The sequence below is a fragment of the Burkholderia sp. 10_S31 genome (genome assembly GCF_056930375.1).
On record NZ_JBXOWK010000003.1, the window covers coordinates 2,374,106 to 2,431,028 of the forward strand.

Below are 56,923 nucleotides of genomic sequence, written 5' to 3' on the forward strand. Positions count from 1 at the left end.
GTCCGGCGCGAAGTAGTGGTCGAGCTCGTAGTGCGCAACCTTGCCGCGGATCGTTTCCATCACGGGCGCGAGCTTCGGGCTCGTGTGGTACGGCGCGCGCAGGTCGACGCCCTGTGCCGCGGCCAGCAGTTCGATCGCGAGGATGTGCTTCGTGTTGTCCGCGATGTCGGCGAGCTTGCGTGCGGCGAACGTCGCCATCGACACGTGGTCTTCCTGGTTCGCCGAAGTCGGCAGCGAGTCGACCGATGCCGGGTGCGCAAGCGTCTTGTTTTCCGACGCCAGTGCGGCAGCCGTCACGTGGGCGATCATGAAGCCCGAGTTCACGCCGCCGTCCTTCACGAGGAACGGGGGCAGGCCCGACAGCGTCGCGTCGATCAGCAGTGCGATGCGGCGTTCGGCCAGCGCGCCGATTTCCGCTGCGGCGAGCGCGAGGTTGTCGGCCGCGAATGCGACGGGTTCGGCGTGGAAGTTGCCGCCCGACAGCACTTCGCCGGTATCCGGGAAGATCAGCGGGTTGTCCGACACGGCGTTTGCTTCGACCAGCAGCACGGCGGCGGCATGGCGCATCTGGTCCAGGCACGCGCCCATCACCTGCGGCTGGCAGCGCAGGCTGTACGGATCCTGCACCTTGTCGCAGTCGCGGTGCGACTGGTTGATCGGCGAGCCTTCGAGCAGGTCGCGGTACGACGCGGCCGCGTCCATCTGGCCCTGATGGCCGCGCAGTTCATGGATGCGGGCGTCGAACGGCTTCACCGAGCCGGCTGCCGCATCGACCGACAGCGCACCCGCGACGAGCGCGGTGCGGTACAGGTCTTCGATCGCGAACATGTTGTCGAGCGCCAGCGCCGTCGATGCCTGCGTGCCGTTCAGCAGCGCCAGGCCTTCCTTCGCCTGCAGCGTGAGCGGCGCGAGGCCCGCGACGCGCAGACCGTCGAGCGCGCTCGCGCGCTCGCCGCGGATGAACACTTCACCGACGCCGAGCAGCACGGCCGACATGTGCGCGAGCGGCGCGAGGTCGCCCGATGCGCCGACCGAGCCCTTCACCGGGATCAGCGGCAGCACGTCCGCGTTGAACAGCGTGATCAGCGCATCCATCACCTCGCGGCGGATGCCCGAGTGGCCGCGGCCGAGGCTCGACAGCTTCAGTGCCATCAGCAGGCGCACCGACGAGCGCGCCATCGGCTCGCCGACGCCGACCGCATGCGACAGCACCAGGTTCTTCTGCAGCAGCTCAAGCTGGTCGTGCGGGATGTGCGTGCTGGCCAGGCGACCGAAGCCCGTGTTGATGCCGTAGGCCGGCTCGCCCTTTGCAGCGATGTCGGCGACGGCCTTCGCGCCGGCGTCGATCTTCGCGAAGCTCGCCGGGTCGAGCTTGAGCTGCACGGATTCGCGAGCGATCTGGCGCAGTTGCGGGAGGGTCAGGTGGCCGGGGGTCAACGTAATCATGTGAGCAATCCTGTCTAGACAAGTTCGGGATGGATTGCAGTGTAGCCATCCGAACTTGTCTAGACAACCCGTTTTTCATGATTTCGACTCGGGAGTTTCCCTGATGTCCGGCGCGGCCCGCCGGATCGGCCCGGCGGGTCGCGCAATTAACATATGTTTCAATTATTTTGTTTTAGGAAACATATGAATCAACGCGCCCGGCGAGATCCATGCGCTGTACGACAAGTGGTTCATGAAGCCAGTGCCGACGAAGGGGCTTGCGTTCGACTTCCCGATGAGCGACGTGATCAAGGCGCGCTACGCGGCGCCGAACGACGCGCCGCTCGAGTGAGCGGCGCGCGCTGAAACACGCTCAGCGCGTCCACGCGACGCAGGCCGCGTAGCCGGGCGCCGCATCGAGCCAGCTCGCGTCGAACGCGGCCACGCCGGCGGCCGGCGCGGTCGGCTCGACGATCGTCGTCGCGGGCGTCGCCGCATCGCGCGGCGGCACGACCGCGAACGCGCGCAGCCCGCCGACGATGCCCGTGCCGAGCGCCTTCAGCAGCGCCTCCTTCGCGGACCACACGCGCATGAACGCGCCGGCACGCGCGGCGGGCGGCAGGCCGTCGAGATACGCGGCCTCGGTGGCCGCGCACACTTCGGCAGTCAGCGCACGCCAGTCGGTCGTGCGGTTGCAGCTTTCGATATCGACGCCGACGCGCCCTGCGCCCGCCCATGCGATGAGCGCGTGATCGCCCGCGTGCGACACGTTGAAATCGAGCGATGCGCGATGCGCGGGATCCAGCGACGGCCGCCCCGATGCGTCGACGACGATCTCGATGTCCCGCGGCGCAACACCGAGCGCCGCGCCGAGCACGTCGCGCAGCGCGACGCGCGTCGCGGCGCTGCGCACCGCATCCTCGTGTCGAAGATAGCGCGCGGCACGCGCACGCTCGGCGTCGCTCAGGGCCGCATAGGCGGGCGACGCGAGCGACACGCGCCAGTCGAAATCGATGCGCGCGACCTGCACGCCGGCACGCGACGCGGCAGGCGGCACATCGAGCAGGTGCACGTACCACGCGCGGCACAGGTCGTCGGGAATCCCGGAATCGGGCGGAATGGACATCGGTACGCAGGAGCCAGTCGAATCAAACGTCCGATGTTAATCGATCGCGGCGAGCGCAGATCGAGGCGCCGCGACCGGGACCGTCAGCGGCGGCAGCCGGCGCGGCCGCTTCATGGCCGCTTCATGGCCGCTTCATGGCCGCTTCATCGAAGCAGCGGCCTGACCGCGCGTGCGGGCGCCGTCACCCGTGCGCAAGCGCACCCGGCACGCCGCTTCCGGCGAACCGCGCGCGCTGCGCCGGATGGCGCGCGTGGACGCGGCCCGGCGCATCGGCCGGCAGCGCGCCGTGCTGCAGCCAGTACAGCGCGACGGGCCACAGCGTGTCGGTGAAGCGGCTGTGGAAAAAAGCGAAATGGCCGATCTCGTCGACGCCAATGTCGCCCGGCGCGATCCTCAGGTGCGTGACGTCGCTGCCCGTGTAATAGCCGACCAGCCGTTCGATCGCGTCGACCGTGCCGAACCCGTCGTCGTCGAGCCCGATTGCGAGCATCGGCGCCGACAGCCGCGCGAAGCGGGCCGGCAACGCGGCGCGGCTCGCCGCGGTTTCGGCGAGCAGACCCTGCGTGTAGGCATCCTCGAAGCGCGGTTGCGAGCGCACCCACGACAGCGCGACGCCGCGCGGCGTGTCTTCCATCCAGCCGAGCCGTTTCGCGGGCACATAGCCGAACACGGCTGCGAGCGCCGGCATCGCGACGTGCCACTTCCACCACATGCGCCGCCGCTCTTCCGGCCGATAGTCGCGCCAGTATGCATACTGCGCGCCGACGGTCACCGCGTGACGCACGTAGGCGTTCGACGCCGCGAGCCCGAGCACGCACCCGCCGATGCTGTGCGCGACGACGTCGAGCGGCTGGCCCGGAAATGCGTCGCGCGCATACTGCAGCGCGGCCTCGCAATCGAGCCGCCCCCAGTCGAGCCAGTTCGCGCGCAGCTTCGCGAGTTGCGCGGGGCGCGACCCGCCAATCCCGCGATAGTCGTAGACGAGCACGTCGCGCCCTTGCGCGAAGAGCCACGCCGCGAAGCGGAAGTAATAGTCGCAGCGCACCGACGTCGCGCAATTGACGACCGTCACGGGCCGCAGAGCGCCGCCGCCGCGATGCCGCCACACGTATCCGCGCAGCACGTACCCGTCGGCCGCGGTCAGCGGCACGGATTCCGGCGGCAACGCATCCGCCGCTCGCTCGGCCGCGCGCGCTGCCCCGCCGGCTTCGTTCGAAATCGTCATCCTGTCTCCTGTGCGGCGCCACATGACCCCGCAGACCCGTCGCCCGCCCGATCGCGCCAGCCTCCATTGAACTTGACGCGCCCGGCGTTCTCAACCAATCTTGCTGCTCCGTTCGCATGAGCCCTACGCATGTCAACGCCGCTCGTCCGTCTCCCGTCGCTGGACCTTGTGCGCGGCTTCGTCGCCGTCGGCCGCCGCATGAGCATCACGCTCGCCGCGCAGGACCTGTGCGTCACGCAGTCGGCGGTCAGCCGCCAGGTGCATGCCCTCGAAGCCCATCTCGGCGTCGCATTGCTGCAGCGCGGCTATCGGAAGATCGCGTTCACGCCGGCGGGCGAGCGGCTGTTTCGCGCCGCGGATGCGGCGCTGCTCAGCCTGCAGGACACCGTCGCGTCGCTCGCCGCCGCGCGCGAGCGCCAGCCCGTCACGATCACGGCGAGCATCGGCGTCACCGCGCTGTGGCTGCTGCCGCGCCTCGGGCGCCTGCAGGCGCGCCTGCCCGACATCGACTTGCGCGTGGCCGCGAACGACAAGGTACTCGATTTGCGCGCCGAAGGCATCGACCTCGGGATCCGCTATTGCCCGCGCGAGCGCGCGCCGGCCGGCGCGGTGCGCCTGTTCGACGAGATCGTGGTGCCGGTCGCGCACCCCGCGCTGGCCACCCGGCCCGTCACCGACGCGGCCGCGATCGCGAACCACGTGCTGCTCGAATTCGACGGGCCGCCGCAACCGCAGTTGCAGTGGCGTGCGCACCTGCATGCGGCCGGGCTCGGCGACGCGCACCCGAAGGGCACGCTGCGCTTCAACCAGTACGACCAGGTGATCCACGCCGCGATCGCCGGCCGGGGCGTCGCGCTCGGACGGCTCGCGCTCGTCGCGCCGATGCTCGCCGACGGCCGGCTCGCGGTGCTCGGCCCGCACTCCCAGGCATTGTCGGATGCGTACGGCTACTGGCTGTTCCGGCACGATCCGGCACCGCGCCGCGAAGTCGCCGACGTGCGCGCCTGGATTCTCGCGGAAGCGGCCGAGTGCGATGCGGCAATGCACGCTTACGACGCGGCGCAACGCTAGCCGCGAGCGGGTTTCCGCGTCGAACCGATGGCGGCGCAGTCGCAGCATTGCACAACGGATCGCCCCGCCACGGGCGATGCACTGACGCGCCGGGGTTCCGTCGCATCGTCGCGTGCCACGCCGGCTGCATGCGCCGCAAGGCTTCACGTGCCCGCCCGCACCGCGCCCCTCCCCCGCCTCGCATCCGAATCGCCTCGCATTCCCCGCACGCATGCGAACCCGACCGAATGATCGCTTGAGCGACACCGGCACCGGATCGTCTAATCGAATCGAACGCGGCCGTCGCGCCGCACGCATTCATCCGGAGACACGCATGACCCCGATCGAACAAGACGCCCGGCGCCGCTGGCTGCCGGTGCTCACAGGCGGCCTGATCATGGGCGTCGCGCTCGGCATCCGCCACGTGCAGGGGTTGTTCCTCGCGCCCGTCACGCTCGACCACGGCTGGTCGCGCGAAGCGTTCGGCCTCGCGCTCGCGCTGCAGAACCTGATCTGGGGCATCGCGCAGCCGTTCACCGGGATGATCGCCGACCGCTTCGGGTCGGTGCGCGTGATCGTCGCCGGCATGCTGCTGTATGCGGCCGGTCTCGTCACGATGGCGCTGGCGGGGTCGGCCGGTGTGTTCACGGTCGGCGCGGGACTCGTGATCGGCATCGCGTTGTCGGGGTCGGCCTTCGCGTCGATCTACGGCGCGCTGAGCCGCCTGTTTCCGCCCGACCGGCGCGGCTGGGCGCTCGGCGTCGCGGGCGCGATCGGCGGGCTCGGCCAGTTCTGCATGGTGCCGGTCGCGCAGGTCCTGATCGGCGGCATCGGCTGGCAGCATGCATTCGTCGCGCTCGCCCTCGTCGCCGCGCTGCTCGCGCCGCTCGCCATGCTGGTGCGCGACCGGCCCGCGCAGGCCGCGAGCCGTGCGGACGGCCCCGACCAGTCGATCGGCGCGGCGGTGCGCGAAGCGTTTGCGCACCGTGGCTTCTGGCTGCTGAACGCGGGGTTCTTCGCATGCGGGTTCCAGCTCGCGTTCATCGCGACCCACCTGCCCGCCTACCTGGTCGATCACGGCCTGCCGGCGCGCCACGCCAGCGTCGCGCTCGCGCTGATCGCGCTGACCAACGTGGCCGGCACCTACGCGTGCGGCCATCTCGGCGGCCTGCTGCGGCGCAAGTGCGTGCTGTCCGTGCTGTATCTCGTGCGCGCGCTGGCGATGGCCGCATTCGTTGCGGCACCGTTGTCGCCCGCGAGCGTCTACGTGTTCGCGGCCGTGATGGGCTTCACGTGGCTCGGCACCGTGCCGCTGACCAACGGCGTGATCTCGCAGGTGTTCGGCGTGCGCTACATCGCGACGCTGTTCGGCTTCGTGTTCTTCGGGCACCAGCTCGGCAGCTTCTTCGGCGTGTGGCTCGGTGCGCTCGTATACGACGCGACGCATTCGTACCAGCCGCTGTGGATCGGCTCGATCGCGCTCGGCGTGCTGGCCGCGCTGCTGCACCTGCCGATCGACGACGCGCGCATCGCGCGTCCGGCGTCGGGCAAGGCCGCATGGGCGTGATCCGTGCCGCACTGGCCGCCGGCGTGCTCGCGTTCGTCGCGTGGTGCGGCGCGGCCTACTTCGATTCGGGCATCGCGCTCGCGCTGCTCGAACATGCGGCGTTCTGCGACTGACGCGGCAAGCCGCGCCGCACGCGAATGGCCGACGGCGCCGAGCGACGCCTAGTGACGCTTCGGCAGCGTGGCCAGCGCATCGAGCGCACGACGGCGCGCGCCGTCGTGATCGACGATCGGCGCCGGATAATCGACGTCGAGCCGCACGCCGGCCGCCGCAAGTTCCACCGGCGACGCTTCCCAGGGTGCATGGATCGCGGCCGCGTCGAGGCCCGCGAGTTCCGGCACCCAGCGGCGCACGTACGCGCCCTGCGGGTCGAACTTCCGGCCCTGCGTCACCGGATTGAAGATGCGGAAATACGGCGCGGCGTCGGCACCGCAGCCGGCCACCCATTGCCAGTTCGCCGGGTTGTTCGCGGCGTCCGCATCGACGAGCGTGTCGTAGAACCAGCGCTCGCCCGCCCGCCAGTCGATCAGCAGATGCTTGACGAGGAATGACGCAACGACCATCCGCACGCGGTTGTGCATCCAGCCGGTCGCCCACAGCTCGCGCATTCCCGCATCGACGAGCGGATAGCCGGTCAGCCCGCGCTGCCACGCGCGCAGCGCGGCGGGATCGTCGCGCCACGGCATCGCGTCGAACTGCGCGCGGAAGTTGTCGGTCGCGAGCGCCGGGAAGTGATACAGCAGCACGTGGCTGAATTCGCGCCAGCCGAGCTCGCTCAGGTATTTCTCGGCGCCGGCCGCGCAGGCCGCCCCGCCCGCCTGTGCGGCACCCTGCACCGCATGCCACACCTGTCGCGGCGACACGTTGCCGAAGCGCAGGAACGCCGACAGCCGGCTCGTCGCGAGCTGGTCGGGTCGATCGCGCATGTCGGCGTAGTCCGCCAGCGACTCGACCGGGAACGCGTCGAGCCGCGCGTGCGCGCCGGCTTCGTCGGGTGCCGGCCACGCATCGCGCAGACCGCCCGCCCAGTCCGGCGCGAGCGGGCGCAGCGCGAGCGCGTCGAGCGCCAGCGCGCGTTCGAGCACACCGGCCGGCCACGGATGAAACGCGATCCGAGCCGGCTCCGGCAGCGGCGCGGCCACCGTGCGATCGCGCCGCACCGCGCGCCAGTACGCGGTGAACACCTGGAACGGCGTGCCGGCGCCCGTCAGCACTTCCCACGGTTCGTTCAGCAGGCTGCAGTTGCTGCTGTCGACCTCGAGGCCACGCGCCTTCAGCGACGCCTTCAACGCCGCATCGGCATCGCGCTGCGGCTGCGCATAGCGGCGGTTCCAGTAGACGGCCGCCGCGCCCGTGTCGTGCACGATGCGGTCGATCTCGCGCCGCGCGTCACCGCGCAACAGCAGCAGGCGGCCGCCATGACGCGCAAGCGCGGCGTCGAGTGCCACGAGCGATCCGTGCAGCCACCAGCGCGCGGCACCACCGAGCGCGCGCCCCGCACCCTCACCCGTGTCGTCGACATACACGCATACGAGCGGCCGGCCCGATGCGACCGCGCGCGTCAGCGCGGGCTGGTCGGTCACGCGCAGATCGTCGCGGAACCACACGACGGCGGGAGCAACTGACGACTGGGCTGGCACGGGCACCTCGGGGCAGGAAACTGAACAGTAACCCGTATTGTCGCGGCCGGGTCGCGGGATGTCGATCGCTCGAATCGCATGCGCCGCCCGCTCGTGCGCGGTGCATCGGCAGCACCGCCGGAGTGCCGGACCGGTGAAACGCCTTAGTCCATTCCGACGATTCTTCGCCGCATGTGCCGGCCTACGCTCGATGTCGGGTTCGCCGCGCCGCGCTGTGCGGAATGCACCGGCCGCTAACCGGCCTCGCGTGTCGCACCCGCAGCGCCCGGCTGCGACCGTGCGGGACCGTTCCGTCCACCGCGGCACGCGCCCGGACGGACGTGCCCGCGCGCCCGTCCTCATCCTCAATCTCACCCGATACTCGCCATGACCAAACCAGCCAATCTCGTCACCTCGATCACCGTCGCAATCGACGCCCCCGCTGCCGTCGTCTGGGACGTGCTGACCGACTTCCCGCGCTACGGCGAATGGAACACGTTCTGCGTCGGCCTCGAAACGACCGGCCGGATCGGCGACTTCGTGCACATGCAGGTGCGTATTCCGGGCACGGAGATGGTGATTCCCGTCAACGAAATCCTCGTCGCGCGCGAGCCCGAGCGCCTGCTGTCATGGGAACAGCGCCCGACCGACGACAACCAGGACGCCGCGCGCCGCGACCAGTACGTCGAAGCCGACGGCGCCGAGCGTTGCCGCTACTTCACGACCGACCAGTTTCTTGGCATCAACGCGGAAACGATCATGCGCGAGCACGGCGGCTGGGTGAAACAGGGGTTTGACCAATGCGCGCGCGACGTGAAGCAGCGCGCGGAAGCGCTACATGCGGCACGCCGCCGCGAAAGCGCATGACGGAGCACCGCCGATGCCCGATCTGCAGACCCTCTCCGACCATCATGACATCCGCGAGCTGATCGTCGCGTATTCGAGCGCGATCGATGCGCGCGACTTCGACGCGCTCGATGCGGTGTTCACGCGCGACGCGGCGATCGACTATCGCGCGATGGGCGGCATCGCCGGCACTTATGCCGATGTGAAGGCGTGGCTGCGCACCGTGCTGCCGCAGTTTCCGCAGTACCAGCACATGGTCGGCAACCTGTCGATCACGCTCGACGGCGACACCGCGCGCGGCCGCACGATCTGCTTCAATCCGATGGAAGTCGTGCTGCCGGACGGCGGCACGCAGATGATGTTCCTCGGCCTGTGGTACGTCGACCGGTTCGTGCGTACCGCGCAGGGCTGGCGCATCGCGGAGCGCGTCGAGGAACGCTGCTACGACCACAACGTGCCGGCCGTGCTCGCGAACGCGACCGGCTGAAGCGGTGCGCCGCGCGCGCCGCGGCATCGCTGCACGGTGCGCGTGGCGCTGGCCCTCGGGTCAGTCGAGACGAAACGCCGCTTCGAAACGCTCGACGAACGTGTCGAACTCGGCTTCCGGCAGATGGTTGATGCCGCCCGCGCGCTTGCGCCCGCCGCCGGTCGGGAAGCCGCGGCAGAACTCGTCGGCGCCGAGCGGCCGGCCGTCGGGCACGCGCACGCTGACCACGAGCCCGCCCTGCGCACGCGGCGACAGCACCGCGAGCGCCGCATGCGGCGCATTGCGCATCCGCTCGTTCGCGAGCATCCCCGTCGCGCGTCGCGCCCACGGATGATCCGGCATCCTGATCAGCGTCGCGCCCGGCACGTCGCGCAGCGGCGCAAGCGCGCATGCCCGCGCCATGTCGTCGCGATAGCCGTCGCGCAGCGCGGCGAACACCGGCGTGCCGCGCACGAAGTCGAGCGGATCGACGCACGGCAGCATCGCATCGGCCAGCACCGCCGGATCGAAATGCAGGTCGCCGACGCAGTCGCCGTATGCGTTGTAGTTCAGGTAGAGCCCGAGTTCGGCCAGCGTGCAGCGTTCGACTTCGCCGATCCCCTGTTCGCGCGCGAGCGCGGCGCCGAGCGCCGGCAGCTCGTCGCCGAACGCCGCGACGATCGCCCAGCGCACATGGCGGCCGCCGAGATAGCGGTTCACCAGCGCGCTCGTGCAAACGTCGGCGCCCGTGTCGATATACGCATCGAAACGCGGAGCGCCGGGCAGCTCGCCGGCGAAGTGATGATCGAAGTAGCGAACCGCCGCGCCGTCGCGCAACAGCCGCGCGCATGCGTCGCGGTTCTGGTCGTGCGACACGTCGAGCACGGTCACGCGCTCGCCGGAGCGCGCATCGATCCGCTCGAGCAGCTTGATGTCGCGCTTCACGCCGGTCACGAGCGTGCCGCATTCGCCTTCCGCGAGCCGCAGCTGCTGCAGCGCGCACAGGCCGTCCGCATCGCCGTTGAACGCGAAAAAATGCCGTCCCTGTTGGTTTGCCTGCATGATTCGTTGCTCCATCCTCAGGGCATGAAATCTCCGCCGTTCGCATCCAGCGTCGCGCCGGTCACCGCATTCGCATAATCCGACGCGAGAAACAGTGCCGCGCGTGCGCAATCGTCGTCGGTCGGCAGCTTCGCGAGCGCGATGTTCGATGCGATCGGCGCGACGATCTCCTCCTCCGTCATCCCGTACTCGGCTGCCGCCTGCCGGAAATACGTCTGCGTCGGCACGCCCCACATCCACCCCATGTGGATGCTGTTCGCGCGGATTCCGTGCACGCCGAGCTCGCGCGCCAGGTATTTTGCCGCAACCGCGAGCGCGCCCTTCGATACAGCGTAGCCCGATTCCCCTGCAAACGGCTTGCGGGTTGCCTGCGTGTTGATCATCACGATCGCGCCGCGCTTGTGCCGCTTCATGTGCGGCACGATTTCCTGCGTGAGCGTCATCGTGCCGAACACATTGGTGTCGAACACCGCGCGCCAGCCGTCGAGATCGGCTTCCTCGACCGCCTCCGGAAACGTGCCGTGCACGAATGCGCTGTTCACGAGCGCGTCGATCCGGCCGAAGCGCTCGACCGCCTGCGTCGCGAGCCGGCGGCACTGCGCGCGCTCGGCGATGTCGGTGCGCACCTTCAGCACGTCGCACGCCACACCGAGTTCGCGGATCCGTGCCTCCGCATCGTCGAGCTTCTCCATCGTGCGTGCCGCGACGACGACGCCGCACGCACCCTCGCGCGCCGCCTCGACGGCAAGCTTCACACCGAGCCCCGGCCCGATCCCGGAAATCACGACGATCTTGTCCTTCAGCAACATGGTTTGTCTCCTGGTTGTCGTTGGTCCCACGCGTGCGCCGTCAGCCGGCCGCCTGCAGGTGCCGCGCGCGATACGCGGCGAAGTCGCGCGCCAGTTGCGCATCGGTGAAGCCGAAGCGCGCGATCGAATAGTCGTGCGCGGCGCGCTTGTCGCGGCCATTGCGCGCCATCCAGTCCGTCATCGCCGCGCGCTGCCGTGCATCGAGCGGCATGCCGGCAAAGCGGTACACGGCTTGCGCGACGCCGAGCGGATTCGATACGGTGTCCTCGAAACGCACGTCGAGAAACCGCTCGGCCGGCAGCGCGTCGCGCGCCGCCATCGCCGCGCCGATCGCGCGCGCCATCCCCGCGTTCCACTGCGCGCCGACCGTGCGCGGATCCGGGTCGTCCGCATACATCTGCCACAGCGTGTGCGCCATGCTCGCCATCGACGGAATCGTCTGCGCCGGGTCGCGGTGCGTGAGCACCACCTGCGCGCGCGGGAACACGCGGCACAGCACGTCGAGCGCATGCAGGTGCTGCGGCGTCTTCAGCAGCCAGCGCTCGGCCGGCGCTACGCCGCGCTGCACCTTCTGCCATTGCAGGAACTGCAGCATCCGCTTCAGGTACACATAGACCGGCGTCAGGTCCTGCTTCGCGAGCCATGCAGTATAGGTCGGCACGTTCGCGTACGAATCCATCGCGCACACGAACGAATGCTCCATCAGCATGAACTCTTCGTCGGCAAGCATCGCATCGAGCGGATGAATTGTCAGGATCTGCGGAATACAGTCGATCATCGTCGCCACCTCGGCCTGCGCGCGCGCGATGCGCACGGTCGGCGCGTCGAGCGTCTCGCCGGCGAGCGGCGCCGGATAGCGCGTCTCCCACCACGCGGCCGAATGAAAGCGCGGATCGACGGCGAGCAGCCGCTGCAGCAGTGTCGTGCCGGTGCGCGGCAGCCCGACGATCACGAGCGGATCGTCGATCTCGATGTCGGCGATCTCCGGATGGCGACGGCAGTAGTACTCGACGACGAGCCGGTTCACGAGCTGGCCGACGAGCTTCTCGCGCATCATCTCCACGCCGCGCGCGGACAGGTTCGCATCGTCGACCAGCGATGCGCACATCACGTCGAGCGCGTCGCGATACGGCCCGTCGCCGAACGCGGTGAGCCCGCTGGTGCGCGACACGGCCTCGGCGATCAGCCCGTCGGCGTCGAACTGCGGGCGGATCGGGTCGAGCGGCGCGTTCATGCGGCCTCCTTCAGCGTGGCGAGCTTGACGACGCGCGTGCGCGGATGCACCGGCTGCGCGGCGCCGACCCAGCGCCAGCAGATCGTGCCGGTACGATGCCCGGCCGTATCGAGCCAGTTCGCGTCGCCCGGCCGCGACGCGGCGACCACCACCGTCACGCCGCCGTCGGCATTCCGCCGCGCGCCGTGCTTGTTCACGCAGATGTCGAAGTGCCGGTAGTCGAGCGACTCCATCCAGTAGTTGTTGAGCTGCACGTTCCAGAAATCGCAGTCGGGCACCGTGTCGACGTCGATCACAAGCGCCTCGTCGTCGGCCAGCGACCAGCGCGAGTGGTAGTAGTAGATGTTCGGATCGCCACCGACCGCCTGGCACAGCGCCTGGTCCGCGGGCGGCAGCGCGTTCACGTGCGCCCCGTAGCTCGCGGCCCAGTCGGCGAACAGCTTCGACGTCTGCTCGACGAACTGCGCGGCGCGCGCGAGGCCGCCCTGCAGCGCGAGCGCATCGAGCGGTGCCGGGCGATCGTCGGCACCGATGCGCGCGATCTTCAGTTGCGCCGGCGTCTCCGCGCGCCGGTCGAGGAAAGTCTGGCGCACCAGCAGCGCGTTCGTGCCCGGCTCCATGCGAACCCAGTTGCCCGCGCGCGGCGTCTCGCTCAGCACGATCTCGAAGCTGCCGTCCGGTGCGATCTCGAGCTGCTTCGCATCGAGAAAGCCTGTCTGCAGCATCTTGCCGTCCGTCTCGTAGCCGCCCTTCTGCGTGCCGAAGCTCAGGTATGCGACCGTGCCGCGCTGCCCCGTCACGCGATATTCGCAGCGGCCGTCGAGGCGCGCGTACTGGTACAGGTTGTCGGGATTGTCGGCACCGATCTTCGCGGTCTCGTGCGACGGCGAGAAGAAGCCGGGCCACGCGCCGTCCGCGAACTCGACGTGCATTTCGAGCGCGATGCGCATCAGCCGGCTCAGATAGCGGAAACCTTCCGCACGCGTAAGCGGATCGTCCGGCGCCTCGGCGCGCAGGATCTGCTGTCCGCTGCGTTTCAGGGTGTCGCAGAAATCGGCCCAGGTCTGGCCCGAAAGCAATTGCGTGGCACGTGTGTCGTCCGTCATGTGTCGTCTCCGCCGATGGTCGAGCGCTCACCTTAAGCGAGCGCCGCGCGCGCCACTTCGTCCGGGTGGACTAAGGAAAGATCCGCTGCACGGCCGCGCCGGGGCAGCGCCTGTTCCGGCCAATGACGGACTTGAGAACGTGCGTTGCCGGACGCAGTGCAAGGAGCGCGGAGTGCCGTTTGGCCGAGCCAAACCAGCGACGCGCGACGCCCCAATGCGGCCGGCAACGCACGTTCCCCTGATCGAAAAAATGACTTGTGGGGCTGGCCGGAACAGGCCCTTCTAGTCCACCCGGACGAAGAGCGGCACCACCCTCGCTCGATACCTTGGCGTCATGCACGAAACGCCGCACATGTCGCGCGGCGCCGGCATGAAACAAGGAGACGAACGATGTTGACCCACTTGGAGCGACTGGAGGCCGAAAGCATCCACATCATGCGCGAGGTGGTCGCGGAAAGCGAAAACCCGGTGATGCTCTATTCGATCGGCAAGGACAGCTCGGTCATGCTGCATCTGGCGATGAAGGCGTTCTACCCGGCCAGGCCGCCCTTTCCGCTGCTGCACGTCGATACGACGTGGAAGTTCCGCGAGATGATCGCGTTTCGCGACGAGACGGCCGAGCGCCTCGGCCTCGACCTGCGCGTGCACGTGAACCCGGATGGCGTGTCGAACGACATCAATCCGTTCACGCATGGCTCGGCCGTGCACACCGACGTGTGGAAGACCCAAGGGCTCAAGCAGGCGCTCGACCACTACGGCTTCGACGCCGCGTTCGGCGGTGCACGCCGCGACGAGGAGAAATCGCGCGCGAAGGAGCGCATCGTATCGCTGCGCTCGGAGCAGCATCGCTGGGATCCGAAGCGCCAGCGTCCCGAACTCTGGTCGCTGTACAACGCGCGCAAGCGCAAGGGCGAAAGCCTGCGCGTGTTCCCGATTTCCAACTGGACCGAACTCGACATCTGGCAGTACATCCGGCTGCACGATATTCCGATCGTGCCGCTCTACTACGCGAAGGAACGGCCGGTGGTCGAGCGCGACGGCGCACTGATCATGGTCGACGACGAACGCCTGCCGCTGCGCGAAGGCGAAGTGCCGCAGATGCGCAAGGTGCGCTTTCGCACGCTCGGCTGCTATCCGCTGACGGGCGCGATCGACAGTGACGCGACATCGCTCGACGACATCCTGCAGGAGATGCGCGACACGCGCACGTCCGAGCGCCAGGGACGGCTGATCGACAGCGATTCGGCCGGTTCGATGGAAAAGAAGAAACAGGAGGGATATTTCTGATGGCACACGTTCTCACCGCGCCCGACACGCGCACGCACGCGACGCCCGACATGCACGCCGACGATGCGCAGATGAAGGACCTGCTGCGTTTCATCACCTGCGGCAGCGTCGACGACGGCAAGAGCACGCTGATCGGCCGCCTGCTCTACGAATCGAACATGCTGTTCGACGATCAGCTCACCCAGCTCGAGGCCGATTCGAAGAAGGTCGGCACGCAAGGCGGCGAGCTCGATTTCGCGCTGCTCGTCGACGGCCTGTCGGCCGAGCGCGAACAAGGGATCACGATCGACGTCGCATACCGCTTCTTCGCGACCGAGCGGCGCAAGTTCATCGTCGCCGATACGCCCGGCCACGAACAGTACACGCGCAACATGATCACCGGCGCGTCGACCGCCGATCTGGCAGTGATCCTGATCGACGCGCGCAAGGGCGTACTCACGCAAACGCGCCGCCACAGCCACCTCGTCGCGCTGATCGGCATCAAGCGCGTCGTGCTCGCGATCAACAAGATGGACCTGGTCGACTACAACCGCACGGTGTTCGAGCGCATCGACGCCGAGTATCGCGCGTTCGCGGCCGAGCTCGGTCTCGCGGATATCGTCAGCATTCCGATGTCCGCGCTGCGCGGCGACAACGTGATCGCGCCAGGTGCGCGGATGCCGTGGTACGCGGGCCCGACGTTGATGCAGCATCTCGACACGCTGCCGCTCGTCGAGCGCGTGACGCGCGACGAGCCGTTCCGGTTGCCAGTGCAATGGGTCAACCGTCCGCACCTGAACTTCCGCGGCTATGCCGGCAGCATCGTGTCGGGCGAAGTCCGCGTCGGCGAACGCGTGCGCGTGCTGCCGGCCGGCAAGGAAAGCCGCGTCGCGTCGGTGATCACGCCGGCCGGCGAAGCCGACGTCGCGCGCGCCGGCGAAGCGGTGACGCTCACGCTCGCCGACGAAATCGACATCAGCCGCGGCGACATGATCGCGCGTGCCGACGCGCCGCCGGAAGTGGCCGACCAGTTCGAGGCGACGCTCGTGTGGATGCACGACGAACCGCTGCTGCCGGGCCGGCCGTATCTCGTGAAGCTCGGCACGCAGACGGTCGGCGCGACCTGCGCGACGCCGAAGTACAAGATCGACGTGAACACGCGCGAGCATCTCGCCGCGCGCACGCTCGCACTGAACGAGATCGGCGTGTGCAACCTGAGCTTCGACCGGCCGGTCGCGTTCGATCCGTACGACCGGAACCGCCACACCGGCGGCTTCATCGTGATCGACCGCTTCACCAACGACACGGTCGGCGCCGGGATGCTGCACTTCGCGCTGCGCCGCGCGCACAACGTGCACTGGCAGGCCGTCGACGTCGACCGCGACGCGCGCGCGGTGCAGAAGGCGCAGACGCCGCGCATCGTGTGGCTGACCGGGCTGTCGGGCGCGGGCAAGTCGACGATCGCGAACCTCGTCGAACAGCGGCTGCATGCGCTCGGCAAGCACACCTACCTGCTCGACGGCGACAACGTGCGGCACGGACTCAACCGCGATCTCGGCTTCACCGAGGCCGATCGCGTGGAGAACATCCGGCGCGTGGCCGAAGTCGCGCGGCTGATGCTCGATGCCGGGCTCATCGCGCTCGTGTCGTTCATCTCGCCGTTCCGCGCCGAACGCGAGATGGCACGCGCGCTGGTCGGCCCAGACGAGTTCGTCGAGGTGTTCGTCGATACGCCGCTCGCGGTCGCCGAGGAGCGCGATCCGAAGGGCCTGTACAAGAAGGCGCGCAAGGGCGAGCTGAAGCACTTCACGGGCATCGACTCGCCGTACGAGCCGCCCGCGCAGCCCGAACTGCGCGTCGATACGGTGACGGAGTCGCCGGAAGCCGCGGCGGACCGCATCGTCGCGTACCTGCTGCGCGAACGCGCGGTATCAGCGGTATCGGCGACATAAGGCAGCACAAGCACCGCCGCACGGCCACGGCCCGCGTCGTCTACTCCGTTCGGATGACGCGGGCCGCTGGCCGGTCGGTATGCTGGGCCGGAAGCATTCACCTCGACCCAGGAGAACACGAGCATGCGGATCGCGCTGGCGCCCGATGACACGGCCGCACACGACGGTTTCGACGACGCGGCATGGACGGCCCGCGAACTCAGCGCGTGGCTCGGGCTCATCTATCAGGGCCCGTCCGAAACGACGCCGTGGGCGGGCTTCCTGGAAGCGATGCGCGCGCGGCTCGACGCGAGCTTCACGACGCTCGTGCTGCGCAACCCCGGCGGCTCGCGGCGCGGGCTCATCATCAACGCATCGGCCCATGGCCCGCTGCTGCCCGGCGAGCCATCGTACAGCGAGCAGTTCTACGCACTGTGCCCGTTTCTCGACCAGCCGCCCGGCCAGGTGTTCACGGCCGACGGGCTGTTCGGCGCCACCCGGTGGTGCTCGCACGATTTCTACCGGCAGTACCTGCAGCCGCTCGACCTGCGCTTCATCCTGGGCGCGAACCTGCGCGGCGAGCGCGGTGTCGAGTGCGCGTTCTTCGTGAGCCGCGCGCATCGCGGCCGCGATTTCGACGCGGCCGAACGCGCGCAGGTCGCGACGCTGCTGCCGCACCTGCAGCGCGCGGTCGAACTGCACGCGGCGCTCGACGTGCTCGACGCCGAGCGCGCGCTGTACGCGGGCACGGTCGACAGGCTCGACGTCGGCACCGCGATCCTCGACGAGGACGGCCGAGTGATCAAGCACAACCGCATCGCCGAGCGGCTGATCGAGCAGCAGGACGGCCTGTGCCTGCGCCAGGAACGGCTTCATGCGTCGTGCCCGCTTGACGAGCGCCGGCTGCAGAAGGCGCTGCAGGCCGCGCTCGAGCATTTCCGCGCGGGCGCGCTCGGTCGCATCGAGGCCACCACGCTGTCGCGCCCCGGCGGCGCGATGCCGTTGAACGTGCTGCTGCGCCCGCTCGCGCCGTATCGCGGCGCGGAGGACCGCCAGCACCGGCCGGCCGTCGCGGTGTTCGTGCGCGATCCGGCGTCGTCGCCGCAGACCTCGCGCGACATGCTGCACCGGCTGTTCCGGCTCACGCCGATGGAAACCGAGATCGCGCTGCTGCTCGTCGACGGCCTGACGCTCGACGAAGCGGCCGCCGCGACCGGCATCACGAAGAACACCGCCCGCGCGCACCTGCGCGGCATCTTCGCGAAGACGGGCGCGACGCGGCAGGCCGTACTCGTGAAGACGCTGCTGAACAGCGTCGTGTCGATGGCGTAGCGCTCGCCGCGGGAAGCCGGCCGAATGCCTTGGGGGCGAATCCCTTCAGAGCACTGAGCAACACCCTGCGCCGGCGGACTGCCAACCGATGTCATACGTCATCAGATGTGATTGGCTCCGATACTATCTTCATGATATTCCCCGCTATTTGGGCATATTTCGGGTAAACCCGCGACGTCAGGCCGTCATCTCAGGCGTACCATGTCATACGACGACATACTACTTAAATCCCCCCGATGCCGACGCGGGCCACCGCCCCGTTCGCCGTCCGACCGGAGACTCCCTTGACCTCGCCCGCCCTGTCCGGCCGCGACCCGCTCGCGTCCGCCATCTCGAAAGTGAAATGGCACGTGCTGCCGCTCGTGCTGATCATGTTCATCGCGAACTACATCGACCGCGTGAACGTCGGCTTCGTCGATCGCCACCTCGAAGCGTCGATCGGCATCGGCGCGGCCGCGTACGGGCTCGGCGCCGGCCTGTTCTTCGTCGGCTACGCGCTGTTCGAAGTGCCGTCGAACCTGCTGATGCAGCGCTACGGCGCACGCATCTGGCTCGCGCGGATCATGGCGACGTGGGGGATCGTCGCGGCCGCGATGGCGTTCGTGTGGAACGACACGTCGTTCTATGTGTTGCGCTTCCTGCTCGGCGCGGCCGAGGCCGGCTTCTTCCCCGGCGTCGTGCTGTACCTGTCGCAATGGCTGCCGCCGCAGGAACGCGGCAAGGCGATGGCGATCTTCCTCGGCGGTTCCGCGTTCGCGTCGGTGCTGTCCGGGCCCGTCACCGGCGCGCTGCTGTCGATCCACGGCTTCGGCCTGCAGGGCTGGCAATGGATGTTCCTGATCGAAGGAATGTTCTCGGTCGCGCTGTGCGGCGCAAGCTGGCTGCTGCTGAAATCACATATTCGCGACGCGACGTGGCTCAGCGCCGACGAACGCGCGGCACTCCAGAACGCGCTCGACGCGGAGCGCGCGACACGCGATGTGCGCTCGAAGGTGCAGGTATCGGCCGCCACGCTGCTGCGCGACCCGCAGATCATGCTGTTCTGCTTCCTGTATTTCGCGATCCAGCTGACGATCTACGCGGCCACCTTCTGGCTGCCGACGATCATCCGCAAGATGGGCGGCCTCACCGACTTCCAGGTCGGCCTCTACAACACGATTCCGTGGATGATCGCGATCGGCGCGATGTATGGTTTCGCGGTGCTGTCCGCGAAGTGGAAGCATCCGCAGCGCTGGCTGTCGTTCGCGCTCGTGCTCGCCGCGTGCGGGCTGTTCGCGTCGACCTCGCACGATCCCGTCTGGTCGTTCGCGTCGATCTGCTTCGCCGCGCTCGGCTTCAAGGCCGCGTCGTCGCTGTTCTGGCCGATCCCGCAGGGCTATCTCGACACGCGCGTGGCCGCGGCCGTGATCGCGCTGATCAACTCGATCGGCAACCTCGGCGGCTTCGTCGCGCCGACGGCATTCGGCTATCTGAAGCAACATACGGGTTCGATCACGGGCGGCCTGTATGCGCTCGCGATCGCATCCCTCGTCGCCGCGGTCGCCGCGCTGTTCGCTCGCACGCACCGGCGCAGCGATCCGCCGCGCGGCCTGCCGGCCGACGAGTCCTTCACGAACACCGCGATGCTCCGCCATGCCGAACACTGACCGCCTGACCGTCGTCGTCTCGAATGCCGCCGACGGCGACCTCGCCACGTTCTCGCTCGCGCCCGACGGCGCGCTCGCGCCGCTCACCCGCTACCCGGCCGGCGACGTCGCGATGCCCATCGCCGTGCAGCCCGATCGCGCGCGGCTGTACGTCGCGACGCGCGGCGAGCAGCCGACGATCGTCGCGTTCCGCGTCGCGACGAGTACCGGCGCGCTTGCACGCATCGGTGCAACCGCGATCGACGCGAGCCACGCGTACCTGTCGCTCGACCGCAGCGGCCGCTGGCTGCTCGGCGCGTCGTACGGCGGCAATTCGCTGAGCCTCTACGACGCCGCCCGCATGCGCGACGGCGACGGTGCGCCGCTGCAGGTCGCGCACGACATCGCGAACGCGCACGCGGTCGTCGTGTCGCCGGACAACCGGTTCGCGTATGTCAGCTCGCTCGGCTCCGACCGGATCTTCACGTTCGCGCTCGTCGAGGATGCCGGCGGCCTGCGTGCGCTCGAACACGGCGAAACGCGCGTGCCGGGCGGCTTCGGGCCGCGCCACCTGCGCTTCGCGCGCGACGGCCGTGCGCTCGTCGCGGTCAGCGAGTTCCAGGCCACGCTCGCGACCTTCGCGCGCGACGCCGAAAGCGGCCGCCTCGGCGACGCACAGATCAGCGCGCGCCACCCGGCCATCGCCGATCTCGCGCAAGGCCATGCGCGCCCGCCCGCGCCGACCGAGCCCGCCGTGTGGGCCGCCGATCTCCACCTGACGCCCGACGAGCGCTTCGCGTATGTCGGCGAACGCACGTCGAGTCAGTTGCTCTGCTATCGCCGCGATGCGCACGGCTGCTTCGAACCCGCGCACGCGACGGCCACCGAAACGCAACCGCGCGGCTTCGCGATCGATCCGTCGGGACGCTGGCTCGTCGCGTGCGGCGAACAGTCGGAACATGTGTCGGTCTACGCGATCGCGCAGCACGACGGCACGCTGGCATTGCGCGCGCGCGTGCCGGGCGGCCGCGGGGCGAACTGGGTTGCGATCGTCTGATCTGATCGGTCGCATGGCCGCTGGATCGATGGATTGACGTCGCGGCACACGGCCGGCACCGGCCCGCGCCGCCCGGCGCGCAATCAGCGCCGCTCGCTCGGCGCGACGCCGGTCCAGCGCTTGAACGCCCGCGTGAAATTCGCGCGATCGGTATAGCCGACCCGCGCCGCGATCTCGTCGACCGGCAGGCGCGTGCCCTCGAGCAAGCGGAGCGCATCGCGCAGCCGGATCTCGTCGAGCAGCGCCGAATAGGTCGCGCCGAATTCCGCGAGCTTGCGTTTCAGCGTACGCGCCGATACGTGAAGTTCGCGCGCGACCGCGTCGACCGATGGATAGCCGGCCTCGCCGCAGATCAGCAGGTTGCGCACGCGCTCGACGATGCTTTCCGCATAACCGAGCCGCGCGAGCTCGGCCTCGCATTGCTGGACGATCATCTGCGCCGTCTGCGCGTTCGCGGTGCCGATCGGCTCGTCGAGCAGCGCGGCGTCGCAGCGGATACGGTTCGCACGCGCGTCGAAATGACAGCGCGGCAGCCGCGCCCGATAGCGCTCGAACCACGGCGGCTCGGGCCATTCGAAATGCAGCTCCGCACGCGATTGCAACGTGCGGCCTGGCGCGGGATCGAGCAGCGAGTTGAACAGGATCGCCGTCTCGACCAGGAAGTTCTCCACCGCGAACTGGCGCAGCCGCCCGAGCGGAAACGCCTCGAGCACGTCGATGTCGACGATCCCGTCGAGTTGCGCGAGCCTCACCGAAAAGAACGGTACGCGCGTCGGCAAATAACGGATGCCGAGCGCGATCGCCTCGCCGAGCGTTGCGCAACTCATCAGCCCGAAGCCGATCAGCCCGGATTTCGTCAGACTGCTGCGCAGGCCGATCTCGATTGCGATCGACGGATCGTTGGTCGCATCGAGCAGGTTGAACACGATCGCGGCCTGCTGCAGCGGCGTGATGCGCGCATCGGGCTGGGCGAGCCGGTCGCGCTCGACGCCCGAGCCGGCGAGAATGCGGCCGCCATCGATGCCGCGCTCCTCGGCGAGCATCAGCATGAACAGTGCATACGCGGACGATACCGTCGCCTTGTTCAGCTGGCGCGCGGCATCCGGAACGGACAGGGCCATGCGGAGGACTCCGGAGCGGTTTCGGCGGATTGTAGCGTCGCTGGCCCGCAATGACACCACGGCGGCACTCTAGCCGCACGAGGCTGCATCGGGCGCTCGTGCACCAGCCATCGCGGCCCGAAATGACACCATCATTGGCACCGGCGGCCCTCGCGTGCGCAACGGGGCACGCCTATGCTTGTCACATCGGCATTGCACCCCACTCTTTCCGCACGGATTCCGGTCGATGAGCCAACCCGCACGAACCGTCTTTCGCCACGACGCCGACAAGGTCGCGTATGTCCGTCGAGAGGTCAACGCCGCGAGCGACTCGATCCGCGCGCGCTTTCCGCTGCTCGACAACCAGAACCTCGTCGGCGCGACCGTGATGGCCGTGTCGGTGAGCGCGATGCTCGCGATCGCGTGGCTGTATGCGCGCGGCGCGATCGCATGGTACGTCGCGCTGCCGCTCGCCGCGTTCGTCGCGTCGCTGATCCACGAACTCGAGCACGACCTGATCCATCTGATGTACTTCAGGAAGACGCCGTGGGCCTATCACCTGATGATGGCGCTGTGCTGGCTCACGCGGCCGGGCACGATCAACCCGTGGACACGCCGGCGCATGCACCTGCATCACCACAAGGTGTCGGGCGGCGAATCGGATCTCGAGGAATTCGGCATCACCAACGGCGAGCGCTGGGGTGTGAAGCGGATGCTGATGATCGCGGACGGAATGCTCGCCGTCGTGCTGCGGCCGGATGCGATGCGCCGCAAGGTCAAGCAGTATGTCGCCGCGCAGCCGGTGCGGGATGCGTCCGAACGCGTGCAATTGCGCGTCGAGCAGGTGTCGTCCTACATGCCGATCGGTCACGCGTACTACGCGCTGTGGCACGCATTCATCGTCTATCACGCCGGCCTGTTCGCGCTGCATGCGTTCGGCTATGCGGTGACCGTGCCGGCCGTCGTCGAGCGCGTGATGCACGTCGTCGATTTCCTTGCGGTCGTGTGGCTCGGGCCGAACTTCGTGCGCAGCTTCTGCATCAATTTCGTCAGCTCGAACATGCATTACTTCGGCGACATCGACTCGCGCAACGTGATCCAGCAGACCCAGGTACTCAACCCGTGGTGGATGCTGCCGTTCCAGCTGTTCTGCTTCAACTTCGGCAGCACGCACGCGATCCATCACTTCGTCGTGCGCGATCCGTTCTACATCCGGCAGCTGACCGCGCGCACCGCGCATGCGGCACTGCGTGAGGTCGGCGTGCGGTTCAACGACGTCGGCACGTTCAAGCGGGCGAATCGCTGGGGCGCGTATCGTCCGGCTCGCAGCACGCACGGCGGGCAGCGGGCCGACGCGTAATAGCGGCGCCGGCGCTGTCGATCCATCAGTCGCCGATCGGCGGCATCGGCCCCTGCCCGCGAATCCACGCCCAGTTCGCGAGCTCGGCCATTTCCTTGTCGCCGCGGCTGTCACCGTACGCGAACAGTTTCCCGGGCGCCTGATTGCCCCACCAGCCGCGCAAGCGCACGACCTTCTGCGGGCCCCAGCAGTTCTCGCCGTTCAGCCGCCCGGTGAACGTGCCGCGCTCGAATGCGAGGCGCGTCGCGAGCACCGTGTCGATGCCCGCCGTCCTCGCCCACTTCTCCAGATACAGCGACGGCGACGCGCTGACCAGCACGACTTCGTGTCCGCGCGCGCGATGCTCGCGCACCCGTTCCAGCATGTCCGGACGCACGAGGTTCGGCAGATAGCTGTCGACGAACCGCAGCGCCACTGCATCGAGCGCGTCCTCGCGGATCGCCCCGAACGCAAACCACGCGAACTTCGCCTTCGCGTCGCCGCGCGACAGCAGCCCGGCCTTCATCGCGGCGATCCACGGCAGCGCACGCAGCCCGGCCCACGCGAAGCGCGGCGTGCCGACCGCGTAGCGGACGAAATGGCGGAAGCTGTCGGTGGTCGTGATGGTGCCGTCGAAATCGAATGCGGCGACGATGCGGTCAGTCATGGAGAATCGGCGGGAAAGCAATGAGATGCCCGGGAAGATAACAGACTCGGGCCGCGCGCCACGCGACGCCAGACCGGGGAACCCCGCTACCCCGCTCGCGGGGTCGGCATTCGAGGCGAGGCGGGCGCGCCGCTGCGGCCGCTGTAAGGAGTTCCTGACCGATTTCGGTGGATCGTCGAAGGGAGTGGCGGGCGGCCGCCAGAGTTTGCTATACTCTCGGTCTTCCGGAGAGATGGATGAGTGGTTTAAGTCGCACGCCTGGAAAGCGTGTATAGGTTAATCGCCTATCGGGGGTTCGAATCCCCCTCTCTCCGCCAGAGACACTAGCAAAGACGGGCCTCTCGGCCCGTTTTTCGTTTGCCCCCCGCCAAAGAGCCCGCCAATCGTCGGCGGGGCTGTCCTTGCTCAAACCACACTCGTCGAGAGCAAGCACCTTCCTCGCGATTTCCTTTCGCCCCGTCAGAATGATGGACGTCAATGCGCCGCGATAGCTTGCGCAGGCGTGGCGGGTTCGGCCTCGCACCAAAGAATGTCGTTTTCAAGTCGCTTCTAAGCCACCCCACCGCCTCTGACCCGGGAAACGACGCGTGAGGTTCGCGAGACTAACAAATGGCCATTCAGCGGCTCGACGTCGACGGGTTCGCAGACGCCCTGGCCTTGACGTACGAACTAAACAGAAACTATATGTCTCCCGTAGACGAACCGCGGTGGAATAAACCTACTCCCCCGCGATTGCTCCAGTACGCAGAAATTTCGTCTCTTTCGCTATTACGTTGATCTCCTCGATTCATCCGTGGCGGTCAGTACCCCCGCGACCTCCTTCAATTGCTGTCGAGAAATCAAAGCATCGACCGCCTGTTCAAGCACGCCTCGTACCTGACTGCTCGTATTGCGGATACCAAATCCACGCGACACGGCCTGAATAACCTGATCTCGCGTCGCACCAAAACTCCTTTCAATCAGTTGAAGAGCAGCAGCTTCGATCTCCGCTGGCGGCAGCATATCGGCTCGACGGAGGGCGATGGCATTGACCCCTGAACGATCGCGAGGCACGGGCACACTGTTAGGCGTAGACAGAAACTCCCCCGATCGCGTGATACGGCCCGTCTTCGTTGCAATGTCAATGGATCGGCCGACCACGTCTTCAATTCGGCCGCCGGTTCGCTTCAATCCCCACGCCTCCCGCATCCGAGTGACGATGTGGTCCCGATGAACCGGCCCCTCGACTTGGACAGCTTGGACCACCAATTCCGTCAGCGCTCCCTGCGGCGCCTCATGCAGTTCTTCGACGAGATGGCTCGGGCGCACCAACGTCACTTCTTCATATGGCGCAAAACCAGCGGCATCCTCTGCGTCGGTCACCGCCTCCCGCTCCACATAGGGTGCCTCAGCATCCAACTGCTCCGTTAGCGCGACGTCTTCCTGCAGTTCGTCGAAATCAACCTTGAGAGCCTCAATACGACGAATCAACACGTCTAATTGCTCCGTCGGGCGCTGAAACCAATCCGTACTCCAAATCCGATGGATGGTCCAACCATGCTCCTCCAAGATTGATTGTCGCAGTCGATCTCGATCTCGAGCTGAGCGTGCCCTGTGGTAAGCAGCACCATCACATTCGATACCCAACAAGAATCGTCCCGGTCGCTCAGCGTCGACGACAGCCAGATCAATGAAGAAACCAGCCAGGCCCACTTGCGCCTGAACTTCATACCCCCTCGTTCGGAGCGCATTGGCCACCTGCGCTTCGAAAATGCTGTCATGGTCGCGCCCCGTAACCTCCGCCATCGGCAAGCGCCCCGTGCGGGCATATTGGAGGAATATACGAAACGCGTTGACCCCCGCCCGCTCCGCTGCATAGGCCGGGTCAATATCCTCATCCGTCATGGACGCAAACACGTCGCATCGCTGCTTGGCGCGACTAATCAAAACATTCAACCGCCGCTCACCGCCCGCTGTACCCAACGGACCAAAACGCATCGGTACTCGACCGTTAGGCAAAGATCGACCATAGCCGACAGAGATAAAGATGACGTCACGCTCATCACCCTGGACGTTTTCCAGGTTTTTGACGAAGAACGGTTCCGAACGATGCGCCTTAAAGAAATCCTCAACCTCCGGCGACAACCCGCGGCGCAGAAGTTCAAGTTCATCAATGATCGCGCGCCGCTGAGCGGCGGAGAAAGCTGCCACGCCCAGGGAGAGCTTCGGATATGTGCGCGCATGGGCAACGATCGCCTGTGCCACTGCCTTCGCTTCAATCAAGTTATTACGCTTGTTGCCCGCGTCGAACAAACCTTCGTGTATATGATGAAACCGCAGCCCCCTCCCACCCTGCGCCGTATATGGACTCGGCACGATATAAAGCTTGTTCTCATAGAACTGACGATTGCTGACCGCAATCAATGACTGATGGCGGCTGCGATAGTGCCAACGCAACATCCTAGTAGGTAGACCACGAGCCGTGAACAAACCAAGGATGCTCTCGATATCGGCAACCGCAGTCGCTCCTTCGTCATCCTCGTCTTCGTTGCTCGAGGTCATCTTGGCAAAGAAGGCGGTAGGCGGGAGCTGCTTTGGATCACCAACTACAACGACCTGTCTTGAACGCGCGATCGCACCCAAGGCGTCAACAGGCTGAATCTGGCTGGCCTCATCCATCACCAGCAAATCGAACTCCATCGAGCCCGGCACAAGAAACTGCGCTACAGACAGCGGACTCATCATGAATACAGGCTTGAGCGCCCGTAGTGCTGGACCGGCCCTCTCCACGAGCTTGCGCAGCGATATATGACCTTTCTTTTTTTGAATCTCGCCCCGGAGTACGCCGAGCGGACCCAGAGCACCGCCATCCCGAGGTGGAACGTTCTGGTAATGCGCTCGCACTACTTCAGCGCTCGCGGTAACTATTCGCTGCCTGTCCAGGGTGACAAACTCCTGCACAATGCGCCCATGGGTAGCCCCATCAAATCGAGCAAGATCGGGCTCGAGGTGAACCATGCGCGCATAAGTGGCCTCGAAATAGGCCATCTCGAACGCACGAGCCAGCGCGTCCGGTGCAAGTCGGCCATCATCCAGGCGCGCCACCAAATCGCTGCACCCTTGAGCCCGAGCCCGCGCCGAGCGATCCCGGTAGTTCACCCAGCGGAAGAGCTGCTCATGCTCTTCGCTCCAACGTTGCAGCCGCCAGACCAGTACATCGAGTCTTGCATCCAGGATCGTGCCGCCAATGGAGGCCTCCAAATCCAATTGCAGTTCGTCAGCCAAAGCCTTAAAACCGATCCGGATGATCGCCTGTGATGCTGACAACGCGTCGGCACGAAACGCTAGATGCTCTCGCTCGCCGATCCGACCAGCTAAAGCCCGGATGTCTAGGTTCTGTCCAATCCAGTCCGCGGCAGACTTCAGCGCCGCCCAGTTAGACTGCTCCCCTTGCCATTCACCATCAAAAGCCGCCTGCCCTCGCATTAAGCCGTCGCGCACAGCTTGGCGATCGCGTTGTCCGGCAGCCAGAGCCTCCAAGACGACACGGGTTTCACCAACGTTGGAGACTCCATCAGGAACTAGTGTGCCAGCTGCCGAATACGCACGTGTATATCGCACCGCGAGCTGCAACAGCGAACGTAAATCGGCACGCTCCACCGCTGCTACTTCGCCAAATACCTGATCCCGGGCCGCCAGAAGATCCTCCCATACTTCTTTTAATCCACGCTCTATCTGCTGACAGACAGACCAGAGTTGCTTGGATCGCGCCGCCACCTCAGCCTTTTCCGGGCTGCGTGCGGCGATCAATCGCGGCTCGGCGCCCAGTCCTTTCAAGGACCGCATCCACTCGACCAATGCCAAAAGCGGCGCCGACTGCGATCTCGCCCCACGCCAATCATCGCCAAACGCGCTACGTCCCAAAGCGTCTTCTGTTTCGATAATCTTCTTCGCGTCCTGCCCCTTAGCCAGCGTATCCAATAGTTCCAATACGACGAGAAGCGGCTGATTAGGTGTCGCAAGAACGGACCCGATCAATCGATTGGCCGCACGCCATTCACCGCTCAAAAAGCGAAAAATGCTCGTGCCATGCGATGCCAATGTCGCGCGTGCAGGCGCCAAGCTGAGGGACCATGCCGCCTCGGTCAGTTGAGTTCCAATGGCAGCCTTGGCGACCTCAAAGTCGGCAACGGCTTGAGCGACCTCTCCGGCACGCTCGATCCCGCCATCCCACAGATCCGACGCGAATGTTTCCGGGCTGGCAGGTGGCGCGGACGCCACTCGCTCACCGATACGGGCCAGCGTCTGGAAGTCTCCAAACGTGGACCCCGGCTCTCGCCCTAGTTGACGAGCGAGCGCCGCCGCCTCGGTCAGCAATCGTGGCAACTCTTCGGATACCCGGGCAAGGCGTTGGAACTGCTCCGCACCGAAAGTCTCAGGAAGTTCCGTAAAGGCACCGAGAGTATCATCGAGGTTTGTGTCCCATGCGTCCTCGACAACTCGGCCGGTCAAAGCCTCTCGTTGTACCGCATACCGTTGACCTAGTTCGAGCAAATGCAAGATGGGATCTGGGGTATTCCAACCGTCGTGTCCCAAGGCAGACGCGGATAGCTTGGGTGCCGCCGCAACGCGCTGGAACAGCTCCACCATCGGCGGAACGTCGGACAAACGAAGCGGCGGTTCGAGTTCCAGGAGCCCCGCGGCAGCGTCGAACTTCGGCTGCTCCACCAAGACCTGTTCGAGTAGCCGCTGCACACGCGCGACCAAACGCTCCGCGTCCATTGGTGAGATCGCCGCCAATCCCACACCTACCCAAGCATGATCGGCCGGCCGCCCAATCTCCATGACACGGCTCGCCAAATCTGCCAGCAAATCCTGGCGAGCAGCGAAACCGTCCTTACCCCACTGCTCCGGACTTTCCAGTTGAATGTCATTAGGCCGTTCACCTTGCTCACGTAAGCGAACCAAATGCCCAATTACCTGAAACGGAGATAGCTCCGATTTCGAATCGATGGTGTGCAGCTTCTGTGCGTGGGCGTTGAGGTTATCGCGCGCCTCGGTCAAACGCGTGAACAGACTTCCTGGGTCCGCAACCTTGGGTGCTCCCAATTCCCACGTGCGCCGCAGCTCATCCAATACCGCGCGCTTGTTCGCTTTGTTACTGTGCAATTCCAAGCAAGCATCGCCGACGCCTTTGTCGTCGAGGCGGCGTTTTACCACATCCAACGCGGCCATCTTTTCGGCCACAAAAAGCACGCTCTTCTCGTCCTTGACGGCTGCAGCGATGATGTTGGCAATGGTCTGGCTCTTACCTGTACCGGGTGGACCTTGAATGACTAGATTCTTGCCTCGCCGCACTTCGTGAATCGCCAGCGCCTGCGAGCTATCGCAATCCAAAATATGGAGCATTTCAGACGGAGGGACCAACGCATCGATGTTGGCATCCTCATGTGCGAGGTCCTCGCCGCCGGAAAAACCCTCCGCCAGCAGCGAGCGGACCAGAGGGTGGTCACCTATCGCGGCACCCTTCGGCCAAACAGCTGGATCCAGATCCCGATACATCAAGAATTTCGCGAAGGAGAAAAATCCCACGGACATCTGATCGGGGAATACCTCCCACCCTTCCTTTGTCTCGACGCTCTGCCGAACCAGCTCCATGTAGTCAAGCGGATCGAACATGTCACTCGCATCAAAAGCTGGCATACGGAGCGCATGCACTCGATCGAGATAAGCTTCGAGCGAAAGGTTTGACGCAAAGTCCTCCTGCCTTGCCTTTAGGTTGAAACGTTCACCAGCATTACCCCGATCAAGCTGAACGGGGACCAGCAGAAGCGGCGCGTAACGAATGTTCTCTGCATTATTGGGATCGACCCACTTCAGTGCCCCCATCGCCAAGAAGAGTACGTTGACACCCTGCTCTTCCTCCAACGTGCGTGCATCCAGATAAAGTTCCAGGAGACGCTTCTGGAGACCCTTGCTGGTCAAACGGGTTTGCAGGCGTGTATCGGCGTGTCGTCGCAAAACACCTCGCTCGTCCGTACTGTCATCTTCTGGCTGGGCTAGTTCCTCGATTTCATCGGGTTCGACAAGTAGTTGTTTCGACGCTCCCTCTGCGACAAGCTCGTTAGCCGCGACAGATTCAAGATTCTTGGTATCTGCGGCACGCCCCGCCAAAAAAGTGAAAGTTTTCCCCTCTCGGACCAGCAACCGAAATATCTCGCCAACCTTCTCATCGATGACTTCGATGAAGCGCCCTCCTCGCGCGCCCCGTGGCACATTGAGCAGGCGGTTACGTGCAGACAAATCGAGTAACTCGACCCGCGCTCGCTCCAGTTTTTCGGAGAGCGGCAAGTTACTCTGGAAAATGGATTGATCTTCACTCGCCGCAGACGCGACTTGCCCCTGCACTGGTTCCATGACTTCCCCCGTTTCTTCATTGCCTTGCTATTCGAAGACCTTCAATTCATTACGGAGCACTATAACTCTCTACGAAACAAACAGTAGCGAGCAGAAACGTTTGCGAACAGAATAGGACGCCACGTGCACGATTACATTCCCTCACGGATGCCGAATGTAATCCACCAACGCCCGCGTATATTCATCCGGCTGCCGATCAACCAGACTGACCACGATCGCCACCGCAAACCCCGCCGGCACGCCGAACACGCCTGAACTGATCGGTTCGATCCCGAACCACGTCCGCCCCACGAAGCCCGTCAGCTGCGTGAAATACGGATACGTCGACACGATGTAGTACACGCACACCGCAAGCCCCGTCACCATCCCGGCGATCGCACCGCGCGTCGTCGTGCGTTTCCAGAACACCCCAAGCACGAGCACCGGAAAGAAGCTGGACGCCGCCAGCGAAAACGCCGCACCGACAAGAAACAGGATCTTCCCCGTATTGAGCGACGCGACATACGACGCGAACAATGCGACACCAAGCAGCAGCACCTTCGAGATGGTCACGCGCCGCTGGCTCGACGCATCCGGCGCGACCATGCAGTAATAGACGTCGTGCGACAACGCGTTCGCGATCGTCAGCAGCAACCCGTCCGCGGTCGACAGCGCCGCAGCCAGCGCACCGGCCGCGATCAGCCCCGACACGACATACGGCAACCCCGCGATCTCCGGCGCGGCCAGCACGACCATGTCCGGCTGCATCTGGATCTCCGACCAGTGAACGATGCCGTCCCGAATCACCTCGACGACGCTGATGAGATCCGGTTCGAAGTGATGCCACTGCGTGACCCACGCGGGCAGCTCGGCGATCGGCCGCCCGACGAGGCTGGTGAGAATCTCGTACTTGATCATCACCGCGAGCACCGGCACGCTCAGGTAGAACAGCGCGATGAAGAACAGCGTCCAGCCGACCGAGCGCCGCGCGGACGCCACCGACGTCGTCGTGTTGTAGCGCGTGAGGATGTGCGGCAGGCTCGCGGTGCCGAGCGACAGGCACAACAGCAGCGCAAGGAAATTCCGCTCGCGCGGCTTGCGCTCGTCGTCGTTCGCGGCGGGAAACGGCTCGTGCATCGGCACGGGCGGCTCGGCGCGTGCCAGCAGGTCGTCGCGCGCCTGGCTCCAGGTCACGCGCGCCGCCGTCGGGTCGCGCGGGAAGTCGGCCAGCTCGCGCTCGCGCTGGTTGATCTCGCGCAGCGGCCCATTGTGGCGCCGCAGGTCCGCAAGCTGGTCGACGAGTTGCCGGCGTGCGTCCGCATACGAGCCTGGCAAGCGATCGAGTTGCGCCTGGACGACTGCGGCCTGCCGGCGATACGCGTCACGCACCTGCTGCTCCTCGGCTGCATCACGCACCTGCGCCTCGCGCGCCGCCACGCGCTCCATCAGCTTGCCGTAATTGAACTGCGGCACCGGCCCGAGCCCGTTCTTCATCGCGATCAGCGACACGGGAATCAGGATCGCGCTGATCAGGATGATGTACTGCGCGACCTGCGTCCACGTGACCGCGCGCATGCCACCGAGAAACGAGCACACGAGAATCCCGGCGAGCCCGCAGAAGATGCCGATCGCAAAGTCGACCCCGATGAAGCGCGTCGCGATCAGCCCGATCCCCTGGATCTGCGCGACCAGATAAACGAACGAGCACAGGATCGCCGCGCCGGCCGCAAGCGCGCGCACGGCGGTGCTCGAAAAGCGTGTACCGAGAAAATCGGGAATCGTGTAGCGTGCGAGCTTGCGCACGTACGGCGCAAGCAGGAACGCCACGAGGCAGAACCCGCCCGTCCACCCCATCACGTATGCGAGCGCATCGTAGCCGGTCGCGTAAAGCGAGCCGGCGAGACCGATGAACGACGCCGCCGACAGCCAGTCGGCCGCCGTCGCCATCCCGTTGAACGCGGACGGCACGCGCCGCCCGGCCACGTAGTATTCGACGAGATCGGACGTGCGCGACAGCAGCCCGATCACCGCATACACGGCGATCGGCACGAACAGGAAGACGTAACCGATCCACACGCCCGACCCGGTCGCGCGCTCGATGCGCCACAGCAGCAGCACGAACCCGAGAAAGCCGAGCGTGTAGAGCGCGTACGCGCGAATCAGTCGATGCGTCAGCATGGATCAGCGGGCATGATCTGCATTGCCCGCGTGCGCGGCATACTCGTCGTACGCGCGCCGCAGCGTGCGGTCCGCGCGCTGCATCAGGCCGATGTACACGACGATCAGCACCAGATACACGAGAATCGCGCCCTGTGCGCCGACATAGAACGGCAGGCTGAAACCGGCGAAGCGGATACCCGCGAGCGCGGGCGCGAAGAACGGCACGACGAACGACACGGTGAAGCCGATCGCCATCAGCACCAGGATCAGCACGACGTTGAAGCGCCAATAGCGCGCATGGGCACGCGCGAGCGGCTCGGGAACGGGCGGCGGCGCGGCAGGCGCCGGACGGGACGGAACGGTCATGCCGTTATTTAGCAAAAAGCCCCTGCGCGGACAATCGGGATTGCCGCGCAGGGGCTCGTACGCACAACGTGCGCAACAGGCGCGATCAGCGCACTTCGGCGAGTTGCTCGAGGATCGCCGGGTTCTCGAGGGTGGAGGTGTCCTGCGTGATCGCCTCGCCCTTCGCGAGCGAGCGCAACAGGCGCCGCATGATCTTGCCCGAGCGCGTCTTCGGCAGGTTGTCGCCGAAGCGGATGTCCTTCGGCTTCGCGATCGGCCCGATCTGCTTGCCGACCCAGTCGCGCAGCGTCTTCGCCAGCGCCGCCGCTTCTTCGCCTTCCGGACGCGAGCGCTTCAGCACCACGAACGCGACCACCGCCTCGCCGGTCGTGTCGTCCGGGCGGCCGACCACCGCCGCTTCCGCCACCAGCTCATGCGAGACCAGCGCCGACTCGATCTCCATCGTGCCGAGCCGGTGGCCCGACACGTTCAGCACGTCGTCGATGCGGCCCATGATCGTGAAGTAGCCGGTGTCCTTGTCGCGCACCGTGCCGTCGCCGGCCAGGTACAGCCGGCCGCCGAGTTCCTCGGGGTAGTAGCTCTTCTTGAAGCGTTCCGGGTCGCCCCAGATCGTGCGGATCATCGCCGGCCACGGACGCTTGACGACAAGGATCCCGCCTTGCCCGTTCGGCACGTCCTGGCCCGTCTCGTCGACCACCGCGGCCATGATGCCCGGCAGCGGCAGCGTGCACGAGCCCGGCACCGTCGGCGTCGCGCCCGGCAGCGGCGTGATCATGTGGCCGCCGGTCTCGGTCTGCCACCAGGTGTCGACGATCGGGCAGCGCGCCTGGCCGACGTGCTTGTGGTACCACATCCACGCTTCCGGATTGATCGGCTCGCCGACCGTGCCGATGATGCGCAGGCTCGACAGGTCGTAGCTCTTCGGGTGGACCTTGTCGTCGGCCTCGGCCGCTTTGATCAGCGAACGGATCGCGGTCGGCGCGGTGTAGAACACGGTGACCTTGTGATCGCCGATCATCTTCCAGAAGCGCCCGGCATCCGGATAGGTCGGCACGCCCTCGAACACGACCTGCGTGCCGCCGCACGCGAGCGGGCCGTACGTGATGTACGTGTGGCCCGTGACCCAGCCGATGTCGGCCGTGCACCAGAACACGTCGGTGGGCTTCCAGTCGAAGGTCCACTTCATCGTCTGCGCGGCCCACAGCAGGTAGCCGCCCGTGCTGTGCTGCACGCCCTTCGGCTTGCCGGTCGAGCCCGACGTATACAGGATGAACAGCGGATGCTCGGCGCCGACCCACTCCGGCGCGCACGTGTCGGACTCGCCGTCCGCGATCTCGTGCATCCACAGGTCGCGCCCGGCGTGCCAGTCGATCTTGCCGCCGGTGCGGCGATAGACGATCACGCTCTTGACCGCTTCGCAGCCGCCCATCGCGATTGCTTCATCGGCGATGCTCTTGAGCGGCAGCGTCTTGCCGCCGCGCGCCTGTTCGTCGGCGGTGATGAGCGCAACGGCGCCGACGTCGACGAGCCGCTCGTTCAGCGATTTCGCGGAGAAGCCGCCGAACACGACCGAGTGCGTCGCGCCGATGCGCGCGCAGGCCTGCATCGCGACGATGCCCTCGATCGACATCGGGATATAGATGACGACGCGGTCGCCCTTGCCGATCCCGCGTTTCTTCAGCGCATTCGCGAAGCGCGACACGCGAGCGAGGAGATCGGCATAGGTGACGCGCGTGACGGTGCCGTCGTCGGCCTCGAAGATCACCGCGACGCGCGCGCCGTTGCCGGCTTCGACGTGGCGGTCGAGGCAGTTGTACGACGCGTTGAGCTCGCCGTCGTCGAACCACTTGTAGAACGGTGCGTCGCTCTCGTCGAGCACCTTCGTGAACGGCTTGTGCCAGTCGAGGCCTTCGCGGGCAAGACGCGCCCAGAAGCCTTCGTAATCGCGCTCGGCCTCGGCGGCCAGCGCCTGGTAGGCCGGCATGCCGGAAATGGTTGCCGCCTTCTCGAGCGCCTCGGGCGGCGCAAACTGACGGGTTTCGTGAAGAACCGATTCAATCGCAGACATCGACTACCCCTTGGTGAACATGAATCCTCTGCATGGCGGCGCGATCGTGCGCGCCGCGCGTCTTGGCCGGCGCATACGCGCCGCTGTCTCCCACTCACCCGCGCACGGCCTGGAGGCTGCACGCGATGCTGCGCCGCACCACGTCACACGACGGTGGACGTACGGCCCGGCGGTTTCCACGATAAGCGCTCGAACTTACCCGTCACTTACGCGGCATCGCCATTTCTCACGCCGGATGGCACCGCATGGCGGTCGGCGGCATTACAGTCGGCCGCATTACAGTCGGCCGCATTACAGTCGGCCGCATTACAGTCGGCTTTACGCTGTTACAAACGCGACTCTACAATCCTAACTGAACTCGCCCCCCGGACTCCAGCTTGAATCGCTACGCCCTCTTCCTCATCCTGTCGATGCTGTTTGTCGGCAGCAACGTCGGTATCGGTAAATCCATCGTCGTCTTCGTCCCGGTCGCCATCCTCGCCACGCTGCGCTTCGTGATCGCGATCGCCGTGCTGTGGCCGCTGTTCAGCCCGGTGAAGATGCGTACGGTCCGGCGCGCCGAATGGCTGAACCTGTTCCTGCAGGCGTTCTTCGGCACCTTCATGTTTACCCTGCTGATGCTCAATGGCGTGCAGCGCACGAGCGCGGTCGCGGCCGGCGTGATCACCAGCACGATCCCGGCCATCGTCGCGCTGTTCGCATGGTTGATCCTGCGTGAAAAACCGAACGGCCGTGCGCTCGTGTCGATCGCGCTCGCGATCGCCGGCGTCATCACGATCAATCTCGCCAACGGGAACGCGGGCAGCGCGTCCGCGCACGGCGCCGACGCCACGTCGTCCGGCTCGCTGACCGGCAACCTGCTGATCCTCGGCGCCGTCTGCTGCGAATCGATCTATGTGATCCTGTCGCGCCGGCTCACGCAGACGCTCGCGCCGATCGACATCTGCGCGTATACGCACCTGTTCGGCCTGTTCCTGATGCTGCCGCTCGGCGCGACGGCGCTGTGGCATTTCGATTACGCGAGCGTGCCGGCCGGCACATGGGCGCTCGTCGTCTGGTACGGGCTGTCGGCCAGCATCTTCTCGTTCTGGCTGTGGATGAAGGGCATCCGGCACGTGCCGGGAAGCCTCGCCGGCGTGTTCAGTGCGGTGCTGCCGGTCGCGGCAGCCGCGTACGGCATCGCGTTCCTCGGCGAACGCCCGACGCTCGCACACGGCATGGCACTCGCGTGCGTCGTCACCGGCATCGTGCTCGCGAGCCTGCGCGTGAAACGCGCGCCGGCCGCCGCATCCTGATCCGTCCCCGGCAACCCCGGCGCGTCGCTGCAGTCGCGCCGGCCAACGCGTTACAATAGCGCGCCTTTTCAAGATTACCCCCGATACCTGCGCACAGCGCCCGACTCTCCATCATGTCTGCCCCGCATTCGCCCGGCTCCACCCGTCGTCCGCTACGCCCGCTGCCCGCACTGATCTTCATGAGCCGCTGGCTCCAGGTTCCGCTTTATCTGGGCCTGATCGTCGCGCAGGGCGTCTATGTGTTCCTGTTCCTGAAGGAAGTCTGGCACCTGCTGTCGCACGCGACCGGCCTCGACGAGGTCAGCGTGATGCTCGCGGTGCTCGGCCTGATCGATGTGGTGATGATCTCGAACCTGCTGATCATGGTGATCGTCGGCGGCTACGAAACCTTCGTGTCGCGCCTCGGCATCGAGGGCCATCCCGACGAGCCCGAGTGGCTCGACCACGTGAACGCGGGCGTGCTGAAGGTCAAGCTGTCGATGGCGCTCATCAGCATTTCGTCGATCCACCTGCTGAAGACCTTCATCAACCCGGACCAGCACACGACGCACGCGATCATGTGGCAGGTGATCATCCACGTGTCGTTCCTCGTGTCGGCGCTCGTGATGGCGTGGGTCGACCGCCTGACCACCCACACGCACCCGGCCCATTTCCACGAGACGCACGCGCCTGCAGCGAACGAGTCCCGCAAGCCGGCCAAAGCAGCCGTCAACGCATAAACGCATTCCCCACAGTCCCCACAGAGTCTCAGCCATGACCGTCATCAAACAGGAAGACCTGATCCAGAGCATCGCGGATTCGCTGCAGTACATCAGCTACTACCACCCGCTCGACTACATCCAGGCCCTCGGCCGCGCGTACGAGCTGGAAGAGAGCCCGGCCGCGAAGGACGCGATCGCGCAGATCCTCACGAACAGCCGCATGTGCGCGGAAGGCAAGCGCCCGATCTGCCAGGACACCGGCATCGTCACGATCTTCGTGAAGGTCGGCATGGACGTGCGCTGGGACGGCGCGACGATGGGCCTCACCGACATGATCAACGAAGGCGTGCGCCGCGGTTACACGCACCCGGACAACGTGCTGCGCGCGTCGATCGTCAATCCGCCGGAAGGCGCCCGCAAGAACACGAAGGACAACACGCCGGCCGTGATCCACTACGAGATCGTGCCGGGCGACAAGGTCGACGTGCAGGTCGCGGCGAAGGGCGGCGGCTCGGAGAACAAGTCGAAGTTCGTGATGCTGAACCCGTCCGACTCGATCGTCGACTGGGTGCTGAAGACGGTCCCGACGATGGGCGCGGGCTGGTGCCCGCCGGGCATGCTCGGGATCGGCATCGGCGGCACCGCTGAAAAGGCGATGCTGATGGCGAAGGAATCGCTGATGGAGCCGATCGACATCCAGGAAATCATCGCGCGCGGCCCGAAGGACTGGGTCGAGGAACTGCGCGTCGAGCTGCACGAGAAGGTCAACGCGCTCGGCATCGGTGCACAGGGCCTCGGCGGCCTGGCCACCGTGCTCGACGTAAAGATCATGGCCGCACCGACGCACGCGGCGTCGAAGCCGGTCGCGCTGATCCCGAACTGCGCGGCCACTCGCCACGCGCACTTCGTGCTCGACGGCTCGGGCCCCGCGAAGCTCGAAGCGCCATCGCTCGACGCCTGGCCGAAGGTCCAGTGGGAGCCGAACACGGAAACGAGCAAGCGCGTCGACCTGAACACGCTGACGCCGGAAGAAGTCGCGAGCTGGGCCCCGGGCCAGACGCTGCTGCTGTCGGGCAAGATGCTCACGGGCCGCGACGCTGCGCACAAGCGCATCGCCGACATGCTCGCGAAGGGCGAGAAGCTGCCGGTCGACTTCACCAACCGCGTGATCTACTACGTCGGCCCGGTCGATCCGGTGCGTGACGAAGTGGTCGGCCCGGCAGGCCCGACGACGGCCACGCGGATGGACAAGTTCACCGAGACGATGCTCGCCCAGACGGGCCTGATCTCGATGGTAGGCAAGGCCGAACGCGGCCCGGTCGCGATCGACGCGATCAAGAAGCACAAGGCGGCGTACCTGATGGCGGTCGGCGGTGCGGCATACCTCGTGTCGAAGGCGATCCGCGGCGCGAAGGTGCTCGCCTTCGAAGACCTCGGCATGGAAGCGATCTACGAGTTCGACGTGCAGGACATGCCGGTGACGGTGGCCGTCGATTCGTCGGGCACGTCGGTGCACCAGACCGGTCCGAAGGAGTGGCAGGCGAAGATCGGCAAGATCCCGGTCGCAACCGCTTAAACGCGCTCGCACGAAAGGCCGGACGCACGTCCGGCCTTTTTACTTCTCATTCTCGTTATTGCGTGCGGCCCATTCTCCAGGGCTGATTCTCATTACTTGCAAAAGGCAGGCCCGACAAGGCTTCGAGGCTTGGCTTTTCTCGTTCGAGCGATTATCGTTCGGTTTCTGAAGCCCCACTGAACAAGGAACAGCCATGCAAGGCGACAAGAAAGTCATCGAATACCTGAACGCCCAACTGAAGAACGAACTCACGGCGATCAACCAGTACTTCCTGCATGCGCGCATGTACAAGCACTGGGGCCTCGACAAGCTCGGCAAGCACGAATACGACGAATCGATCGGCGAAATGAAGCACGCCGACTGGCTGATCGAGCGCGTGTTCATGCTCGACGGTCTGCCGAACCTGCAGGACCTGCACAAGCTGCTCGTCGGCGAGGAAACCGAAGAGATCCTGAAGTGCGACCTGAAGCTCGAGCAGATCTCGCAGTCCACGTGCAAGGAAGCGATCGCTTACTGCGAATCGGTGCGTGACTACGTGTCGCGCGAGATCTTCGAAAAGATCCTCGACGACACCGAAGAGCACATCGACTGGCTGGAAACGCAGATCGACCTGATCGGCAAGGTCGGCCTGCAGAACTACCAGCAGACGATGATGGGTTCGCCCGAGTAACCCCGCTACCGCCACGATCGCCACCTCGCCGTCCGCATGACGATGACGCACCAGCCAGCCGCTTCCGGGGTCCGCCCCGCCGCCCCCGTCGGAATCTTCGATTCGGGGCTCGGCGGACTGTCGGTGCTGCGCTCCGTGCGTGCGCACCTGCCCGGCGAGTCGTTCGTCTATGTTGCCGATTCGCACTACGCGCCGTATGGCCCGCGCGACGAGGCGTTCATTACGGAACGCACGCTGGCCATCGGCGAGTGGCTCGCCCGCGAAGGGGCGAAAGCACTCGTCATCGCATGCAACACCGCAACGGCGCGGGCGATCGCGGCCATCCGCGAACGCCTGTCGATACCGCTCGTCGGTGTCGAGCCCGGCATCAAACCGGCCGCCGCGCTATCCACGACCGGCGTCGCGGGTGTCCTCGCGACGCAATCGACGCTGAACAGCCCGCGCTTTCAGGCGCTGCTCGACCGCTACGGCGCCGGCCGCCGCTTCATCTGCCAACCGGGCCACGGGCTCGTCGAAGCGATCGAACGCGGCGACACCCACTCGCCCGCCTTGCGCGCGTTGCTCGAGCGCTATCTGCAACCGATGCTCGACGACGGCGCCGATACGCTGGTGCTCGGCTGCACGCACTACCCGTTCTTCACGGAAACGATTCGTGACCTTGTTGGCGACCGCCTGACGATCGTCGACACGAGCGATGCCATCGCACGCCAGCTCGCGCGGGTGCTCGATGAACGCAACCTGCGCGCGGCGGCCGGCACGCGCCCCGCGCCGCCGCGCTTCTGTTCGACGAGCGACGGCCTGCAACTGCGCGCACTCGCGTCGACGCTGCTCGGCCTCGACGCGCCGGTTGAATCCGTCACCATTTCCTCGCCCAACGCGCGCGCCTGCGCGACCGCCTGACGCGCGCCGGCAGACCGCCGGCACGGCCCGCCCTCCGCTGCCACCATTTCGAGGGTCCGATGACCTTAAAAAAGCCAAACTCAGGCTTGTCAACGCCGGCAAATTTAATGATAATAATTCGCATTACCGTTAGCTATCGCAACTCATCATGATCGTCTGCGTGTGCAAGTCTGTTTCCGATCGCAAGATTCGCGCGTCCCTCGCCGAGGGGGTGAATTCTTTCGATGAACTCCAGTTCGAGCTCGGCGTGGCCACGTGCTGCGGCAAGTGCGAGGAGTCCGTACGCGATCTCATGGCCGAGCAAGGCGTCTGCGCGAGCCAGTGTGGTGTCGAGCACCACGCTCACCCGATCCCGGTGACGTTCTACGACCGCAAGGCCGCCTGAGCGGCGCCGAGCGTACGCAAGCGGCCCGTGCCGCATTTGATGTCCGACCGTCAGCAAGCCACCTTCCGCGCGAGCCAGCGGCTTACCTGCCAAGGAGCCTGTCATGGAATTGCTGATCGGATTTGTGACCACCGTGTGCATCTCGCTGCTGATCTTCCGCAAGTAACACCGATTCACCCGCCGCGCCCCGGGTGCGACGTCGTTCTTTCAAGCTAACATGCAGGCTTCGCAATCCGCTCCTGCCGGCGTCTTGCCGGTTGCACCACGTATGAATCCCCGGGTCATCGCCGTTGCGGTCGGTGTGCTTGCCGCACACGCGATCATGCTGACGGCCGCGTGGCTCCATCGCAACGCGCCGCCGCCGAAGTCGGTCGAAGTCCAGTCGATCACCGCGCAGTTCATCACGCCTGCGCCGATCGCCCAGCAGGTCGCGGCAGAATCGATCCCGCAGCCCGCGCCGCCGAAGCCCACCCCGCGCGTCAAGCCGAAGGTCGAGCCGAAGCCGGTGCAGAAGTTGGCGAAGCCGACACCTCAGCCCGTCGCACAATCTCCGGCCCCGTCCCCCACGCCCGCACCGGCTGCCGATCCCACGCCTGCCCCCGCCGCGCCCGCGCCTGCAGCGCCGGCCGCCGTACCCGGCCCGGCGCGCGAAACGATGCAGGTCAGTGCGCCGAAGAACGTGCCGACGCTCCAATGCAACTTCGTGAAACCCGACTACCCGTCGATGTCGCGCCGCCGCGGCGAATCAGGCACCGCCTATGTTCACTTTGTCGTCGGCGTGACCGGCAAGCTCGAAAGCGTCGATCTGCAGAAGAGCAGCGGTTATCCGCGCCTCGACGATGCCGCACTCGACGCGATGCGCTCGACCACCTGCCGTCCGTATATCGAGAACGGCCAGGCGATCCGCGCCGCCCGTACGCAGCCCTACAACTTCGGGCTCACCGACTAACCTGCCTCATCCGGAAGATCCAAAGGAAACAAAAATGCAAAGCTACGGTATCGCGCACGTCTGGGCGCAAGGTGATTTCGTCACGCGCGCCATCGCGATCACGCTGCTCGTGATGTCGGTCCTGTCGTGGATCGTGATCATCGTCAAGGGCTGGAACGTGGTTCGCCTGAACCGTCTCACGAAGAACGCCGAACAGGCGTTCTGGCATTCCGACGATTTCGATGACGGCATCGAGAAGCTGGGCCTCGCCGCATCGACGCCGAGCGACAACCCGTTCCTCGCGCTCGCGCTGTCGGGCAAGGAAGCCGCCGATCATCACCATCAGACGCAGCCGCACCTGCACGACCGCATGGACGTGTCGGACTGGGTCACGCGCTGCCTGAAGGACACGATGGACGAAGGTATCTCGCGCATGCAGGCCGGTCTCGCGATTCTCGCGTCGATCGGCAGCACGGCACCGTTCGTTGGTCTGTTCGGCACGGTCTGGGGCATCTACCACGCACTGCTCGCGATCGGCGCAACCGGCCAGACGTCGATCGACCAGGTCGCGGGCCCGGTCGGCGAATCGCTGATCATGACGGCCTTCGGCCTGTTCGTCGCGATTCCCGCCGTGCTCGGCTACAACGCATTGACCCGCGCGAACAAGGGTATCGTCAGCAAGCTGCGCCGCTTCGCGCACGGTCTGCACGCGTACTTCGTGACGGGCGCGCGCCTCGCGTCGTCGTCGGCCCGCGACGGCCTGCGCCTTGCGACGCGCGCCAGCTGAGACGGGGTGAACCATGGCAATGAACACCGGCTTCAGCGATGACGACGACGACGGCGTGATGAGCGAGATCAACATGACGCCGCTCGTCGACGTCATGCTCGTACTCCTGATCATTTTTCTCGTGACGATCCCGGCAATGCAACACGCGGTGAAGATCGACCTGCCTCATGCGAGCAGCCAGCCCGTCGACGAGAAGCCGCAGACGGTCGACGTCGCGATCCAGGGCAACGGCACGATCCTGTGGAACGACCAGACGGTCACGCGCGAACAGTTGCAGGCACACATCGCGGAAGCGGCAAAGCATCAGCCGCAACCGGAGTTGCACCTGCGTGCCGATCGCAAGGTTGCCTATGAACGCGTGGCCGAAGTGATGTCTGATGCGCAGGCCGGCGGCCTGACGAAACTCGGCTTCGTGACGGAGCCGGCTGCAAAGGCGAAGTAACGCACGCGCGTTTCGCCGGCACCCCCTTGCCGGTCGTCCGGCCGGCCGCACCTCGCCGGCCGCACCTCGCCGGCCGCACCTCGCCGGCCGCACCTCGCCGGCCGCACCTCGCCGGCCGCACACAAAGTAAAAGGCCTTCATCGCCAGATGAAGGCCTTTTTTCATGCGCACGCGGGCGCCTTCGGGCGGCGGGCTCTTCGGCGGTATCGGTTGCGCCTCGAGCAACGCAAATGCGGCTACCGTGGTCTGCACGGACTGCGCGTTCTGCCCTATCTGGCTCGCAATATATGCGGCCACCTGATTCCGCTCAGAACTTCCTTCGCGAAATGGGATTTCAATATAGGCCTGCGCGCGGACGCATTCAAGGCCCCGGCGATTGAAACTTGCGATTGCAGGCGGCGCTTCAATGACAAAACAAATTTGCCACGACGCGCATCTTGCAGTCAGGTGGCCGGAGCATCGACCGCCGCGGCCTCCGTCTTCGCTCGCTCGGGGCAGCTCGGCTGCTTGTAGTCGCCGTGGTCGAGCTTTTCGACCAGGTAGTCGACAAACGCGCGAACTGCCGGCGGCATTCCCTGCCGCGACACGAACACCGCGTAGAGTTGCGGCACCGGCAGCGTCCAGCCCGGCATCACCGGCGACAATTGTCCCGCGCGCAATGCATTGCCGTACATCATCTCGGGCAGCGCCGCGATGCCGAGGCCGTCGAGCACCGCCTCGCGAATCGTCATCAGGTCGGCCGTCACGAGCCTCGGATCGTGCTCGTGCAAGTGACGGGTGCCGTCCGGCGCGATCAGGTTGAACACGTGCCGTCCGTCGACGCTCGGCGTATCGAGCGTCTCGAAGTGCGCCAGATCGTCCGGCACGAGCGGCGGCGCATTCTGGCTCAGCAGGCTCGGCGCGCCGACCAGCATCTGCTCGGTCCGCCACAGTGGCCGCACGACGATATTCGCGTTCTGCGGTGGCTCGGAGCGCACGCGCAACGCGACGTCGATCGAGTCCTCGAACAGGTCGATCACGCGATTCGTCACGCGGATGTGTACCTTCACCTCGGGATAGCGGTGCAGGAATTCGGGGAGGATGCGCGACAGCATGGTCTGCGACAGCGTGACGGGGACGCTCACGCGCACCGAGCCGCGCGGCGACGCGCGCAGTTGCTGCACGGCGTTCATCGCTGCCTGGGCTTCGGCGAGCATTGCCTGGCAATGCTGGTAGAACAGTTCCCCCGCCTCGGTCAGCGCAAGCTTGCGCGTCGAACGCTGCAGCAGGCGCACGCCGAGCGCCGCCTCGAGTTCGGTCAGCCGCCGCGACAGGCGCGATTTCGAGATACCCAGCACGCGTTCCGCAGCCGAGAAACCGCCGTGTTCGACGACCTGCGAAAAATACATGAGGTCGTTCAGGTTGTGTGCATCGATGTTCATGTCATCGTTCCAATTTCAGAACAATCCATTGCGAACCGCCGCAAATTGGACGGTAAAACGCCCAATATAATAGCGCTATGTTTCAAAAATAACGCTATTCCGACGATATCGAGGGCTTCTGCATGACGACCGCTCGCTCGCTTGACCGCACGTACCCCGCACTTCGCACGACCGAAGGTGGCGGCTTCGTGGTTCACCGCCCGTTCCCGACCCGGCTGCTGATGGATTTCGATCCGTTCCTGCTGCTCGATGAAATGGGCCCCGTCGACTACGCCCCTGGCGAAGCCAAGGGCGCGCCCGACCATCCGCATCGCGGCTTCGAGACCGTCACCTACGTGCTCGACGGGCGCTTTCGCCATCGCGACTCGGCGGGCCATGCCGGTACGCTCGGGCCAGGCGACGTCCAGTGGATGACGGCCGGCGCGGGCGTCGTTCACAGTGAAATGCCGGATCCCGAATTCGCGCAGGCCGGCGGGCGCTCGCACGGCTTTCAGCTGTGGGTCAACCTGCCGCGCCGCGACAAGCTCATCGCACCGCGCTACCAGGAAATCCCGGCCGATCGCATCCCGAGCGCCACGTCGGTGGACGGCCGTGCGCAGGTCCGCGTGATCGCCGGCGAAGCGTTCGGTGTACGCGCGGCGATCGAGACGCGCACGCCGATCCTCTACCAGCATTTCACGCTGCAACCTGGCGCAACGGTCACGCAGCCGGTGCCCGCGGGTTATCGCGTGTTCGCCTACCCGCTCGACGGAGGCGGCCGTTACGGGCCCGACAGGCAGCACATCGACGCGCGGCACATGGTCGTCTACGGTGACGATGGTGACGCGGTGACGTTCGAAGCCGGCGATACGCCGCTCGACCTGCTGCTGATCGGAGGCGTGCCGCTCAACGAGCCGATCGTCCGCTATGGCCCGTTCGTGATGAATACCGAGGAAGAGATCCGGCAGGCCGTCGTCGACTACCAGACCGGCCGCATGGGCCGCATCGAAGCGTGACGCGAGATCGGGGCCGCAGGTGCCGCGAAGCCGCCCGTTTTGCGTCACAATGACTTCTTGAACCATGTGGCTGCCCGCCACCAGAAGGAACCCGTCCCCTTGAACTTCGAACATCTGATCCAGATCAATTCCGACGATCCGGCCGTGCCGTCCCTCACCCGCGATCAGCTCTGGGAAGGCCTCGTGCTGCGCGCCGAACAGCCGCAGCTGTTCGTGATCGGCCTCGACAGCTGCGTCGTCCACGAACGGACGGACACGACGCTCGAACGCGAGCTGCACTACGGGCATGCGACCGTACGCGACCGCGTGACGTTCACCCCGAACCAACAAGTGCGCTACGACATCCATGCGGCCGGCGGTGAAATCGGCGGTTCGCTGACGATGACGATCGAGGAACGCGACGACCACGAGCTGTTCCTGCGCTTCGAGTACCGCACGACGCTAACCGTCACGGACGACAGCGAGGAAGCACGTCAGACGCACGGCATCGTCAAGGAAGCGTATCGCACGTCGGACATCGACACGGTGCGCCTGATCCGCGAATACGCACAAGGGCGCAAGGACCCCGATCCGCTCCACTGACGTCGATGGCGGCCTGAAGGCCGCCTCTTTGATTCAAGCTATCGGATTTGTCGCATCGATCGAGAAAGAGTTTTTGTAAATGGGAATAGTTATCATTTAGAATTCATTCCATCGTATCGACAGTCACCGATCAACCGAATGACCGACACCACGCGCCCGACCACGCTGACCTTGCGCCGCACGAGCGGCACCGCAAGCGGCAACCGTCAGAAGACGGCAGCGGTCACGACGCCGGCGAAACCCGCCGGAAGCCGGGATGCCGGCACCCGGACCCTCAGCAGCGATGCGTTGCTGCAAGGCCATAGCCACATCAGCATTGCGCATAACGGAGAGACGTATCAGTTGCGTGCCACCCGGCTCGGCAAACTGATCCTGACGAAGTAACGACAGAGTATTGTGGGGACCACCTCCCTGAGAGGTGTTGGGCAGTAGCCAGCGTAACGGCTTGCACGCGAGATCTAGACCCCTTCGTGCAAACACACTCAAGCAGCCGTTGCAGCAAGCCAAGCCACTTTTTTGGTTCTCGCACCTGGAAGAAAAAAAAGCGACACGTCGAAGGTGACGTGTCGCTTTTTGTTTGCGCGTCTGGATGCAAAAGAAAAAGGCATCGCGCGATCAGCACTGCTGCTCCAGCGCGCTCCGGAGTCCGGCGGCGGGCCACCCGTCGCCAATTACTCCAGAACACAACCGCAGGGCCGTCAATCCCGCATCAGAAACCCCAGAACATCAACCACCACGCGCTGTCGATGACGGCCAGGCCGGCCGCAAACCACGCGAATGCAGCCAGTCGGCGCGGCCACGCCGCATAGCGCCCCGTCACCTTCCATGCAAGCCACGCGCTCCACGCGTTCGCGCAAACCAGAATCGCGATGCGCACGCCGGTCGCCCAGCCGAGCGGCACGTGCTCGGCCCGCAGCAGCGACAGCGTCGTCGCCGACAGCCCGAGGAACACGCCCGCCCCCGCAATCGGGATCAGCGCCTGCGCGAGATGATGGAGACGCACGCGGTCGAAACGGCCGAGCATCAGCGTCGCGCCGGCCAGCAGCACGAGCAGCGCGGTGCCGTACACGAGCCCCGTACCGACGATGTAGCTGACGATCAGCCCGCCGTCGAGCCACGAGAACACGTCGTTGCGATCCGGATAATGCGTGAGCAGGAACCACGGTGCATTGGTTTCGAGCGGCCACGTGATATCGCGATCGATCAGCCAGCCTGCAAGCCATTGCTTGATCTGTACGAACCACGGGCTGACAGTCCAGTGGAACGCGCCGATCGCGACGCCGAGCAGGCCGTACAGGATCAGCGCCGTGTCCCACGGGTTCGCCTGCTGCGCACCGAGGTTCACGACCTCGTCGGAAGGCGAGCGCCACGACAGCGCGATCGCGTCACGATGCCCGCTGCATCGGCCGCACATGTGGCACGCGGCAGCGCCCTTCATGTTGCGCAACGGCACGAGCGGCGCGCAATTGATCGGAATCACGCGATGCCCGTGTTCGCCGTTCTTGTATGAGCGGCGCCAGGCATCCTCGTCGACCTTGTAGCGCATCGGCGCGAGCCGCGACAGCAACCCGAACACGCCGTTGACCGGGCACAGATACTTGCACCACACGCGCTTCTCGCGGCCGTACAGCACGCCGATCACGATCGCGCCGACGGTCGAACCGCCGAGCACGAACAGCACGGCGAGCGGGTACTGGTACACGCTGACCATCTGCCCGTAGATCGTCGTGAGCCCGAACGCGACGAACGGCCAGCCGCCCCACCGCATCCAGCGCGGAATCGCGCCGCCGCGGCCGAACCGGCTCGCGTATTCGGTGAGTGCGCCTTCCGGGCACAGTACGCCGCACCAGACGCGGCCGAGCATCACCATCGACAGCAGCACGAACGGCCACCAGATGCCCCAGAACACGAACTGTGCGATCAGCGTGAGGTTGTTCCACAGGTGCGCGGAATCGTCCGGCAGCGGCAACACCGCCGGCACGATGATCAGGAACGCATAGACGGCGACGACGACCCACTGGATGCCGCGGATCACTGCGCCGTGGCGCTGCATCCACTGGCCGGCCTGCGCGAGCCAGCCCGGCTTGGCTGCGGCGGCAACGCTCATGCCGCGCGGCCTGCTACGACGGCCGGACGGCGGCTCGCGCGCTTCATCAGCAGCCAGACGACCGCCCAGTACACCGCATAGGCGACCAGGTTGGTCAGTGCCGGGTGTGCACGATAGCCGGTCAGCGTCGCGACGAGCGAGCCGAACGTGCCTGAATCATCGAGGATCCCGGACGTGTCCCACACCTGCGAGATGCCGAGCGGCAGGATTTCCTTGTCGATCAGCTTGTCGACGCCGGTCTGGAACAGGCCCGCGCCGAGGAACAGCAGCATTACTTCGGTGACGCGGAAGAAATGCCGCCACGAGAAGTACTTGCCGCCGAGCTGCAACAGATAGAACGTGAGGAACGCGAGGCCAAGGCCGATCACGACCGCGAGCATCTGGCTGCCGTCCACGTGCCCCGACTGGCCGAAACCGAGGCCGTACAGGAAGATCACCGTCTCGCTGCCTTCGCGGGCGATCGCGAGTGCGACCAGCACGGCAACGCCCCACCAGTTCGAATCGCGCGTGCTCTGCTGCAGCGACTGCTCCATGTCACGCTTCAGCGTGCGGCCGTGCCGGCGCATCCACAGCACCATCTGCACAATCAGCACGCAGGCGATCAGCACCATCGCGGTCTGGAAATAGTCCTGCGCGTCGCCGGACAGCACTTCGGTGAAGCCGACGAGCGCGGCGCCGAGACCGATGGCCATCAGCAGGCCGACTGCAACGCCCGTCCACAGAAAGGGCAGGCCGCGGCGCGCGTCGTCGTCGCCGTTCTTCAGCCATGCATAGAGGATGCCGACGACGAGCAGCGCTTCGACGCTCTCCCGCCAGACGATGAACAAGATCTGACCCATTGAATCCTCCTGACACGCGGGGCACGGCACTCGTGCGCCCGCACGCAGATAAAACGCGTTACTTCGCGACAATCACGCCCTGTGCCTGCTGGTGGAAATCGTCGAAAAACTTGTACTCGCCCGGCGACAGCGGGGCGACGACCACGAACGAATCGGCGCCCGGCGCGAGCACCTTCTCCTTGCGCAACTGCACGCTCTCGAATTCGGCGGCGCCCTTGCCGGTATTCTTGATCTCGATCTTGAAGCGCTGGCCGGCCGGCACCTCGATACGGGCGGGATTCAGCTTGCCGTCCGTCATCTCGAGCTTGAACGTCGGCAGATCGGCGGCATGCGCCGCGCCGGCGAGCCACAGCGCGGCGGCTACGGCGACGATTTTCTGGGGAAATTTCATTCTGGGTTCTCTACGCCGACGGCGCCCCGAAGCGCGCCGTCCGTGATGCCATCGATCAGTACCCGCCCTTCTTGCCGATGCCGGCGAACGGGAAGTCGTATTCGAGGGTGATAGGCTTGAACCACGCGCCCACGCCCGTTTCCTTGTCGACGTGACGGCCGAACGCCATGTGGCCCGACTGCATCGGCGGCTTGACGGTCATCGTCAGGTGATACTTGCCCGGGCCGGCGAGCTTCACGTTATCGCCGTAGTGCGGGCCGTCGCTCGCGACCATGCCCATCAGGTCGCCTTCGGCCTTCCACTTCGTGTCGCCCTGCTTCGTCAGCTTGTACGTGACCTGCAGGTACGGCATCCAGTCGCCTTCGGCGAAACCCGTCGGGTTGTTCTTGACCGCGTGGATGTCCGCTTCGAGGTGGATGTCGGAATCCGACGCCTTGCGCATCATCCCTTCCGGATCCATCGTGATCGGCTGCAGGTACACCGCGCCGATTTCCATGCCGCCCTGGATCTGCTGCTTGCCGATCGGATATTCGGCCGCCGAGGCCGACATCGCGGCAAGCGCCGCTGCTACCGCAACCGACGTGCGGATGAACGAAGAACCCAACATGGACACTCCTTGTTATTTGTCTGACACGCTGCGAACCGCCCTCCGGGACGGCTCACCGAAAACACTAACGCGATGAAGAACGTTAATGCGAACTATTCTCAATACATGCGGAGTTTAGCACTGAACCGGCTCCTGAACAAACAAGACACCGCGTAAACCCCTGATCCGACAAGGCTTACAACGGTGTTACCGGAAGGTTTCAGTGACGTTTGGAAAGATTTACCGGCCGCCGTTGATGTGGTCGCCCACGTTCGCGCCGAACACGCGTTCGCGCAGCAGCGCCAGTTGGTCGCGCGTAGCCGCGGCCTTTTCGAACTCGAGGTTCTTCGCGTAATCGGCCATCTGCTTTTCGAGACGCTTGATTTCTTTCGCGATCTGCTTTTCCGACATGTCCTCGAACTTCGCGCGTTGCTGCGCTTCCTTCAGCTCGGCACGCGCGTCGTCGGCGTTGTAGACGCCGTCGATGATGTCCTTGATGCGCTTCACGACGCCGCGCGGCGTGATGCCCATCTTCTCGTTGTGCGCGATCTGCTTCGCGCGGCGCCGCTCCGTCTCGCCGATCGCGCGCTTCATCGAATCGGTCATGTTGTCCGCGTAGAGGATCGCCTTGCCGTTCACGTTCCGCGCGGCCCGGCCGATCGTCTGGATCAGCGAGCGCTCCGCGCGCAGGAAGCCTTCCTTGTCCGCGTCGAGAATCGCGACGAGCGATACTTCCGGAATGTCGAGGCCTTCGCGCAGCAGGTTGATCCCGACCAGCACGTCGAACGTGCCGAGCCGCAGGTCGCGGATGATCTCGACCCGCTCCACCGTGTCGATGTCGCTGTGCAGGTAGCGCACCTTGACGCCGTGGTCGGCCAGGAACTCGGTGAGCTGCTCGGCCATCCGCTTCGTCAGCACGGTGATCAGCACGCGCTCGCCGGCGTTCACGCGCGCGTTGATCTCGGTCAGCACGTCGTCGACCTGCGAGCTTGCCGGGCGCACTTCGATTTCCGGATCGACGAGCCCGGTCGGCCGCACCACCTGCTCGGCGACCTGCCCCGTCACGCGCTGCTCGTAGTCGGCGGGCGTCGCCGACACGAACACTACCTGACGCATCTTGCGCTCGAACTCCGGGAACTTGAGCGGCCGGTTGTCCAGCGCCGACGGCAGCCGGAAGCCATAGTTGACGAGGTTCTCCTTGCGCGCGCGGTCGCCGTTGTACATCCCGTTCAGCTGACCGATCAACACATGCGATTCGTCGAGCAGCATCAGCGCGTCGGGCGGCAGGTAGTCGACCAGCGTCGGCGGCGGCTCGCCGGGCGCGGCGCCCGAGAAGTGCCGCGAGTAATTCTCGATGCCCTTGCAGAAACCGAGCTCCTGCAGCATCTCCAGGTCGAAACGCGTGCGCTGTTCGAGGCGCTGCGCCTCGACGAGCTTGCCGTCTCGGTGGAAGAACTCGAGGCGTTCGCGCAATTCGTCCTTGATCGTCTCGACCGCACGCATCACGGTGTCGCGCGGCGTCACGTAGTGCGACGACGGATATACGGTAAAACGCGGAATCTTCTGCCGCACGCGCCCGGTCAGCGGGTCGAACAACTGCAGCGTCTCGACCTCGTCGTCGAACAGCTCGACGCGCACGGCCATCTCCGCGTGCTCGGCCGGGAAGATGTCGATCGTGTCGCCGCGCACGCGGAACGTACCGCGCTGGAAGTCCTGTTCGTTGCGCGAGTACTGCATCGCGATCAGCCGCGCGATCACGTCGCGCTGGCCGAGCTTGTCGCCGGTGCGCAGCGTCAGGATCATCTGGTGGTACTCGGACGGGTTGCCGATACCGTAGATTGCCGATACTGTCGCGACGATCACCACGTCGCGGCGCTCCATCAGGCTCTTCGTCGCCGACAGCCGCATTTGCTCGATGTGCTCGTTGATCGACGAGTCCTTCTCGATGAACAGGTCGCGCTGCGGCACGTACGCTTCCGGCTGGTAATAGTCGTAGTACGAGACGAAGTACTCGACCGCGTTGCGCGGGAAGAACTCGCGGAACTCAGCGTAGAGCTGCGCCGCGAGCGTCTTGTTCGGCGCGAACACGATTGCCGGGCGGCCGAGCCGCGCGATCGTGTTCGCCATCGTGAAGGTCTTGCCCGAACCGGTCACGCCGAGCAGCGTCTGGAATGCGAGGCCATCGCCGACACCCTCGACGAGCGTTTCGATCGCGGTCGGCTGGTCGCCTGCGGGCAGATACGGTTGGTAGAGCTGGAACGGCGACCCTTCGAAGGTCACGAATTTCGATTCGTCGAGCGCGTCGCCGACTTCGGCGTGATGTTCGGACATGGAATGCGGCCGGAGCGAGGGCAAAAAAACTATTCTAGCGCTTCGCGGCGTTGCGAACCGCTGACGGCTCCTGACGCACGGCAACCGGCTGAAATCGCAATTCGCCGCGCAATCGCCGCCCCCGGCAGCGTGAATTCGCTACAATGTCAGGCTGCTGCGCTTTCCGGCGCCGTGCCCGTTGGCGCGCGGTCTGCTGCGCCCGCCCCGCCGGCTGAAAGCCTGACCCTCTTTTCACTACTGCCGAATCATCATGTCGCTCTTCTCCGCTGTCCAGCTTGCTCCCCGCGACCCGATCCTGGGCCTGAACGAAGCCTTCAACGCCGATACGCGTCCGACCAAGGTCAACCTCGGCGTCGGTGTGTACACGAACGAAGAAGGCAAGATTCCGCTGCTGCGCGCCGTTCGCGAAGCGGAAAAGGCACGCGTCGACGCCGGCCTGCCGCGCGGCTACCTGCCGATCGACGGGATCGCCGCCTACGACGCAGCGGTGCAGAAGCTGCTGCTCGGCAACGATTCGCCGCTGATCGCCGCAGGCCGCGTGGTCACGGCACAGGCACTGGGCGGCACGGGCGCGCTGAAGATCGGCGCCGATTTCCTGCGCACCGTGAACCCGAACGCGAAGGTCGCGATCAGCGACCCGAGCTGGGAGAACCACCGCGCGCTGTTCGAAGCGGCCGGCTTTGAAGTCGTCGCGTATCCGTACTACGACGCCGCCACCAACGGCGTGAACTTCGAAGGCATGCTGTCGGCGCTGAACGGCTATGCGGCCGGCACGATCGTCGTGCTGCACGCATGCTGCCACAACCCGACCGGTGTGGACCTGACCGAAGCTCAATGGCAACAGGTCGTCGACGTCGTCAAGGCGCGCAACCTCGTGCCGTTCCTCGACATGGCCTACCAGGGCTTCGGCGAGAACATCGAGGCCGATGCGGCTGCGGTGCGCCTGTTTGCTTCGGCCGACCTGAATGCATTCGTGTCGTCGTCGTTCTCGAAGTCGTTCTCGCTGTACGGCGAGCGCGTCGGCGCGCTGTCGATCATCACGTCGAGCAAGGAAGAAGCGACGCGCGTGCTGTCGCAACTGAAGCGCGTGATCCGCACGAACTACTCGAACCCTCCGACCCATGGCGGCGCCGTCGTCGCGGCCGTGCTCGCGTCGCCGGAACTGCATGCTTCGTGGGTGCAGGAACTCGGCGAAATGCGCGACCGCATCCGCGCGATGCGCAACGGTCTCGTCGAGCGCCTGAAGGCGAGCGGCGTCGATCGCGACTTCAGCTTCATCAACGCGCAGCGCGGGATGTTCTCGTATTCGGGCCTGACCTCGGCGCAAGTCGATCGCCTGCGCGAAGAATTCGGCATCTACGCAGTCGGCACCGGCCGGATCTGCGTTGCAGCGCTGAACACGCGCAACCTCGACGCAGTCGCCCATGCAGTCGCTGCGGTCCTGAAGTAAATCGGCGTCAGCGGGCGGCAGCCGTCACCCGCCGCCCTGCCGAAACAAAAAACGCGCTCCCCGGAGCGCGTTTTTTTATGCCGTTCGGGCATTACCGGCGGGTGCTCCGCACGAGCGGCGCATCGTGGCCGCCCGTACCGGATTCCGTTACTGCATGAACCAGCCGTGGCTGACGATGAATGACTGCCCCGTGAGCGCGGCGCTCGGGAACGCCGACAGGAACAGCACCGTCTGCGCGACGTCCTGCACCGTCGTGAACACGCCATCGACCGTGTTGCCGAGCATCACCTTCTTCACCACTTCCTCTTCGCTGATCCCGAGCTCCTTCGCCTGCTCCGGAATCTGCTTGTCGACCAGCGGCGTGCGCACGAAACCCGGACACACGACGTGCGAGCGCACGTTGTGCTTCGCGCCTTCCTTCGCCAGCACGCGCGCGAGGCCCAGCAACCCGTGCTTGGCCGTCACGTACGCCGACTTCAGCGGCGACGCCTCGTGCGAGTGCACCGAACCCATATAGATCACGACGCCGCCGCGATCGTCCTTGTACATGTGCTTGAGCGCGGCCTTGGTCGTCAGGAACGCGCCGTCAACGTGGATCGCCTGCATCTTCTTCCAGTCGGAGAACGAGTAGTTCTCGATCGGATTGACGATCTGGATGCCTGCGTTCGACACGAGGATGTCGACCGAGCCGAACGTTTCGGCAACCTTGTCGATGCCACTGTTCACGGCTTCCTCGTTCGTCACGTCCATCGCGACGCCGATCGCCTTGCCGCTCGCCTTGTTGATCTCGTCGGCAACCGCATTCGCGCCATCCTGGTTCAGGTCGGCGATCGCGACGGCCGCACCCGCCTTCGCGAGCTCCAGTGCGATTTCCTTGCCGATGCCGCTTGCGGCGCCCGTGACGACTGCGGTCTTGCCGCTCAGATCTGCTGCCATGTCCGTCTCCTTCCGTTATCGGATCGAAAAAGCACGCCCCGCTGCACCCGCGTTCGTCGCGCGGTCGTGCAGGTGGGCCAGCCGCTATTGTGCACGATCGGCCCCGCCGTTCGCGCGCAAAACGTCTAAGCTTAAGGTCGGTTCCGGGTCGCGGGAGATTCTCATGCACTATCGACGGCTAGGCCGCTCCGGCCTGCAGATCAGCGAGCTTTCACTCGGCTCGTGGGTCACCTACGGCAACCAGGTCGATCAGCGAGTCGCCCGCGAATGCCTCGCGGCGGCCCGCGATGCGGGTATCAATTTCTTCGACAACGCCGAGGTCTACGCGGGCGGCAAATCCGAGGAAATCATGGGTCAGGCGCTCAAGTCGCTCGGCTGGCCTCGCGTCAGCTACCTCGTGTCCACGAAGTTTTTCTGGGGTCTCGCGGAAGCCCCGAACCAGTACCACACGCTGAACCGCAAATATCTGCTGAACGCGATCGACGGCTCGCTGCGCCGGCTGCAGCTCGACTATGTCGACCTCGTCTATTGCCACCGCCCCGATCCGAACACCCCGATCGAGGAAACCGTCTGGGCGATGAGCGACATGATCGTGCGCGGCAAGGCGCTGTACTGGGGCACGTCCGAATGGAGCGCCGACGAAATTCGCGCTGCGTACGAGATTGCCGAGCGGCACCACCTGCACAAACCGGTCGTCGAGCAGCCGCAGTACAACCTGTTCCACCGTACCCGGGTCGAGCGGGAATACGCACGGCTCTACGACGATTACGGCCTCGGCCTGACCACCTGGAGTCCGCTGGCATCGGGACTGCTCACCGGCAAGTACCGGAATGGCGTGCCACCGGGCAGCCGCGCGCAACTGCAGGGTTACGACTGGCTCCGCGACCGGCTGACGGATCCGGCCAGCAACGACGTGGTCGAACGGCTCGGCGGAATTGCGGCAGAACTCGGCTGCAACACCGCCCAGCTCGCTATCGCATGGATACTCGCGAATCCGCGCGTGAGTTCGGTCATTACGGGGGCCTCCCGGATCGAGCAGATCGGCGACAACATCCGCGCACTCGACGTTGCCGCAAAGCTAACGCTTGAGGTCAAGCAACGCATCGAGGAGGTCGTTGGCGACGCATACGAGTAAGGCGGCTCACGTCCACTCGCGTACAATACGCGGCCGCATTGGCGCGCGGCCCGACGGCCGCGCGCGGCGATCGTCCGTTTTCATCGATTCCTCCTTCGTTTCAGGCAGCCAGCCATGCTCAGTTATCGTCACGGTTTTCACGCAGGCAACCACGCGGACGTGCTCAAGCACGCCGTCGTCGTCCAGCTGCTGCGCTACCTGAACAAGAAAGACAAGTCGTACTGGTACATCGACACGCACGCCGGCGCCGGCGTGTATTCGCTGCGCGACGGTTATGCGGCCAAGACGGGGGAATTCGACACCGGCATCGGCCCGCTGTGGGACGACAAGAACCTGCCCGAGGCGCTCGGTGATTACATCGACGAAGTGCGCGCGCTGAACGACGACGGCGAGCTGCACTACTATCCGGGCTCTCCGTATCTCGCATGGCGATTGATGCGCGAGCAGGACCGGATGCGCCTGTTCGAGATGCACACGACGGAAATCGACGTGCTCCGTCACAACTTCCGTGACGCGGGGCGACGCGCGATGATTTTCGCCGGTGACGGCTTCGAGGGCATCAAGGCGCTGCTGCCGCCGCCGCCGCGACGCGCGCTCGTGCTGATCGATCCGTCCTATGAAGACAAGAAGGACTACGCGCGCACGGTGACCTGCGTAACCGAATGCCTGAAGCGTTTCGCGACCGGTTGTTATGCGATCTGGTATCCGCAGGTTGCGCGGGTGGAGTCGCAGCGTTTTCCGGAACAACTCAAGCGACTGCAGCCGAACAACTGGCTGCACCTGACGTTGACGGTATCGAACCCGCCAGCAGACGGCCTGGGACTTTATGGCAGCGGAATGTTTATCCTGAATCCGCCGTACACGCTCGCGCAGAGCATGAACGAAGCGCTGCCCTATCTCGTCGAACACCTGGGACAGGACAGCGGCGCCCGGTGCCAGATCGAGCACCGCGGAAACTGAGCGAGCGGTTTGCCGTTACGGCTGCGGTCTCGGGGCGGGTCTTGGCTGATTCGCAGGCGACACGCCCCAGCCCGGCACATTGATATACGGCGCGACAAACAACGGGACCGACGAATTCGATCCCTGCCCGGCCGGCGTTCTCATGCCCGCGGGTTCAACAATCGGCTCTGGCGATAGCGGAGCCGTTTGCAACACCAGCCCCCCCTTGCCATCCTGGATCCCGCGTTGCGTATCGAGAATCAGTGGTTTGGATGAAGTCGCCGCACCGGCCGCCATGCCTTGAATGAGCATCGCAGTGCCCAGAACGAGACGCGCGCGGAAACCGTGACGCACATCGAGACGCAAGCGCATGGTCGTATTTTCTCGGCTGAAAAGCAGGTCCATACCATAGCGCCGCGCCGACGATTTCGCCAGATCCGGCGTACAAAAAACAAAGCCCCGTCAATACGGGGCTTGCTTTTCGTTCGGTGCCACGTGGCACCTGACGGTAACTCCGATTACAGCGAGTAGCCGTTGGTTTCGAGCGAGCGGATGCGGCTCTCGAGCTGGACGATGTCCGACGACGTGGCGAGGTAAGCCTCACGGCGCTCGCGCTCTGCGGATTCGAACCAGTTGCTCAGCTTTTCGACGATGTAGGCGATCATGATGTTCTCCAAGGAAGGGGGACCCCTGGCGAATCAAGATT

At 65.7% G+C, this 56,923-nt stretch carries 49 protein-coding genes, 1 tRNA gene and 1 pseudogene (1 of these 51 only partly in view); 28 read left to right on the top strand and 23 right to left on the bottom strand.

The annotated features are described in order from the left end of the window. Positions 1–1,446, bottom strand: the 5' portion of a protein-coding gene (gene hutH / locus AC1Z3W_RS31160; RefSeq protein ID WP_057929153.1) for a histidine ammonia-lyase. 78 nt of this gene lie to the left of the window's left edge; 1,446 of the gene's 1,524 nt are visible here — the first part of the coding sequence; its start codon is at positions 1,444–1,446; its stop codon lies off the left edge, out of view. Positions 1,447–1,645: 199 nt separating this feature from the next. Between hutH and AC1Z3W_RS31165 the strand changes: the two are divergent. Next, positions 1,646–1,777, top strand: a pseudogene (locus AC1Z3W_RS31165) (amino acid ABC transporter substrate-binding protein); the annotation flags it as partial. 21 nt (positions 1,778–1,798) lie between these two features. Here AC1Z3W_RS31165 and AC1Z3W_RS31170 read toward each other — a convergent pair. Together AC1Z3W_RS31170 and AC1Z3W_RS31175 are read right to left on the bottom strand one after the other, a co-directional pair. Next, positions 1,799–2,551 carry a 4'-phosphopantetheinyl transferase family protein gene (locus AC1Z3W_RS31170; RefSeq protein ID WP_483509263.1) on the bottom strand — a complete coding sequence of 251 codons (753 nt, stop codon included), beginning with the start codon at positions 2,549–2,551 and terminating at the stop codon, positions 1,799–1,801. Positions 2,552–2,732: 181 nt separating this feature from the next. Then, complete coding sequence (locus AC1Z3W_RS31175; protein ID WP_175827250.1) at positions 2,733–3,776, bottom strand: alpha/beta fold hydrolase; 1,044 nt, start codon at positions 3,774–3,776, stop codon at positions 2,733–2,735. Between the two features lie 129 nt (positions 3,777–3,905). Here AC1Z3W_RS31175 and AC1Z3W_RS31180 point away from each other — a divergent pair, with 129 nt between their 5' ends. From AC1Z3W_RS31180 to AC1Z3W_RS31190, 3 genes are all read left to right on the top strand, one after another. Next, positions 3,906–4,847, top strand: coding sequence for a LysR substrate-binding domain-containing protein (locus tag AC1Z3W_RS31180; protein WP_483509264.1), 942 nt, complete (start codon positions 3,906–3,908; stop codon positions 4,845–4,847). A gap of 313 nt (positions 4,848–5,160) precedes the next feature. Then, entirely contained in the window at positions 5,161–6,393 is a 1,233-nt protein-coding gene (locus tag AC1Z3W_RS31185; protein ID WP_483509265.1) for an MFS transporter, read from the top strand. Continuing rightward, entirely contained in the window at positions 6,384–6,506 is a 123-nt protein-coding gene (locus tag AC1Z3W_RS31190) for a hypothetical protein (protein WP_057929148.1), read from the top strand. Before AC1Z3W_RS31185 ends, AC1Z3W_RS31190 begins: the two co-directional genes overlap by 10 nt. Before the next feature lie 48 nt (positions 6,507–6,554). Here AC1Z3W_RS31190 and AC1Z3W_RS31195 read toward each other — a convergent pair whose 3' ends face one another. Further along, a complete protein-coding gene (locus AC1Z3W_RS31195) occupies positions 6,555–8,033 on the bottom strand; it encodes a cryptochrome/photolyase family protein (protein ID WP_483509266.1) in 1,479 nt (492 codons plus the stop codon). 366 nt (positions 8,034–8,399) lie between these two features. Between AC1Z3W_RS31195 and AC1Z3W_RS31200 the strand changes: the two genes are divergently transcribed. Together AC1Z3W_RS31200 and AC1Z3W_RS31205 are read left to right on the top strand one after the other, a co-directional pair. Further along, on the top strand, positions 8,400–8,879 hold the full coding sequence (locus AC1Z3W_RS31200; RefSeq protein ID WP_175827247.1) for an SRPBCC domain-containing protein: 480 nt from the start codon (positions 8,400–8,402) through the stop codon (positions 8,877–8,879). A 13-nt stretch (positions 8,880–8,892) separates the two neighbouring features. Continuing rightward, positions 8,893–9,345 (top strand): nuclear transport factor 2 family protein, encoded by a 453-nt coding sequence (locus tag AC1Z3W_RS31205; RefSeq protein WP_124835604.1) that lies wholly within the window; start codon positions 8,893–8,895, stop codon positions 9,343–9,345. A gap of 60 nt (positions 9,346–9,405) precedes the next feature. On the opposite strand, the gene AC1Z3W_RS31210 is transcribed toward AC1Z3W_RS31205, so the two are convergent. The 4 genes from AC1Z3W_RS31210 to AC1Z3W_RS31225 are packed head-to-tail and all read right to left on the bottom strand — an operon-like array spanning position 9,406 to position 13,535. Further along, the gene (locus AC1Z3W_RS31210; protein WP_124835605.1) at positions 9,406–10,386 is read right to left on the bottom strand and encodes an acetyltransferase; all 981 of its coding nucleotides are present in this window, start codon (positions 10,384–10,386) and stop codon (positions 9,406–9,408) included. A gap of 17 nt (positions 10,387–10,403) precedes the next feature. Further along, the gene (locus AC1Z3W_RS31215) at positions 10,404–11,195 is read right to left on the bottom strand and encodes an SDR family oxidoreductase (protein WP_057929145.1); all 792 of its coding nucleotides are present in this window, start codon (positions 11,193–11,195) and stop codon (positions 10,404–10,406) included. Positions 11,196–11,235: 40 nt separating this feature from the next. Continuing rightward, the gene (locus AC1Z3W_RS31220) at positions 11,236–12,429 is read right to left on the bottom strand and encodes a sulfotransferase family protein (RefSeq protein WP_483509267.1); all 1,194 of its coding nucleotides are present in this window, start codon (positions 12,427–12,429) and stop codon (positions 11,236–11,238) included. Beyond that, entirely contained in the window at positions 12,426–13,535 is a 1,110-nt protein-coding gene (locus tag AC1Z3W_RS31225; protein ID WP_057929143.1) for a DUF1214 domain-containing protein, read from the bottom strand. The genes AC1Z3W_RS31220 and AC1Z3W_RS31225 overlap by 4 nt, the downstream gene beginning before the upstream one ends. Positions 13,536–13,691: 156 nt before the next feature. On the opposite strand from AC1Z3W_RS31225, the gene cysD reads away from it, so the two are divergent. From cysD to AC1Z3W_RS31250, 5 genes are all read left to right on the top strand, one after another. Next, a complete protein-coding gene (gene cysD / locus AC1Z3W_RS31230) occupies positions 13,692–14,822 on the top strand; it encodes a sulfate adenylyltransferase subunit CysD (RefSeq protein WP_483509631.1) in 1,131 nt (376 codons plus the stop codon). After that, complete coding sequence (gene cysN / locus AC1Z3W_RS31235) at positions 14,822–16,753, top strand: sulfate adenylyltransferase subunit CysN (RefSeq protein ID WP_124835609.1); 1,932 nt, start codon at positions 14,822–14,824, stop codon at positions 16,751–16,753. The genes cysD and cysN overlap by 1 nt, the downstream gene beginning before the upstream one ends. A 123-nt stretch (positions 16,754–16,876) precedes the next feature. Further along, positions 16,877–18,064: a helix-turn-helix transcriptional regulator gene (locus AC1Z3W_RS31240; RefSeq protein WP_124835610.1), complete on the top strand. Its 1,188-nt coding sequence runs from the start codon at positions 16,877–16,879 to the stop codon at positions 18,062–18,064. A 236-nt stretch (positions 18,065–18,300) separates the two neighbouring features. Then, positions 18,301–19,710, top strand: a complete 1,410-nt coding sequence (locus tag AC1Z3W_RS31245) for an MFS transporter (protein WP_409364327.1) — start codon at positions 18,301–18,303, stop codon at positions 19,708–19,710. Beyond that, on the top strand, positions 19,697–20,746 hold the full coding sequence (locus AC1Z3W_RS31250) for a lactonase family protein (protein ID WP_483509268.1): 1,050 nt from the start codon (positions 19,697–19,699) through the stop codon (positions 20,744–20,746). Before AC1Z3W_RS31245 ends, AC1Z3W_RS31250 begins: the two co-directional genes overlap by 14 nt. Positions 20,747–20,829: 83 nt before the next feature. Here the strand turns inward: AC1Z3W_RS31250 and AC1Z3W_RS31255 are convergent, their stop codons facing one another. Beyond that, positions 20,830–21,867 (bottom strand): AraC family transcriptional regulator, encoded by a 1,038-nt coding sequence (locus AC1Z3W_RS31255; protein WP_057929137.1) that lies wholly within the window; start codon positions 21,865–21,867, stop codon positions 20,830–20,832. 226 nt (positions 21,868–22,093) lie between these two features. Here AC1Z3W_RS31255 and AC1Z3W_RS31260 point away from each other — a divergent pair, with 226 nt between their 5' ends. Continuing rightward, complete coding sequence (locus AC1Z3W_RS31260) at positions 22,094–23,206, top strand: fatty acid desaturase (RefSeq protein ID WP_175827244.1); 1,113 nt, start codon at positions 22,094–22,096, stop codon at positions 23,204–23,206. Between the two features lie 25 nt (positions 23,207–23,231). Here the strand turns inward: AC1Z3W_RS31260 and AC1Z3W_RS31265 are convergent, their stop codons facing one another. Further along, positions 23,232–23,852, bottom strand: coding sequence for an HAD family hydrolase (locus AC1Z3W_RS31265; RefSeq protein WP_057929136.1), 621 nt, complete (start codon positions 23,850–23,852; stop codon positions 23,232–23,234). A gap of 226 nt (positions 23,853–24,078) precedes the next feature. Here AC1Z3W_RS31265 and AC1Z3W_RS31270 point away from each other — a divergent pair. Next, a tRNA-Ser gene (locus AC1Z3W_RS31270) sits at positions 24,079–24,169 on the top strand. A 451-nt stretch (positions 24,170–24,620) separates the two neighbouring features. Here AC1Z3W_RS31270 and AC1Z3W_RS31275 read toward each other — a convergent pair. The 4 genes from AC1Z3W_RS31275 to acs all read right to left on the bottom strand — a co-directional run bounded on the left by AC1Z3W_RS31275 (position 24,621) and on the right by acs (position 34,821). Then, complete coding sequence (locus tag AC1Z3W_RS31275; RefSeq protein WP_124835614.1) at positions 24,621–30,248, bottom strand: DUF3320 domain-containing protein; 5,628 nt, start codon at positions 30,246–30,248, stop codon at positions 24,621–24,623. Between the two features lie 141 nt (positions 30,249–30,389). Further along, positions 30,390–32,405 carry a sodium:solute symporter family protein gene (locus tag AC1Z3W_RS31280; RefSeq protein ID WP_483509269.1) on the bottom strand — a complete coding sequence of 672 codons (2,016 nt, stop codon included), beginning with the start codon at positions 32,403–32,405 and terminating at the stop codon, positions 30,390–30,392. A 3-nt stretch (positions 32,406–32,408) separates the two neighbouring features. Beyond that, complete coding sequence (locus AC1Z3W_RS31285; protein WP_057929130.1) at positions 32,409–32,753, bottom strand: DUF4212 domain-containing protein; 345 nt, start codon at positions 32,751–32,753, stop codon at positions 32,409–32,411. Between the two features lie 85 nt (positions 32,754–32,838). Continuing rightward, positions 32,839–34,821 carry an acetate--CoA ligase gene (gene acs / locus AC1Z3W_RS31290; protein WP_483509270.1) on the bottom strand — a complete coding sequence of 661 codons (1,983 nt, stop codon included), beginning with the start codon at positions 34,819–34,821 and terminating at the stop codon, positions 32,839–32,841. A gap of 377 nt (positions 34,822–35,198) precedes the next feature. On the opposite strand from acs, the gene AC1Z3W_RS31295 reads away from it, so the two are divergent. The 9 genes from AC1Z3W_RS31295 to AC1Z3W_RS31335 all read left to right on the top strand — a co-directional run bounded on the left by AC1Z3W_RS31295 (position 35,199) and on the right by AC1Z3W_RS31335 (position 42,505). Continuing rightward, positions 35,199–36,116, top strand: coding sequence for a DMT family transporter (locus AC1Z3W_RS31295; protein ID WP_057929460.1), 918 nt, complete (start codon positions 35,199–35,201; stop codon positions 36,114–36,116). Between the two features lie 113 nt (positions 36,117–36,229). Continuing rightward, entirely contained in the window at positions 36,230–36,835 is a 606-nt protein-coding gene (locus AC1Z3W_RS31300; protein ID WP_057929461.1) for a TIGR00645 family protein, read from the top strand. Between the two features lie 34 nt (positions 36,836–36,869). Beyond that, a complete protein-coding gene (locus AC1Z3W_RS31305) occupies positions 36,870–38,393 on the top strand; it encodes a fumarate hydratase (protein ID WP_006762441.1) in 1,524 nt (507 codons plus the stop codon). A 193-nt stretch (positions 38,394–38,586) separates the two neighbouring features. Next, complete coding sequence (bfr, locus tag AC1Z3W_RS31310; RefSeq protein WP_006482753.1) at positions 38,587–39,063, top strand: bacterioferritin; 477 nt, start codon at positions 38,587–38,589, stop codon at positions 39,061–39,063. A gap of 36 nt (positions 39,064–39,099) precedes the next feature. Beyond that, positions 39,100–39,963 carry a glutamate racemase gene (gene murI, locus AC1Z3W_RS31315; RefSeq protein ID WP_409364331.1) on the top strand — a complete coding sequence of 288 codons (864 nt, stop codon included), beginning with the start codon at positions 39,100–39,102 and terminating at the stop codon, positions 39,961–39,963. Between the two features lie 148 nt (positions 39,964–40,111). Next, on the top strand, positions 40,112–40,348 hold the full coding sequence (locus AC1Z3W_RS31320; RefSeq protein WP_057929462.1) for a (2Fe-2S)-binding protein: 237 nt from the start codon (positions 40,112–40,114) through the stop codon (positions 40,346–40,348). A 217-nt stretch (positions 40,349–40,565) separates the two neighbouring features. Then, on the top strand, positions 40,566–41,297 hold the full coding sequence (locus AC1Z3W_RS31325; RefSeq protein WP_483509271.1) for an energy transducer TonB: 732 nt from the start codon (positions 40,566–40,568) through the stop codon (positions 41,295–41,297). 34 nt (positions 41,298–41,331) lie between these two features. Then, complete coding sequence (locus tag AC1Z3W_RS31330; RefSeq protein WP_057929464.1) at positions 41,332–42,063, top strand: MotA/TolQ/ExbB proton channel family protein; 732 nt, start codon at positions 41,332–41,334, stop codon at positions 42,061–42,063. A 13-nt stretch (positions 42,064–42,076) separates the two neighbouring features. Continuing rightward, positions 42,077–42,505, top strand: coding sequence for an ExbD/TolR family protein (locus AC1Z3W_RS31335; RefSeq protein WP_057929465.1), 429 nt, complete (start codon positions 42,077–42,079; stop codon positions 42,503–42,505). A 443-nt stretch (positions 42,506–42,948) separates the two neighbouring features. On the opposite strand, the gene AC1Z3W_RS31340 is transcribed toward AC1Z3W_RS31335, so the two are convergent. Beyond that, a complete protein-coding gene (locus tag AC1Z3W_RS31340; protein WP_057929466.1) occupies positions 42,949–43,926 on the bottom strand; it encodes a LysR family transcriptional regulator in 978 nt (325 codons plus the stop codon). Positions 43,927–44,048: 122 nt separating this feature from the next. Here AC1Z3W_RS31340 and AC1Z3W_RS31345 point away from each other — a divergent pair, with 122 nt between their 5' ends. The 3 genes from AC1Z3W_RS31345 (at position 44,049) to hemP (ending at position 45,887) form a co-directional block, all read left to right on the top strand. After that, entirely contained in the window at positions 44,049–44,921 is an 873-nt protein-coding gene (locus tag AC1Z3W_RS31345) for a pirin family protein (protein WP_057929467.1), read from the top strand. Positions 44,922–45,020: 99 nt separating this feature from the next. Beyond that, complete coding sequence (locus AC1Z3W_RS31350) at positions 45,021–45,503, top strand: SRPBCC family protein (protein WP_044849005.1); 483 nt, start codon at positions 45,021–45,023, stop codon at positions 45,501–45,503. Positions 45,504–45,641: 138 nt separating this feature from the next. Beyond that, the gene (gene hemP, locus AC1Z3W_RS31355) at positions 45,642–45,887 is read left to right on the top strand and encodes a hemin uptake protein HemP (RefSeq protein WP_057929468.1); all 246 of its coding nucleotides are present in this window, start codon (positions 45,642–45,644) and stop codon (positions 45,885–45,887) included. Between the two features lie 325 nt (positions 45,888–46,212). Here hemP and AC1Z3W_RS31360 read toward each other — a convergent pair whose 3' ends face one another. The 5 genes from AC1Z3W_RS31360 to uvrB all read right to left on the bottom strand — a co-directional run bounded on the left by AC1Z3W_RS31360 (position 46,213) and on the right by uvrB (position 51,757). Further along, positions 46,213–47,610, bottom strand: coding sequence for a 4Fe-4S binding protein (locus AC1Z3W_RS31360; protein ID WP_057929469.1), 1,398 nt, complete (start codon positions 47,608–47,610; stop codon positions 46,213–46,215). After that, on the bottom strand, positions 47,607–48,449 hold the full coding sequence (locus AC1Z3W_RS31365; protein ID WP_057929470.1) for an FTR1 family iron permease: 843 nt from the start codon (positions 48,447–48,449) through the stop codon (positions 47,607–47,609). The genes AC1Z3W_RS31360 and AC1Z3W_RS31365 overlap by 4 nt, the downstream gene beginning before the upstream one ends. 58 nt (positions 48,450–48,507) lie before the next feature. Then, a complete protein-coding gene (locus AC1Z3W_RS31370; protein WP_483509272.1) occupies positions 48,508–48,840 on the bottom strand; it encodes a cupredoxin domain-containing protein in 333 nt (110 codons plus the stop codon). Between the two features lie 55 nt (positions 48,841–48,895). Further along, on the bottom strand, positions 48,896–49,447 hold the full coding sequence (locus AC1Z3W_RS31375) for an iron transporter (RefSeq protein WP_057929472.1): 552 nt from the start codon (positions 49,445–49,447) through the stop codon (positions 48,896–48,898). Between the two features lie 219 nt (positions 49,448–49,666). Beyond that, complete coding sequence (gene uvrB, locus AC1Z3W_RS31380) at positions 49,667–51,757, bottom strand: excinuclease ABC subunit UvrB (protein WP_057929473.1); 2,091 nt, start codon at positions 51,755–51,757, stop codon at positions 49,667–49,669. A gap of 250 nt (positions 51,758–52,007) precedes the next feature. On the opposite strand from uvrB, the gene AC1Z3W_RS31385 reads away from it, so the two are divergent. Beyond that, the gene (locus AC1Z3W_RS31385) at positions 52,008–53,207 is read left to right on the top strand and encodes an amino acid aminotransferase (RefSeq protein WP_057929474.1); all 1,200 of its coding nucleotides are present in this window, start codon (positions 52,008–52,010) and stop codon (positions 53,205–53,207) included. A gap of 147 nt (positions 53,208–53,354) precedes the next feature. Here the strand turns inward: AC1Z3W_RS31385 and AC1Z3W_RS31390 are convergent, their stop codons facing one another. Further along, positions 53,355–54,143, bottom strand: coding sequence for a 3-hydroxybutyrate dehydrogenase (locus AC1Z3W_RS31390; protein WP_483509273.1), 789 nt, complete (start codon positions 54,141–54,143; stop codon positions 53,355–53,357). Positions 54,144–54,306: 163 nt separating this feature from the next. On the opposite strand from AC1Z3W_RS31390, the gene AC1Z3W_RS31395 reads away from it, so the two are divergent. Continuing rightward, positions 54,307–55,278: a potassium channel beta subunit family protein gene (locus AC1Z3W_RS31395; RefSeq protein ID WP_057930282.1), complete on the top strand. Its 972-nt coding sequence runs from the start codon at positions 54,307–54,309 to the stop codon at positions 55,276–55,278. A 114-nt stretch (positions 55,279–55,392) separates the two neighbouring features. Next, positions 55,393–56,238 (top strand): 23S rRNA (adenine(2030)-N(6))-methyltransferase RlmJ, encoded by an 846-nt coding sequence (locus AC1Z3W_RS31400; protein WP_057930283.1) that lies wholly within the window; start codon positions 55,393–55,395, stop codon positions 56,236–56,238. Positions 56,239–56,253: 15 nt separating this feature from the next. On the opposite strand, the gene AC1Z3W_RS31405 is transcribed toward AC1Z3W_RS31400, so the two are convergent. Next, positions 56,254–56,622 (bottom strand): hypothetical protein, encoded by a 369-nt coding sequence (locus tag AC1Z3W_RS31405; protein WP_057930284.1) that lies wholly within the window; start codon positions 56,620–56,622, stop codon positions 56,254–56,256. 113 nt (positions 56,623–56,735) lie between these two features. Beyond that, positions 56,736–56,882, bottom strand: coding sequence for a DUF3563 family protein (locus AC1Z3W_RS31410; RefSeq protein ID WP_006478295.1), 147 nt, complete (start codon positions 56,880–56,882; stop codon positions 56,736–56,738). Positions 56,883–56,923: the final 41 nt, after the last annotated feature.

Excerpts from the sequence above, each read along its gene's own strand:
- AC1Z3W_RS31170 (WP_483509263.1), bottom strand. The coding sequence starts at position 2,551 with ATGTCCATTCCGCCCGATTCCGGGATTCCCGACGACCTGTGCCGCGCG.
- AC1Z3W_RS31175 (WP_175827250.1), bottom strand. The coding sequence starts at position 3,776 with ATGACGATTTCGAACGAAGCCGGCGGGGCAGCGCGCGCGGCCGAGCGA.
- AC1Z3W_RS31180 (WP_483509264.1), top strand. The coding sequence starts at position 3,906 with ATGTCAACGCCGCTCGTCCGTCTCCCGTCGCTGGACCTTGTGCGCGGC.
- AC1Z3W_RS31185 (WP_483509265.1), top strand. The coding sequence starts at position 5,161 with ATGACCCCGATCGAACAAGACGCCCGGCGCCGCTGGCTGCCGGTGCTC.
- AC1Z3W_RS31190 (WP_057929148.1), top strand. The coding sequence starts at position 6,384 with ATGGGCGTGATCCGTGCCGCACTGGCCGCCGGCGTGCTCGCGTTCGTC.
- AC1Z3W_RS31200 (WP_175827247.1), top strand. The coding sequence starts at position 8,400 with ATGACCAAACCAGCCAATCTCGTCACCTCGATCACCGTCGCAATCGAC.
- AC1Z3W_RS31205 (WP_124835604.1), top strand. The coding sequence starts at position 8,893 with ATGCCCGATCTGCAGACCCTCTCCGACCATCATGACATCCGCGAGCTG.
- AC1Z3W_RS31210 (WP_124835605.1), bottom strand. The coding sequence starts at position 10,386 with ATGCAGGCAAACCAACAGGGACGGCATTTTTTCGCGTTCAACGGCGAT.
- AC1Z3W_RS31215 (WP_057929145.1), bottom strand. The coding sequence starts at position 11,195 with ATGTTGCTGAAGGACAAGATCGTCGTGATTTCCGGGATCGGGCCGGGG.
- AC1Z3W_RS31220 (WP_483509267.1), bottom strand. The coding sequence starts at position 12,429 with ATGAACGCGCCGCTCGACCCGATCCGCCCGCAGTTCGACGCCGACGGG.
- AC1Z3W_RS31225 (WP_057929143.1), bottom strand. The coding sequence starts at position 13,535 with ATGACGGACGACACACGTGCCACGCAATTGCTTTCGGGCCAGACCTGG.
- cysN (WP_124835609.1), top strand. The coding sequence starts at position 14,822 with ATGGCACACGTTCTCACCGCGCCCGACACGCGCACGCACGCGACGCCC.
- AC1Z3W_RS31240 (WP_124835610.1), top strand. The coding sequence starts at position 16,877 with ATGCGGATCGCGCTGGCGCCCGATGACACGGCCGCACACGACGGTTTC.
- AC1Z3W_RS31245 (WP_409364327.1), top strand. The coding sequence starts at position 18,301 with ATGCCGACGCGGGCCACCGCCCCGTTCGCCGTCCGACCGGAGACTCCC.
- AC1Z3W_RS31250 (WP_483509268.1), top strand. The coding sequence starts at position 19,697 with ATGCCGAACACTGACCGCCTGACCGTCGTCGTCTCGAATGCCGCCGAC.
- AC1Z3W_RS31255 (WP_057929137.1), bottom strand. The coding sequence starts at position 21,867 with ATGGCCCTGTCCGTTCCGGATGCCGCGCGCCAGCTGAACAAGGCGACG.
- AC1Z3W_RS31260 (WP_175827244.1), top strand. The coding sequence starts at position 22,094 with ATGAGCCAACCCGCACGAACCGTCTTTCGCCACGACGCCGACAAGGTC.
- AC1Z3W_RS31265 (WP_057929136.1), bottom strand. The coding sequence starts at position 23,852 with ATGACTGACCGCATCGTCGCCGCATTCGATTTCGACGGCACCATCACG.
- AC1Z3W_RS31275 (WP_124835614.1), bottom strand. The coding sequence starts at position 30,248 with ATGGAACCAGTGCAGGGGCAAGTCGCGTCTGCGGCGAGTGAAGATCAA.
- AC1Z3W_RS31280 (WP_483509269.1), bottom strand. The coding sequence starts at position 32,405 with ATGCTGACGCATCGACTGATTCGCGCGTACGCGCTCTACACGCTCGGC.
- AC1Z3W_RS31285 (WP_057929130.1), bottom strand. The coding sequence starts at position 32,753 with ATGACCGTTCCGTCCCGTCCGGCGCCTGCCGCGCCGCCGCCCGTTCCC.
- acs (WP_483509270.1), bottom strand. The coding sequence starts at position 34,821 with ATGTCTGCGATTGAATCGGTTCTTCACGAAACCCGTCAGTTTGCGCCG.
- AC1Z3W_RS31300 (WP_057929461.1), top strand. The coding sequence starts at position 36,230 with ATGTCTGCCCCGCATTCGCCCGGCTCCACCCGTCGTCCGCTACGCCCG.
- AC1Z3W_RS31305 (WP_006762441.1), top strand. The coding sequence starts at position 36,870 with ATGACCGTCATCAAACAGGAAGACCTGATCCAGAGCATCGCGGATTCG.
- bfr (WP_006482753.1), top strand. The coding sequence starts at position 38,587 with ATGCAAGGCGACAAGAAAGTCATCGAATACCTGAACGCCCAACTGAAG.
- murI (WP_409364331.1), top strand. The coding sequence starts at position 39,100 with ATGACGATGACGCACCAGCCAGCCGCTTCCGGGGTCCGCCCCGCCGCC.
- AC1Z3W_RS31320 (WP_057929462.1), top strand. The coding sequence starts at position 40,112 with ATGATCGTCTGCGTGTGCAAGTCTGTTTCCGATCGCAAGATTCGCGCG.
- AC1Z3W_RS31325 (WP_483509271.1), top strand. The coding sequence starts at position 40,566 with ATGCAGGCTTCGCAATCCGCTCCTGCCGGCGTCTTGCCGGTTGCACCA.
- AC1Z3W_RS31330 (WP_057929464.1), top strand. The coding sequence starts at position 41,332 with ATGCAAAGCTACGGTATCGCGCACGTCTGGGCGCAAGGTGATTTCGTC.
- AC1Z3W_RS31335 (WP_057929465.1), top strand. The coding sequence starts at position 42,077 with ATGGCAATGAACACCGGCTTCAGCGATGACGACGACGACGGCGTGATG.
- AC1Z3W_RS31340 (WP_057929466.1), bottom strand. The coding sequence starts at position 43,926 with ATGAACATCGATGCACACAACCTGAACGACCTCATGTATTTTTCGCAG.
- AC1Z3W_RS31345 (WP_057929467.1), top strand. The coding sequence starts at position 44,049 with ATGACGACCGCTCGCTCGCTTGACCGCACGTACCCCGCACTTCGCACG.
- hemP (WP_057929468.1), top strand. The coding sequence starts at position 45,642 with ATGACCGACACCACGCGCCCGACCACGCTGACCTTGCGCCGCACGAGC.
- AC1Z3W_RS31360 (WP_057929469.1), bottom strand. The coding sequence starts at position 47,610 with ATGAGCGTTGCCGCCGCAGCCAAGCCGGGCTGGCTCGCGCAGGCCGGC.
- AC1Z3W_RS31365 (WP_057929470.1), bottom strand. The coding sequence starts at position 48,449 with ATGGGTCAGATCTTGTTCATCGTCTGGCGGGAGAGCGTCGAAGCGCTG.
- AC1Z3W_RS31370 (WP_483509272.1), bottom strand. The coding sequence starts at position 48,840 with ATGAAATTTCCCCAGAAAATCGTCGCCGTAGCCGCCGCGCTGTGGCTC.
- AC1Z3W_RS31375 (WP_057929472.1), bottom strand. The coding sequence starts at position 49,447 with ATGTTGGGTTCTTCGTTCATCCGCACGTCGGTTGCGGTAGCAGCGGCG.
- uvrB (WP_057929473.1), bottom strand. The coding sequence starts at position 51,757 with ATGTCCGAACATCACGCCGAAGTCGGCGACGCGCTCGACGAATCGAAA.
- AC1Z3W_RS31385 (WP_057929474.1), top strand. The coding sequence starts at position 52,008 with ATGTCGCTCTTCTCCGCTGTCCAGCTTGCTCCCCGCGACCCGATCCTG.
- AC1Z3W_RS31390 (WP_483509273.1), bottom strand. The coding sequence starts at position 54,143 with ATGGCAGCAGATCTGAGCGGCAAGACCGCAGTCGTCACGGGCGCCGCA.
- AC1Z3W_RS31395 (WP_057930282.1), top strand. The coding sequence starts at position 54,307 with ATGCACTATCGACGGCTAGGCCGCTCCGGCCTGCAGATCAGCGAGCTT.
- AC1Z3W_RS31400 (WP_057930283.1), top strand. The coding sequence starts at position 55,393 with ATGCTCAGTTATCGTCACGGTTTTCACGCAGGCAACCACGCGGACGTG.
- AC1Z3W_RS31405 (WP_057930284.1), bottom strand. The coding sequence starts at position 56,622 with ATGGACCTGCTTTTCAGCCGAGAAAATACGACCATGCGCTTGCGTCTC.
- AC1Z3W_RS31410 (WP_006478295.1), bottom strand. The coding sequence starts at position 56,882 with ATGATCGCCTACATCGTCGAAAAGCTGAGCAACTGGTTCGAATCCGCA.